Origin of the sequence: Bacillus glycinifermentans (assembly GCF_001042475.2) — a bacterium.
Classification (GTDB): Bacteria; Bacillota; Bacilli; order Bacillales; family Bacillaceae; genus Bacillus; species Bacillus glycinifermentans.
The window spans coordinates 1-57,671 of record NZ_LECW02000014.1; the positions used below are offsets into that span (position 1 = coordinate 1).

62 protein-coding genes, 1 tRNA gene, 2 pseudogenes and 1 other annotated feature (1 of these 66 running past the window's edge) are annotated in these 57,671 nt (G+C 44.7%); of the genes and pseudogenes, 59 read left to right on the top strand and 6 right to left on the bottom strand.

The window, feature by feature from the left end:
* From AB447_RS09755 to AB447_RS09895, 32 genes are all read left to right on the top strand, one after another.
* The coding region (locus tag AB447_RS09755) for a DNA adenine methylase (protein WP_172796336.1) at nucleotides 1-489 on the top strand (489 nt) is incomplete at its 5' end.
* Nucleotides 490-522: 33 nt separating this feature from the next.
* Nucleotides 523-657, top strand: a complete 135-nt coding sequence (locus AB447_RS27215) for a hypothetical protein (protein ID WP_277620349.1) — start codon at nucleotides 523-525, stop codon at nucleotides 655-657.
* Between the two features lie 136 nt (nucleotides 658-793).
* A complete protein-coding gene (locus AB447_RS27220) occupies nucleotides 794-922 on the top strand; it encodes a hypothetical protein (protein ID WP_255131419.1) in 129 nt (42 codons plus the stop codon).
* A 12-nt stretch (nucleotides 923-934) separates the two neighbouring features.
* Nucleotides 935-1,135: a hypothetical protein gene (locus tag AB447_RS09760; RefSeq protein WP_048356097.1), complete on the top strand. Its 201-nt coding sequence runs from the start codon at nucleotides 935-937 to the stop codon at nucleotides 1,133-1,135.
* Nucleotides 1,136-1,137: 2 nt separating this feature from the next.
* On the top strand, nucleotides 1,138-1,593 hold the full coding sequence (locus AB447_RS09765; protein ID WP_011197863.1) for a sigma factor-like helix-turn-helix DNA-binding protein: 456 nt from the start codon (nucleotides 1,138-1,140) through the stop codon (nucleotides 1,591-1,593).
* A gap of 689 nt (nucleotides 1,594-2,282) precedes the next feature.
* Complete coding sequence (locus tag AB447_RS09770) at nucleotides 2,283-2,843, top strand: sigma-70 family RNA polymerase sigma factor (protein WP_057957542.1); 561 nt, start codon at nucleotides 2,283-2,285, stop codon at nucleotides 2,841-2,843.
* Nucleotides 2,824-3,000 (top strand): hypothetical protein, encoded by a 177-nt coding sequence (locus AB447_RS09775; RefSeq protein WP_241494765.1) that lies wholly within the window; start codon nucleotides 2,824-2,826, stop codon nucleotides 2,998-3,000. The genes AB447_RS09770 and AB447_RS09775 overlap by 20 nt, the downstream gene beginning before the upstream one ends.
* 44 nt (nucleotides 3,001-3,044) lie before the next feature.
* Nucleotides 3,045-3,740 carry a phage terminase small subunit gene (gene terS / locus AB447_RS09780; RefSeq protein ID WP_048356099.1) on the top strand — a complete coding sequence of 232 codons (696 nt, stop codon included), beginning with the start codon at nucleotides 3,045-3,047 and terminating at the stop codon, nucleotides 3,738-3,740.
* Nucleotides 3,740-5,014 carry a PBSX family phage terminase large subunit gene (locus tag AB447_RS09785; RefSeq protein ID WP_172796337.1) on the top strand — a complete coding sequence of 425 codons (1,275 nt, stop codon included), beginning with the start codon at nucleotides 3,740-3,742 and terminating at the stop codon, nucleotides 5,012-5,014. The genes terS and AB447_RS09785 overlap by 1 nt, the downstream gene beginning before the upstream one ends.
* Entirely contained in the window at nucleotides 5,011-6,405 is a 1,395-nt protein-coding gene (locus tag AB447_RS09790) for a phage portal protein (protein ID WP_048356100.1), read from the top strand. Before AB447_RS09785 ends, AB447_RS09790 begins: the two co-directional genes overlap by 4 nt.
* Nucleotides 6,392-7,315, top strand: a complete 924-nt coding sequence (locus AB447_RS09795) for a phage minor head protein (protein WP_048356101.1) — start codon at nucleotides 6,392-6,394, stop codon at nucleotides 7,313-7,315. The genes AB447_RS09790 and AB447_RS09795 overlap by 14 nt, the downstream gene beginning before the upstream one ends.
* A 97-nt stretch (nucleotides 7,316-7,412) precedes the next feature.
* A complete protein-coding gene (locus tag AB447_RS09800) occupies nucleotides 7,413-7,994 on the top strand; it encodes a DUF4355 domain-containing protein (protein ID WP_048356102.1) in 582 nt (193 codons plus the stop codon).
* Between the two features lie 15 nt (nucleotides 7,995-8,009).
* Complete coding sequence (locus AB447_RS09805; RefSeq protein ID WP_048356103.1) at nucleotides 8,010-8,930, top strand: phage major capsid protein; 921 nt, start codon at nucleotides 8,010-8,012, stop codon at nucleotides 8,928-8,930.
* Between the two features lie 3 nt (nucleotides 8,931-8,933).
* Nucleotides 8,934-9,272, top strand: coding sequence for a hypothetical protein (locus tag AB447_RS09810; protein ID WP_048356104.1), 339 nt, complete (start codon nucleotides 8,934-8,936; stop codon nucleotides 9,270-9,272).
* A gap of 1 nt (nucleotide 9,273) precedes the next feature.
* A complete protein-coding gene (locus AB447_RS09815; protein ID WP_048356105.1) occupies nucleotides 9,274-9,543 on the top strand; it encodes a hypothetical protein in 270 nt (89 codons plus the stop codon).
* 13 nt (nucleotides 9,544-9,556) lie between these two features.
* Nucleotides 9,557-9,865, top strand: coding sequence for a phage head-tail connector protein (locus tag AB447_RS09820; protein WP_048356106.1), 309 nt, complete (start codon nucleotides 9,557-9,559; stop codon nucleotides 9,863-9,865).
* Nucleotides 9,865-10,215, top strand: coding sequence for a phage head closure protein (locus tag AB447_RS09825; protein WP_048356107.1), 351 nt, complete (start codon nucleotides 9,865-9,867; stop codon nucleotides 10,213-10,215). Before AB447_RS09820 ends, AB447_RS09825 begins: the two co-directional genes overlap by 1 nt.
* Nucleotides 10,202-10,621: an HK97-gp10 family putative phage morphogenesis protein gene (locus AB447_RS09830; RefSeq protein ID WP_046131982.1), complete on the top strand. Its 420-nt coding sequence runs from the start codon at nucleotides 10,202-10,204 to the stop codon at nucleotides 10,619-10,621. The genes AB447_RS09825 and AB447_RS09830 overlap by 14 nt, the downstream gene beginning before the upstream one ends.
* A gap of 15 nt (nucleotides 10,622-10,636) precedes the next feature.
* On the top strand, nucleotides 10,637-11,035 hold the full coding sequence (locus AB447_RS09835) for a DUF3168 domain-containing protein (RefSeq protein WP_048356108.1): 399 nt from the start codon (nucleotides 10,637-10,639) through the stop codon (nucleotides 11,033-11,035).
* A gap of 13 nt (nucleotides 11,036-11,048) precedes the next feature.
* Complete coding sequence (locus AB447_RS09840; protein WP_052948546.1) at nucleotides 11,049-11,567, top strand: phage major tail protein, TP901-1 family; 519 nt, start codon at nucleotides 11,049-11,051, stop codon at nucleotides 11,565-11,567.
* Nucleotides 11,497-11,823 (top strand): fibronectin type III domain-containing protein, encoded by a 327-nt coding sequence (locus AB447_RS09845; RefSeq protein WP_082094145.1) that lies wholly within the window; start codon nucleotides 11,497-11,499, stop codon nucleotides 11,821-11,823. Before AB447_RS09840 ends, AB447_RS09845 begins: the two co-directional genes overlap by 71 nt.
* Nucleotides 11,824-11,906: 83 nt before the next feature.
* Entirely contained in the window at nucleotides 11,907-12,419 is a 513-nt protein-coding gene (locus AB447_RS09850; RefSeq protein ID WP_046131985.1) for a tail assembly chaperone, read from the top strand.
* A gap of 95 nt (nucleotides 12,420-12,514) precedes the next feature.
* A complete protein-coding gene (locus tag AB447_RS09855) occupies nucleotides 12,515-12,763 on the top strand; it encodes a hypothetical protein (protein WP_231947375.1) in 249 nt (82 codons plus the stop codon).
* Nucleotides 12,764-12,778: 15 nt separating this feature from the next.
* Complete coding sequence (locus tag AB447_RS09860) at nucleotides 12,779-17,659, top strand: membrane protein (protein ID WP_048356109.1); 4,881 nt, start codon at nucleotides 12,779-12,781, stop codon at nucleotides 17,657-17,659.
* Nucleotides 17,656-18,420: a distal tail protein Dit gene (locus AB447_RS09865; protein ID WP_046131988.1), complete on the top strand. Its 765-nt coding sequence runs from the start codon at nucleotides 17,656-17,658 to the stop codon at nucleotides 18,418-18,420. The genes AB447_RS09860 and AB447_RS09865 overlap by 4 nt, the downstream gene beginning before the upstream one ends.
* Before the next feature lie 12 nt (nucleotides 18,421-18,432).
* Nucleotides 18,433-21,825: a prophage endopeptidase tail family protein gene (locus AB447_RS09870; protein ID WP_057957544.1), complete on the top strand. Its 3,393-nt coding sequence runs from the start codon at nucleotides 18,433-18,435 to the stop codon at nucleotides 21,823-21,825.
* A gap of 19 nt (nucleotides 21,826-21,844) precedes the next feature.
* Nucleotides 21,845-22,231, top strand: coding sequence for a hypothetical protein (locus AB447_RS09875; protein WP_048354319.1), 387 nt, complete (start codon nucleotides 21,845-21,847; stop codon nucleotides 22,229-22,231).
* Entirely contained in the window at nucleotides 22,215-22,361 is a 147-nt protein-coding gene (locus AB447_RS25760; RefSeq protein WP_156415973.1) for a hypothetical protein, read from the top strand. Before AB447_RS09875 ends, AB447_RS25760 begins: the two co-directional genes overlap by 17 nt.
* Before the next feature lie 14 nt (nucleotides 22,362-22,375).
* Complete coding sequence (locus AB447_RS09880) at nucleotides 22,376-22,546, top strand: XkdX family protein (protein WP_156415974.1); 171 nt, start codon at nucleotides 22,376-22,378, stop codon at nucleotides 22,544-22,546.
* Between the two features lie 14 nt (nucleotides 22,547-22,560).
* Nucleotides 22,561-22,827, top strand: coding sequence for a hypothetical protein (locus AB447_RS09885; protein ID WP_048354317.1), 267 nt, complete (start codon nucleotides 22,561-22,563; stop codon nucleotides 22,825-22,827).
* A 60-nt stretch (nucleotides 22,828-22,887) separates the two neighbouring features.
* Entirely contained in the window at nucleotides 22,888-23,298 is a 411-nt protein-coding gene (locus AB447_RS09890; RefSeq protein WP_057957545.1) for a phage holin family protein, read from the top strand.
* Nucleotides 23,299-23,355: 57 nt separating this feature from the next.
* Nucleotides 23,356-24,189 carry a peptidoglycan recognition protein family protein gene (locus tag AB447_RS09895; RefSeq protein WP_026699344.1) on the top strand — a complete coding sequence of 278 codons (834 nt, stop codon included), beginning with the start codon at nucleotides 23,356-23,358 and terminating at the stop codon, nucleotides 24,187-24,189.
* Between the two features lie 45 nt (nucleotides 24,190-24,234).
* Here the strand turns inward: AB447_RS09895 and AB447_RS09900 are convergent, their stop codons facing one another.
* Together AB447_RS09900 and AB447_RS25765 are read right to left on the bottom strand one after the other, a co-directional pair.
* A complete protein-coding gene (locus tag AB447_RS09900; protein WP_026699343.1) occupies nucleotides 24,235-24,633 on the bottom strand; it encodes an Imm50 family immunity protein in 399 nt (132 codons plus the stop codon).
* Nucleotides 24,634-24,647: 14 nt separating this feature from the next.
* A complete protein-coding gene (locus tag AB447_RS25765) occupies nucleotides 24,648-26,147 on the bottom strand; it encodes a T7SS effector LXG polymorphic toxin (RefSeq protein WP_156415975.1) in 1,500 nt (499 codons plus the stop codon).
* Nucleotides 26,148-26,710: 563 nt separating this feature from the next.
* Here AB447_RS25765 and AB447_RS09910 point away from each other — a divergent pair.
* Together AB447_RS09910 and AB447_RS09915 are read left to right on the top strand one after the other, a co-directional pair.
* Nucleotides 26,711-26,956: a helix-turn-helix domain-containing protein gene (locus AB447_RS09910; protein WP_026699342.1), complete on the top strand. Its 246-nt coding sequence runs from the start codon at nucleotides 26,711-26,713 to the stop codon at nucleotides 26,954-26,956.
* A 135-nt stretch (nucleotides 26,957-27,091) separates the two neighbouring features.
* Nucleotides 27,092-27,853 carry a DUF3800 domain-containing protein gene (locus AB447_RS09915; protein WP_035333899.1) on the top strand — a complete coding sequence of 254 codons (762 nt, stop codon included), beginning with the start codon at nucleotides 27,092-27,094 and terminating at the stop codon, nucleotides 27,851-27,853.
* Between the two features lie 289 nt (nucleotides 27,854-28,142).
* Here the strand turns inward: AB447_RS09915 and AB447_RS09920 are convergent, their stop codons facing one another.
* A complete protein-coding gene (locus AB447_RS09920; protein ID WP_241494766.1) occupies nucleotides 28,143-28,511 on the bottom strand; it encodes a YolD-like family protein in 369 nt (122 codons plus the stop codon).
* Nucleotides 28,512-28,644: 133 nt separating this feature from the next.
* Here AB447_RS09920 and AB447_RS09925 point away from each other — a divergent pair, with 133 nt between their 5' ends.
* From AB447_RS09925 to AB447_RS09980, 12 genes and pseudogenes are all read left to right on the top strand, one after another.
* Complete coding sequence (locus tag AB447_RS09925) at nucleotides 28,645-30,168, top strand: recombinase family protein (RefSeq protein ID WP_048354316.1); 1,524 nt, start codon at nucleotides 28,645-28,647, stop codon at nucleotides 30,166-30,168.
* 34 nt (nucleotides 30,169-30,202) lie between these two features.
* A pseudogene (locus AB447_RS25170) lies at nucleotides 30,203-30,289 on the top strand (hypothetical protein); the annotation flags it as partial.
* Nucleotides 30,290-30,450: 161 nt separating this feature from the next.
* Nucleotides 30,451-30,894 (top strand): MarR family winged helix-turn-helix transcriptional regulator, encoded by a 444-nt coding sequence (locus tag AB447_RS09930; RefSeq protein ID WP_048354315.1) that lies wholly within the window; start codon nucleotides 30,451-30,453, stop codon nucleotides 30,892-30,894.
* A 7-nt stretch (nucleotides 30,895-30,901) separates the two neighbouring features.
* A complete protein-coding gene (gene racE / locus AB447_RS09935; protein ID WP_082634640.1) occupies nucleotides 30,902-31,726 on the top strand; it encodes a glutamate racemase in 825 nt (274 codons plus the stop codon).
* A gap of 157 nt (nucleotides 31,727-31,883) precedes the next feature.
* Nucleotides 31,884-32,993 (top strand): GerMN domain-containing protein, encoded by a 1,110-nt coding sequence (locus AB447_RS09940; protein WP_048406224.1) that lies wholly within the window; start codon nucleotides 31,884-31,886, stop codon nucleotides 32,991-32,993.
* A 122-nt stretch (nucleotides 32,994-33,115) separates the two neighbouring features.
* The gene (rph, locus tag AB447_RS09945; protein WP_048354313.1) at nucleotides 33,116-33,859 is read left to right on the top strand and encodes a ribonuclease PH; all 744 of its coding nucleotides are present in this window, start codon (nucleotides 33,116-33,118) and stop codon (nucleotides 33,857-33,859) included.
* A 25-nt stretch (nucleotides 33,860-33,884) separates the two neighbouring features.
* A complete protein-coding gene (locus AB447_RS09950) occupies nucleotides 33,885-34,469 on the top strand; it encodes an XTP/dITP diphosphatase (protein ID WP_048354312.1) in 585 nt (194 codons plus the stop codon).
* Nucleotides 34,470-34,489: 20 nt separating this feature from the next.
* Complete coding sequence (locus tag AB447_RS09955; RefSeq protein ID WP_048354311.1) at nucleotides 34,490-35,002, top strand: YfcE family phosphodiesterase; 513 nt, start codon at nucleotides 34,490-34,492, stop codon at nucleotides 35,000-35,002.
* Between the two features lie 128 nt (nucleotides 35,003-35,130).
* A tRNA-Arg gene (locus AB447_RS09960) sits at nucleotides 35,131-35,204 on the top strand.
* Between the two features lie 356 nt (nucleotides 35,205-35,560).
* Nucleotides 35,561-37,369, top strand: coding sequence for a T7SS effector LXG polymorphic toxin (locus AB447_RS09965; protein ID WP_172796338.1), 1,809 nt, complete (start codon nucleotides 35,561-35,563; stop codon nucleotides 37,367-37,369).
* Between the two features lie 11 nt (nucleotides 37,370-37,380).
* The gene (locus AB447_RS09970; protein ID WP_048354309.1) at nucleotides 37,381-37,773 is read left to right on the top strand and encodes a CDI toxin immunity protein; all 393 of its coding nucleotides are present in this window, start codon (nucleotides 37,381-37,383) and stop codon (nucleotides 37,771-37,773) included.
* Nucleotides 37,774-38,720: 947 nt separating this feature from the next.
* Complete coding sequence (locus AB447_RS09980; RefSeq protein WP_048354308.1) at nucleotides 38,721-39,278, top strand: hypothetical protein; 558 nt, start codon at nucleotides 38,721-38,723, stop codon at nucleotides 39,276-39,278.
* A 266-nt stretch (nucleotides 39,279-39,544) separates the two neighbouring features.
* On the opposite strand, the gene AB447_RS09985 is transcribed toward AB447_RS09980, so the two are convergent.
* Nucleotides 39,545-40,078: a GNAT family N-acetyltransferase gene (locus AB447_RS09985; protein ID WP_048354307.1), complete on the bottom strand. Its 534-nt coding sequence runs from the start codon at nucleotides 40,076-40,078 to the stop codon at nucleotides 39,545-39,547.
* A 68-nt stretch (nucleotides 40,079-40,146) separates the two neighbouring features.
* Entirely contained in the window at nucleotides 40,147-40,428 is a 282-nt protein-coding gene (locus AB447_RS09990) for a hypothetical protein (RefSeq protein ID WP_048354306.1), read from the bottom strand.
* 488 nt (nucleotides 40,429-40,916) lie between these two features.
* Between AB447_RS09990 and gdhA the strand changes: the two genes are divergently transcribed.
* Nucleotides 40,917-42,299, top strand: coding sequence for an NADP-specific glutamate dehydrogenase (gene gdhA, locus AB447_RS09995; RefSeq protein WP_172796339.1), 1,383 nt, complete (start codon nucleotides 40,917-40,919; stop codon nucleotides 42,297-42,299).
* A 19-nt stretch (nucleotides 42,300-42,318) separates the two neighbouring features.
* On the opposite strand, the gene AB447_RS10000 is transcribed toward gdhA, so the two are convergent.
* The gene (locus tag AB447_RS10000) at nucleotides 42,319-42,594 is read right to left on the bottom strand and encodes a hypothetical protein (protein ID WP_048354305.1); all 276 of its coding nucleotides are present in this window, start codon (nucleotides 42,592-42,594) and stop codon (nucleotides 42,319-42,321) included.
* 457 nt (nucleotides 42,595-43,051) lie between these two features.
* On the opposite strand from AB447_RS10000, the gene ilvE reads away from it, so the two are divergent.
* The 12 genes and pseudogenes from ilvE to lonB all read left to right on the top strand — a co-directional run.
* Nucleotides 43,052-43,966 (top strand): branched-chain-amino-acid transaminase, encoded by a 915-nt coding sequence (ilvE, locus tag AB447_RS10005; RefSeq protein WP_048406498.1) that lies wholly within the window; start codon nucleotides 43,052-43,054, stop codon nucleotides 43,964-43,966.
* A 4-nt stretch (nucleotides 43,967-43,970) separates the two neighbouring features.
* Nucleotides 43,971-44,228: a binding site (T-box leader), on the top strand.
* A gap of 144 nt (nucleotides 44,229-44,372) precedes the next feature.
* On the top strand, nucleotides 44,373-46,097 hold the full coding sequence (gene ilvB, locus AB447_RS10010; RefSeq protein ID WP_048354304.1) for an acetolactate synthase large subunit: 1,725 nt from the start codon (nucleotides 44,373-44,375) through the stop codon (nucleotides 46,095-46,097).
* Complete coding sequence (gene ilvN, locus AB447_RS10015) at nucleotides 46,094-46,612, top strand: acetolactate synthase small subunit (RefSeq protein WP_057957546.1); 519 nt, start codon at nucleotides 46,094-46,096, stop codon at nucleotides 46,610-46,612. The genes ilvB and ilvN overlap by 4 nt, the downstream gene beginning before the upstream one ends.
* A gap of 36 nt (nucleotides 46,613-46,648) precedes the next feature.
* Nucleotides 46,649-47,677, top strand: a complete 1,029-nt coding sequence (gene ilvC / locus AB447_RS10020; protein WP_048354302.1) for a ketol-acid reductoisomerase — start codon at nucleotides 46,649-46,651, stop codon at nucleotides 47,675-47,677.
* A complete protein-coding gene (locus AB447_RS10025; protein WP_048354301.1) occupies nucleotides 47,664-49,220 on the top strand; it encodes a 2-isopropylmalate synthase in 1,557 nt (518 codons plus the stop codon). The genes ilvC and AB447_RS10025 overlap by 14 nt, the downstream gene beginning before the upstream one ends.
* A gap of 27 nt (nucleotides 49,221-49,247) precedes the next feature.
* A complete protein-coding gene (leuB, locus tag AB447_RS10030) occupies nucleotides 49,248-50,360 on the top strand; it encodes a 3-isopropylmalate dehydrogenase (RefSeq protein ID WP_048354300.1) in 1,113 nt (370 codons plus the stop codon).
* Between the two features lie 33 nt (nucleotides 50,361-50,393).
* Nucleotides 50,394-51,812 carry a 3-isopropylmalate dehydratase large subunit gene (gene leuC, locus AB447_RS10035; protein WP_057957547.1) on the top strand — a complete coding sequence of 473 codons (1,419 nt, stop codon included), beginning with the start codon at nucleotides 50,394-50,396 and terminating at the stop codon, nucleotides 51,810-51,812.
* A gap of 12 nt (nucleotides 51,813-51,824) precedes the next feature.
* Nucleotides 51,825-52,424, top strand: a complete 600-nt coding sequence (gene leuD / locus AB447_RS10040) for a 3-isopropylmalate dehydratase small subunit (protein WP_048354299.1) — start codon at nucleotides 51,825-51,827, stop codon at nucleotides 52,422-52,424.
* A 123-nt stretch (nucleotides 52,425-52,547) separates the two neighbouring features.
* Nucleotides 52,548-53,554, top strand: a pseudogene (gene ddcA / locus AB447_RS10045) (DNA damage checkpoint antagonist DdcA).
* Between the two features lie 231 nt (nucleotides 53,555-53,785).
* Nucleotides 53,786-55,060: a trigger factor gene (tig, locus tag AB447_RS10050; RefSeq protein ID WP_048354297.1), complete on the top strand. Its 1,275-nt coding sequence runs from the start codon at nucleotides 53,786-53,788 to the stop codon at nucleotides 55,058-55,060.
* 270 nt (nucleotides 55,061-55,330) lie between these two features.
* Nucleotides 55,331-56,596, top strand: a complete 1,266-nt coding sequence (clpX, locus tag AB447_RS10055; RefSeq protein ID WP_048354296.1) for an ATP-dependent protease ATP-binding subunit ClpX — start codon at nucleotides 55,331-55,333, stop codon at nucleotides 56,594-56,596.
* 125 nt (nucleotides 56,597-56,721) lie between these two features.
* Nucleotides 56,722-57,671, top strand: the 5' portion of a protein-coding gene (gene lonB, locus AB447_RS10060) for an ATP-dependent protease LonB (protein WP_048406493.1). 706 nt of this gene lie beyond the right edge of the window; the window shows 950 of its 1,656 coding nt (coding positions 1-950); the start codon lies at nucleotides 56,722-56,724; its stop codon lies beyond the right edge, outside the window.

Consider the following 57,671-nt stretch of genomic DNA (forward strand, 5'->3'; position numbering starts at 1 on the left):
ATGAACCGGTCCGGGATCAGTAAGGGAAACGCGGAGAATGTTCCACAAACCGGATGGCGTCACAGTACGAAAAGTGGGCAGAATCCGGCGGGCGGCTACATAAGCGCTTGTACAGCTTTTCAATTATTCGCCAATCGTATGAAAGGTGTCATGATTGAGTGTAAGGATTTCCGGACGATTATTGAAAAATACGATAGCCCGGATACGCTCTTTTATGTTGATCCTCCGTATGTCGGCCGAGAACAGTTTTATGCCGGTGGGTTTACAGAGCAGGATCACCGGGATCTGGCGCGGCTGCTGAACCAAGTAAAAGGAAAAGTGGTTCTCTCCTATTATGACGATCCTTTGATACTCGAGCTCTATCCGACTTGGGAAAGAGAAACTTTTTCAGCATATAAGCAGGTTGTCGGTGGATCCGGAAAAGGGAACCGGGCCGAAGAAATGCTGTTGTTTAATTATAAAATCACTCAGCTTAGTCTATTTGATTAGGAGGCGCGGCGGGCGCCGGGAAGGGGAAATGTTATGATGCAGGATTACAAGCCGTTTCTGCAGCAAGCTATCAATATTTTTGAGCGAAAATACGGGGCTAACGGCAGATTATACCTCATGTTCTGGCTGCAAGACAATTTGATGAAAACCGTTGGCGGACGGAAATAGAATAATGTCCTAGATGGAAAGCCTGCGGACACTGAACTTACAGCTTTTGCGCTGTTTGTTTGGTGTCCGTTTTTTATTTTCGCAACTTTTCAGTCACACCCCGCGATCACTAGGGTGTCAAAAGGAGGCTGAAAACATGAAAAAGACCAAAAAGAACACGCAAAAAAAGCCGGAGAAGCTCACTGAACGGGATTTAAGGAACCTGATGGATACAAACAGGCCTATCTATAAAAGAGCCAAAGGCGGGGCATTTAGACAAAGATGAGGGGGCGTATGAATGAACAAGCAAGAAACAATCTGGTGTATTAATTTAACGATTTCCTTGGTGGCATTTTGGTTTTTGGTATTTGTATTAAAGATTAACGTCAGAACCATTCATGAAGTGGTGTGGATCTATTTCCTTATTACATTTGTACCGATCATATCAAAAGCGATTTACCGAAAGCTCTTTAGCCAAAATAGAAAGGGTGGGAATTGATCATGTATAAAAAAGAGATTGAAAAACTGATCAGTAGTTATCACTGGATGGCAAAAGAGGTTCAGAGATTGCAAAGAGTGCTTTACGGTTCTGACATCCCTATGCGAAGCTGGGGTGTCGCTCAATATGGGTTAGAAGCTGCCATGCCAAAGGGAAGCCCCGGCAAGAGTCAGGCCGAGCTGAGGGATATGGACATAAGAGAGGAACGTCTATACAAGCGTCTAGAATACTTCGAAGAACGTGTATACGCGATTGAGGCGGCAGCAAGAACGATCGAAGGGGAGCAGCATAAAGTGATTTATGATTGCATGATGGAAGGGATGAGCTATCGAGCCATTGGCCTTCATCTTGGCATATCGCGGGAAACCGTAAGACGAATGAAAGACGAAATCATCAACCAGTTGTGCCAAAATTGCCGAATTGTGCAGTTGTTGAATCCGAAAAAATCCGTCGTGTAAAATGGAAGGCAGGACGGGGAGGTAGGTTCCCCCGGTTTACCGCGTCACAAAATTAAGAGAGAAAGAGCGGCACTGCGAATGCGCGGGGTCGCTCTTTTTTATGCGGTGGCGGAATAGGTAGACGCTTAGGCATAAGATCGGATACGACTCGGCGAGGTTTTAAAACCCATGGGAACCGTTAAAGGGGAAGTCAGGTAAGCTGCTGCCCGTTGTGGTGAAATGCCGATCATGCAAGGTGCAAATCCTTGCCCGCATACAAGACTATCTACCATGTGTAGAAAAGTTTCCTTGAAGCGTGTGAAGCGTTTCATGCAGGGGTGGCGGCACATGGCTAGGGTGTCGCGAGCGGATATGAGTGTAGGTCGGGTCAAGATCCGCAATTCGCTATGAATTCGCTATTATGAGCTCATCTGCCATGTGCAGAAGGAGAATCCCGAAGTACGTACGGCGTCATCGGGTTTTAGGGTTCGGGGTTAGCCCGGACGGACATATTGCCGATAAGGCCTTTGCTACTAACTACTTTGTAGGGTGAACCCGTCACAGCTTTATCACGGGCGGCAATAGTTATGGGAAAGCGACCTGCATTGTGCAAGTCGCTTTTTATGTTTGTTGTGATATGCGTCTGGAAGAGGGCGGGCAAGTTCCTGCCAGTACGGGCGCAGCTCAGAGCAAATAAAGGAGAAAAGGACATGGATGAACTGTTACCAAGCTATAAAAAAGCATTGAGAGAGACATGGGAAATATATAAGCAGCTTGGCGATCAGCGGGAAAATGATAAAAAGATTGTTCACGAAATGATTTCTGATCTTGAATACTCAATCGCATGGATGGAAAACCGGAGAATGCCGGGATTGCGAAGGCCAGCATCCAGAAAGTCAAGAGTGATTTTTAAAGACCCTGATTTAATGGCGAGAATCTACACAATCGATCATGCTGCCGTCCCTAATGCAAGCGGCAGGGTGACAGGCGAAGAAATAGCCATGATCAATGAATGCCTATCTATTCTTACGGATAGGCAAAGGGAAATGTTCGTCATGCATGAAGGTGAGGGCTTTTCATACGAAAGAATTGCCGAATTACTCGGCGTTACGAAAGCAACTGTCCAAACAACTATCACAAGATCAAGAGCGAAAATACAAAAATACGTCAATTCGAATTTAGTGGGAGGTTTCAGAAATGGGACAGGTTACAAGAGTGTATCCGGGGCCTACAAACGGACTTATCAACTGGATGGAGAAAAACTTTCATGAGATCGATGGATATGTTGTCACTTTCAAAATGAAAGACGGTACGACGACGACCGTTTACGACGCTCACAACCATATTGAGGCTGCAGGTCTTGCAGACATTGGACGAAATACAATTCATCAGCTTGTCGAGGATGACGAGTTCGTATCGAAAGAATAATTCCAAAACAACACAAATCAGAAGGGGGCGGCGGGTGAATGTAGATGGCAGAAAAGCACATTCAAGCACAAAAAGATTACGTCAAAGGAATGAAATACAAAGACCTTGCCGAAAAATACGGGGTGTCAGTGAACACCATCAAGTCATGGAAGCAGCGGCACGGCTGGACGAGGAAAAAAGGTGCACCCTCTGAAAAAAGTGTGCACACAAAAAAACGGGGTGCACCTCCCGGCAATATAAATGCACTCGGGAACAACGGCGGCGCACCAAAGGGAAACCAAAACGCCAAAACACACGGCTTTTTCTCCAAGTTTCTCCCGGAGGAAACGCTTGAGATCATGGAAGAGATTCAGGAGCGTTCGCCTGCTGATATGATATGGGATCAAATTCAAATACAATACGCGGCCATTATCTGGGCGCAGCGTATCATGTTTGTTGCTCATGGAGAAGATCACGTGAAAGAGGTTAAGAGCGAAGGCCTTGACTTTGCGGACTACGAGGTGCAATTCGCTTGGGACCGTCACGCAACCTTCCTGAACGCGCAATCAAGGGCGATGGGCGAGCTTAGGAGCTTGATAAAGCAATTCGACGCATTAGCCCATGAAGAGGACGAGAGACGGCTTAAACTTGATCAAATGCGTTTGAACATCGATAAGACAAAAGCCGAAATCGAGCGACTGAACGACGATGAAAACGATTCAACATTTGAAATTATCATCAAGGATAAAGGTGAGCGATGATGGAAAAAGAAGTGAACCCCCGTTTCAGGGACTTTCTTTTTGATTGGTCACAGAAGTTTTATTTTCTCGTCGGCGGTTACGGATCATCCAAGAGCTATCATGTAGCCCTCAAGCTGATTTTGAAACTACTGCAGGAAAAGCGGACAGCCTTAGTCGTCCGAGAAGTCTACGACACACATAGGGACTCGACTTTTTCCCTGCTTGAAGAGATCATCACAGACTTGGGGCTTGACCATAAAATCCGGTGTGTCAGCTCACCAATGCAAATACGATTCCCAAACGGCAGCAAGATCATTTTTAAAGGGATGGACAAGCCGGCAAAACTAAAATCGATCAATAATGTATCAATTGTATGGGTTGAAGAGTGCTCAGAAGTCAAATATGACGGGTTTAAAGAGCTGCTGGGGCGCTTGCGGCATCCGACTTTAAAATTACACATGATTCTGTCCACGAACCCTGTCAGCAAAGGGAACTGGTCGTATAAGCACTTTTTTAAGGATGAAGCCAATCAGTTTTTTGTCCTTGACGACGACGAGCTTTACAAAAAGAAAACGATCATAAAAAACAACACCTATTATCATCACTCAACGGCTGATGATAATTTATTTTTGCCTGAAAGCTACATCGAGCAGCTGGAAGACCTGAAAAGCCATGATCCAGACCTTTACCGCATTGCCCGGAAAGGTCGTTTTGGCGTTAACGGAAAGCTTGTCCTGCCGCAGTTCGAAGTGATGGAGCATGAAGAGGTCATGAAAGCGATCAGGGCTATCGACAGGCCGATTTTAAAGAATGGCATGGACTTCGGTTTCGTTAATTCATATAACGCCTTGGTTCGTATGGCGATTGACCATAAAGAAAAGATTTTGTACATCTACTGGCAGTATTACAAAAACGACACGACCGACGACAAAACGGCGGAAGACTTGAAAGACCTTAAACGCGTTTTGATCAAGGCGGACAGTGCGGAGCCTAAAACAATTCGATTCTTCCGGCAACAGGGCTTTCTCATGAAGGCCGCAAAGAAATTTCAAGGCTCGCGGTTGCAATACACCAAGAAAGTAAAGCGATTCAAGAAAATTATTTGCTCCGATCAATGCCCCGATGTCATTAGAGAACTGAAAGACCTCACTTTCGCAGTCGACAAAGACGGTAACATCATCGAGGATGAATTCAACATCGATCCTCATACATTCTCGGCTATTTGGTACGGCTTGGATGATTACGAGGTATCAAACCTTAAAGGGCATGGGGTAACAAGGAGGTTTAGAGATTGATAAAATTCTTAGATCAAATCAGAAAAAGTGGCATATCAGGGGATTTAATTTCCCAGATTATCGAAGCGCATAAACCGGATCATGACCGGATGAAAAATTTATACGATCGATATAAGGCGGAACCTAGTGGCGTGCCGATTCTTCAGCGGAAAGCGATCGACTATGAAGACTTTGAAACAGGCCGTATTAAGCGGATTGACCATAAAGTAAACAACAAACTGAATAACTCTTTTGATTCCGATATTGTCGATACCAAGGTCGGCTATCTATTCGGCCATCCAATCGCATATGAGGTTGATGATAAAAAGGATTCTTTAAAGCAGCTGATCGAGGACTTTAATTTGAGAAACCACATCCCCGACGAGGACAGCGAATGGGGAAAGATGGCATCTATTTGTGGTTACGGCGCCCGTCTTGCTTACGTGGATAAGGAAGGGGAAGAAAGGATCAAAAATATCGATCCATGGGAAGTGGTTTTTCTCACTGACGGAAATATTCATGAACCAGAATACGCATTGCGCTATTACGAGACATACAACGGACAGCAAAAAGCCGAATTTTACGATTCCACAACGATTCACTATTACAGCACGAAGGACAGTGCAGTGTTTGAAGAAGACCGCACACAACCCCACATGTTTAAGAGCTGCCCGTTGTTCGGATTAGCCAACAATAAGGAGTTAAAAGGCGATGCCGAGAAGGTATTGTCTCTTATTGATGCCTATGACCGCACGCTATCCGACGCCAGCAACGAGATTGAGCAGTATCGTTTAGCATATCTCGTTCTGAAAGGTTTAGGCGTAGACGACGAAACGATGGAAAAGCTGAAAGAAACCGGGATTCTACAGCTGTTGGAAGAGAGTGACGATGTCAGCTATCTCACGAAGGACATCAACGACGCTATTATCGAAAACCATTTAAACCGGCTGGAAGAAAATATCCTTCGTTTTGCTAAGTCCGTCAATTTTACAGACGAATCATTCGGCGGCAATGTCTCGGGCGTCGCTATGAAGTACAAACTTATGGCGCTTGAAAATAAGTGCATAACGATGGAAAGAAAGATGACAGCAGCCCTTCGGTATCAGTTCAAAATCCTTTTTTCTGCATGGGGAACAAAGGGCAAGGCCAGCGAAGACGACTATCTAAAAGTGTGGTTCGGTTTCAAGCGTAACCTCCCAGTGAACATCCTTGAAGAAGCTCAAATTGCATCGAGCTTGAAAGGCTTTGTCAGCGAAGAAACACGTCTTTCTTTACTGTCATTTGTTGATGATGTTCAATATGAGCTCGAGAAAATGAAAGAAGAGGAAGAGGAATACAGAAACAGCATGCCGCCGTTGACTGACATTGACACAGATCAGGACGATGGCGGTGACGAAGATGAACCAGAATGATATTGACAAGTACCTTGATGACATGATCACCGAGGACGCGAAAAAGATTGATGTCGTTTTCGCTGAGCGCCTTAAAGAAATCAATCAGCAGATTGCCCTTTTATATGCGAAATACAGCACTAACGGGCAATTGACTATGGCTGATTTAAATAAATACAACCGGCTCAAAAAAGAAATGGAGCGTATGACAGAGGAATCATCAAAGGCATTCAAAACAATCCTGACGATTGTCGAAGCGTTAGCCGCAAAACAATTCCTTGAGAACTATATGCGCTCTGCCTATCTCTATGAGATGGAAGCCGCAGTTAACCTGGGCTTCAGTATACCGACAACCGAGGTGATCCGGCAGGCAATTCTTAACCCGATAGCAGAATTGACGCTCTCGGCAATTTACAAGCGGCATCGAGATGATTACGTCCGTCAAATACAAATATCTATTGCACAAGGCATACAGGCGGGCGAGGATTATTCGAAGATAGCGAAACGCATTGAGAAAAACACCGAATTTGCTCGTAGAAAGGCTCGTGACGTGGCGAGAACGGAGGTTCATAGGGTGCAAGTCTTGGGAAGGCTCAAAAGCGCTGAGAAGGCCTCAAAAAAGAGCAAACTCGAAAAAATGTGGAATGCCACACTTGACCTGAAGACAAGAGCCGGGCACAGGAAACTCGACGGGAAGACGGTTAAACCTACCGGATTATTCAAATCAATTTACGGCGGTGTCGGGCCGGCACCCGGACATATGCACAACCCCAAGGATGATATAAATTGCCGTTGCACAATCGCGTTTAAAGTAAATGGCGTTTTGCCAGATACGAGAAGAGCAAGAAAAGACGGTGCAGGGTCAGGCGAGACTATCCCATATCAAACGTATGAAGAGTGGTACAAATCCATTGAGGAAAAGAGTAAATAACATCATATCACCGTCCTGAGCATGACGGCATAAAAGGCTTATTTTTTTATGCACTCATAACAGGCGCGCACTGTAGAGGGCAAAGGAGGAAATCAAAGTGAATTTAGAAGAAGTCAAACACTTTCTCAATGACAATAAAGAAAATGCAGACGTAAAAGCTTATCTGGAAGAACTTTCGGCCGTGTCAGCCGACAAGGTGAAAGGTTTTCTGGAAACCGACGAGGGGCAAAAGTTGATCCGGCCTAAATTGGATCAGCACTTCACAAAAAGCCTTGAAACATGGAAAGCAAATAATCTCGATGAACTTGTAAATGCCAAAGTAAAAGAGCTGTACCCGGAAGAAACCGAGGAACAAAAGCGCATTCGGAAGCTTGAGCAAGAGCTCGAGAAGCAGCAGAAAGAAGCTAAGCGCGAAAAGCTCATGAATACGGCGATTTCTTACGCATCTGAAAAGGGCCTGCCAACTGATATTGTTGCTTACTTCCTTGGGGATGACGAAGAAACGACGAAGAGCAACCTTAGCACTCTTGAAGAAAAATACCATGCTGCTGTTCAACAAGCAGTCGAAAACAAATTCAAAGAGAACGGCCGGACCGTGGAGCCGGGCGGCGGTGGTTCTGGTCAAGGTGGAAATTTAGATATTGGTTCGCTTGCTGCTGAAGCAAGTATCAGAAAATAAGGGGGATAACAGAATATGAGTTTTGATCCAAATAACGTATTAATGCAGGATGCAGTCAAAGGGAAAGTACCATCTGATCAAGGAACATTAGTTTTAAAAGACTTTATGACACAATCAGCAGTCACAAAACTAGCAAAATATGAGGAAATGACTAAAACCGAGAAGACATTCACTTACCTTGCGTCTGGTCCCGGAGCTTACTGGGTTGATGAAGGTGAAAGAATCAAGACATCCAAAGCTACATGGTTAGAAGCTAAAATGACCTCTAAAAAGCTTGGGGTCATTGTCCCAGTCACAAAAGAGTTTTTGAATTACACCGTTAAAGACTTTTTTACTAAAATGCGGCCAGCAATCGCGGAAGCATTCGCTATTAAATTCGACCAAGCGGCACTTTTTGGCATTGAATCGCCTTTCGGAAAAGGTACTTCTGTATTCGAAAAAGCACAAGCAGCAGGAAACACCGTTGTTTTGAATTCTTTAGGCAACCTTTACGATGAGTTAAACGCAGTCATGGCACTCACTGAGGACAATGACAAAGACGTGAATGGCTTTACCACTACGCGTCGATTTAAACAAAAATTGCGCGGTGCGAAGGACGGCAACGGGCAGCCCATTTTTAATGATCCAAGAGGTGGAGCGACATCAGAGGCATTAGGTTTGCCGATTGGCTATGTCGATTCTAAGTCTTGGGATTATACAAAAGCACATCTACTGGCTGCCGATTGGGATTTTACCCGTTACGGAATTCCTCAAGGTATGGAATACCATATTTCGCAAGATGCAACTTTAACAACGGCTGTCGATGAAGACGGTAATCCTATTAACTTGTTTGAACGTGACATGTTTGCTCTCCGTGTGACTCAGCAAGTCGGATTTATGACACTCTCTGACGAAGCGTTTGCAGCTCTTACTCCGGAAACAGAAGCGGGGGCGTAATAGATGAGTTTCACATCAAAAAACTACAGAACCAGCGGCGGCGATAAGTGGGTTATTGGCGGCGAATTAGAAGTTAAATCAGGCGCAAAAGTATCCGGTATGCCTGCATCCACACCCGGCCCCGACAGCATCACTTCCGAAATGATCGGAGAGGGACAGGTCAGAAACCGTAATATCGGTGATGGGTCTGTAAATAGCCGCAATATCGGGAATGGCAGCGTTCAAAATAATCACATTCAAGCAAAGGCGGTTACATTGGACAAAATGGGCGATGATGTAACGGCCAAATTCACGGACATTGAAAACCGTCTTAAAGCGCTGGAAGGCTCGGGAGGTTCTTAATTTGAAAATCACAGACGGTTCTATAGTTTTGAGCGTGTCAGATAAGGCGTATAGGGTTGTCTATGCGCCTTTTGGCTTCAAAAGGGTAGAAGAGGCTGGAGAAGTTGCTCAGGAGACTGACGCGCCATTTGATCTTTTTGAAATGAGCAAAGAGCAGCTTAACAAAGTGAATAAAAGCGACATCATAGCCTTTTTAGAGCAACAGGAATTTGAATTTGATCCAAACGCCAAAAAGGACGAGCTAATCAAAGTCGTTTTAGGTGAGGAATAGGGGGACATCTGAAATGGACGTCCAGACTATCAAAACAATGCTTGGGATAACTACAGATAGGCACGATGCCTATTTGAAAGAGGTTATCCCTCTTTTTATTGATTTCGCAAAGGATTACTGCAATAACAAGTTTCTTGTTAATGGCGAGGAAAAGCTGCCGGCGGGCGTAAAGCTGTTTGTTGCAAAAGCGATTGAGTTTAACATGTCGCCCTCGAATTTAAGCGGCCGCAGCATGGGCGATGTATCTTACTCTTTCGAGACGGAGCTGCCGGAAACCGTTATGCGTCACTTGAAACCTTATAGGATTTTGAGGGTTAAATGATGATTTACGAATACGATGAATTCCCACACACGTTCACTGTTCAGAAGCTTGAGAAAGTGTCGGATGGTGGCGGTGGATACGAGGAAAAGTATGTAGATTTCATCACAATCAACGGTTTCGTTTGCGGGGTAAGCTCTCGGGAATTTTACCAAGCACAGCAGTTGCAGAATCCTGTTGACTGCAATGTGTATTACCCATATCGCACCGATATTGATAAAACAATGAGGATCATCTACGAAAATAAAATACTCATTTTCAAGTCGGCGCCGATCGATCAGGGCGGCATGCACGAGATCATGAACCTCAAATGCGAGGTTTCGGGGGTGCTTGAAGACAATGGCGAAGGTTAGCGGCAGATGGGTAAGGCAAATGCGAAGGGCTACAGATGAGTTCAGAAACCGTGTTATCGATGACGTAAAGCAGATTGTTACCGATACAGCCGAGCTGATTTATAGTCATGCTGTTTTAAACGCCCCGACAGCTATGATAGACGGCGGTAACCTGAAAAACTCTATCGAGATCGACTATAAAGACGGCGGCCTGACAGCGGTAATATCTGTCGGAGCGAGTTACGCGATTTATGTCGAATACGGAACCGGCATCTATGCTGAAGACGGGAACGGCAGAAAAACACCGTGGGTGTATTACGATACCAAGCTCAATCAGTGGGTTTTCACCCGGGGGATGCGCGCGCAGCCATTCTGGAACCCGGCAGTTGACGAAGGTATGCGCTATTTTGTAAGTCAAATGCGATAGAAAGGGGCTGTTATTATGCGGTCAGCCATGTGGCCGTTGCAGACAGCTATATTCAAAAGGCTTTCAACTGATAAAGGGCTGAATGCACGCGTCACTGGTGTGCTTGATGCAGTCTCGAAAGATCAGAAAAAGCCATATGTAACAACTGGCGACGATGACGTTTCGCCGTTTGAGACAAAAACGTCAAAAGGCGAGATTATCAATGTCGTTTTACACTGCTGGAGCGACTATAACGGCAAAAAAGAAGCTATGCAAATCCTTGATTTGATGCTGCAAGCATTAACGAAAGAGCCCCTAGAAATAGAGGGCTTTTCTTTATGCCGTTCTGAGATGAGCGGAATGCAGGTGATCACCGACATAGACGGCTACACAAAGCACGGCATTCTCAGAATGCGCTACACAATAAACAACTGAAAGGATGAAAAATATGCCAGATTTATTGAATGGTAAAGATGAGGTTTACTTTGTCCAACCGATGAATGCCACTGGAACAGAAGGGCTTTTCATCGCTTTCCAAACGGAAGGTAACCACACGAAAGAGCAGGATACAGTTGACGAGACGACAAAATCCGGCCGGATCGTTGGCTATGGTCCGAAATCGGAAAACATTGAGCTGACATATTATGCAGCCGTTACCGACCCCGGACAGGACGCGATCGAAAAGGCTTATGATAACGAGGAAGCAATTCAGGTCTGGAAGGTAAATCTAAACTTGAATGAAAATCAAAAGCATACATCTGAATATGGGCATGCGATTATTGAGAGCTTGGAGAAAAGCGCGCCGCAGGACGGCTTTATTGAGGTTTCAACGACTCTTCCTGTTCTGGGAAAAACGTTCAAGGGTGAATTAGCTCCATTACCTCAAAGTCTCCTTGATGAGATCAGATCTTCTGCGGGCGCAAAAAAATTCATGCAGTTTGGGGAAGAAGGCAAAACTACACCCTAATGCGCCCCAAAATCTATCGTTCACGGCTACGACTGACAGCGTGACCGTGGATTGGACGGCGGTAGATGGGGCGACTTCATACAAAGTGTACAGGGGATCTGAAAAAGTGTTCTACAAAGAAGTGACAGAACCAAAATGCACGCTTACGGGAATTGCGCCAGATACTAAACTGACTGTTAACGTATCTGCTGTTAATTCTGCCGGCGAATCGCCTATGACTGAAATTGAAACAAGGACGAAACCGGTAGAGGCCTAATATTCACTTTGAAAATAAGATCATGAGAGCCCGGGCAATAGCCGGGCTCTTTTGAATTTAAAAACAATCTGGAGGTTTTATACATGGCTTACTTAACAATTGACGGAAAAGATTATGCTGCACGTTGTGACTTTGCTTTTGACAGAACAGCAAACGAAAAATATGCAAAAGAAGACAAGAACGGTGACAAGTCTGGAGGAACATTATCAATCTATCTAAGCCTATTAAATGATGACGCGGCTTACTTATCTGCATTTTGGGATTGTGCACTTGCTTACCTCAAAAAAGGAAAGCCTTCTGTTGAACAAATCGAGGAAGCGCTCGCCAAGATTATCAATGAAGATGAAACAGGTAATGCAGCAGATGAATTGATCAAAGAAGCATTCAAGACGTTGGATTCTGCGGGTTTTTTCAAAGGAAAGATCCGTCAGCACTGGAAGATGATCGAGAAGATGGCGCAACCGAAGAAAGTGAGTCCGAACGAGACGCCAGAAATGGAAGCGAAACGTCTGGAAGAGGACGAAGCCAACAAGGAGATGCTCGAAATGATGAAAGAAGCATACAACGAGAAAACGGGATCGACTACGACCAAGTAATTGTCAATGCAGCTCGTTGGCTAAATGTCCATGACATCGACTTAATCATGTCTTGGACACCCAAAGAATACAAGTTGCTCATAAAAGGGGCGAAATTGAAAGAAATCGATCAATGGGAGCGCATGGCGAGAAATGCAATGTTTCACCGTTATGCGCTCAATGAAAAACGCCCAAAAGAATCAAAAATGTTTGATGCGAGAAAAGCAAAGCGTGAGCTTGAGCGAGACATCACAGGTGACGCAAACAACTGGCGATCATCAAACGTTAATGAGCTGGGTTCTAAAGCCAAAGCTGTTCAGCGTTTTAACGATGCCATTCGCGCTCATTTTGGAAAACAATTGTAGAAAAGGGGTGAGGGTATGATCGAAAGGCTGACTGCAATCATTGAGGCTGAGACGAGAAAATTCAACAGGAGCATGGAACGTGTCAATGATATGATGCGCCGTATGACTGACCACCAAACTGTTGAGATTGAAGCAGAGATTGCAAGCTTTCAAGCAAGAGTCAGGGAAGCGGAACAGCAGATTGATCGTTTTATCCATCGACATGAACGAACCCGAGTAGATTTAGACGCTGACTCTGACAATTTAAATAGAGCCATTACAACGGCAAGGACTGAGCTTGGTTCATTGCCCAACCGGGTAACCACCAATATTAACGGAGATACTTCGGATTTAACGCGGGCAGTCGCTGGCGCACAAGCAGAAATCAGGTCTTTACCTAATCGAGTCTGGATTCATATTGAAGCTCGAATTGATCGATTCGAAAATTCCATGAATAGACTTGCTAAAATAACAAATTCCATTTCTACAGTTATGGAGAATTCCCTCAAGGGAGCTTTTACGGCCGCATTACCTGCAATTTCTCCGGTGCTTGCCAGTATTACTGGCGCTATTGGATCACTGGGGCCGATGCTCGGCGCGGCGTCCGGCGGGGTTATGGGGCTTGCGAGCGCATTTTCGACCGCAGGAACCGGCGCGGTTGCCTTTGGCGCTGTGGCAGTATCTTCTCTTAAAGGTGTTTTTAAGGCCTCAGATGACTTAAATAAGCTTCAACAGAAGTTAGACGAAACAACTGACGCTAAAGAACGCGCAAAAATTATGGAGAAGATCAAAGTCATACAGCAGTCTTTAGGAAAAGAAGAGAAGAAGGCGCTTGCGACTTTGGAAGATTTCAAGGCCAACTGGACGGAAATATCAAATTCTGTTCAGAAGCCTATATTAAAGACCTTCACGAGCTCGCTGACGACGTTCAAAGGCGTTCTAAATAGTTTAAGACCCATGTTTAAAAGCGTGGCAAATGGCGGCCTTGAATTAGCGAAAAGTATGAATGCCGCATTTAAAGATGCGGATATGAGGCGTTTCATAGATTTCATGAATAAAAACGCGGGTCAAGCCTTTGTTACATTCGGCAAAATTGCCGGCAATGTCCTGCGTACTGTGATGAATTTAATCGTGGCTTTTGGTCCACTGGGTAATGATATGGCTGCAAGCATGGAAAAAGCGACTGCTTCATGGGTGAAATGGTCAGCAAATTTAGGTTCGTCAAAGAAATTCCAATCATTTGTGGAGTATACGAAAACGAACGGCCCTAAATTATTGCAGATTATCAGAAACTTATCAGGAGGCTTGACGAAGCTTTTCGCTGGCTTTGCGCCGATGTCTCAGGACATGATGACATCCCTTGTCGAAATGACAAAACGATTCAATGAGTGGGCGGGAAGCGTCACCAAGACAAAGGAATTCCAAGCATTCATTGACTATATTAGAACCAATGGACCTACAGTATGGAGCACATTGGGAGAAATATCAAAAACTATTATCAACCTGCTTGTTGGTATGGCTCCTTTAGGCCAAACCATTCTGCAAACTGTAAACGGGTTTTTAAAGTTTACAAATGCGGCAATGCAAGCAAATCCAGCGATAGGACAGTTTATTGCGGTTGCTATTTCATTAGTGGGGGCGTTAAGAGCTATAGTTCCTGCAATGGTCGCCGTTAGTGCTGTGACAAATGGATTGAAAGATTTCAAGGTTGCAGCAAGTTATCTGATAAACTTCAGAAATACTGCGGCAGGCATAAAGTTAGCTGGGCTTATCACTCAATTAAAAGGAGCAACCATAGAGGTAGGGCAATTTATCGCAAAATACGCGGCGGCGGCAGCGTCGTCTACTGCCAATGCTGTGAAAATGGCCGCCTCTTGGACTGCAATGAAGATTTCAGCGCTGATAACGTCGTTAAAAAACGGCATTATCCAGATGGGGCTATGGATCAAAAACATGGCACTAATGGCGGCGCAATCAATCGCCCAAGCAACACGTACAGCCACAGCTTGGACCATTATGAAAATCTCTTCATTTATCACCATGCTCCAAACCGGCATTAGACAAATGGCTCTTTGGATCACTCAAATGACTGTCATGGCAGCTCAATCGTTAACGCAAGCTGCACAGATGGCAGCGGCCTGGACGGCGGCAAAGATCAGTTCATTCACTTCTTTTTTGATGAATGGCATCCAACAAATGATCTTGTTTGGGAAGCAGCTTGTTGTATTAGCGGCTCAAGCATTGGCTCAGGCTGCAAGAATGGCCGCGGCTTGGGTTATGGCGATGGGTCCTGTTGGCTGGATCACGACGGCGGTCGTTGGGTTAGTTGCGCTTATCATTGCAAACTGGGACAAAGTGAAACAGTTCACCCTTCAAATTTGGGGTGTGATTTCTGAATGGCTAAAAGGAGCATGGGAAGGAATAAAGGCGGCCGCGACAGCAACATGGAATGCTATCACGTCCTTTTTCTCTACCGTTTGGAATGGGATTGTATCGACTGCAAAATCGATTTGGGGTGGCCTGTCGTCTTTCTTCAAAGCTCAGTTCAACCTATACAAAACAGTATTCACGACCGTCTGGAATGCTATTAAAGGCTTTGCTTCGTCCATTTGGAACGGAATTGTAAATACCGGAAAGTCGATCTGGAACGGTTTGAAATCCTTCTTTTCGGGTTGGCTAAATGCTCAGAAGAAGATTTTTTCAACGGTCTGGAATGGAATCAAAACGGTTCTTTCTTCTGTATGGAAAGGCATAGTTTCGACAGGAAAAAGCGTGTGGAATGGGCTGAAAAGCTTTTTCTCAACGCTTTTAAATTTCTGGAAAAATGTATTTAAAACTGCTTGGAATGCTATAAAAACTGCGGTTTCATCTGTTTGGAAGGGTATTGTATCTGTCGGTAAAAGTGTTTGGGGTGGCTTGAAATCCTTTTTCTCTGGTTGGCTAAACGGGCAAAAGAGTTTGTTTTCCAGTGGCTGGAACGCTGTGAAATCTGGCGTAACAGGGATCTGGAAAGGCATGACTTCAACCGGAAAGAATAGTTTTAATGCTTTAAAAGGCGCGGCTTCAGGCATCATGAACGCAACGAAAGACCGAATTAAAAGCATCTGGAACGGCGTTATGTCTTTCTTTAAAGGTATAAACCTTGGTTCAGTCGGTCGGGACATTATGCAGGGTCTAATAAATGGTGTTACTGGCATGTGGGGCGCTGTGTCAAGCACGTTCTCAAGACTTACAAACGCAATTCCAAGCACCATTAAAAAAATTCTCGGTATTCACTCTCCATCCCGGGTAATGCGGGATCAAGTCGGTTATCACATCGGTACCGGGATGGCCGCAGGTATCGACAAATCAGAGTCGAAAGTGAAAGCCTCTGCTGCTCGAGCAGCAAAAGCAGCACGAAAAGCGGCAGAGATCAAAGTAAGCAACAAAATAAAGAATGCTGAGGTTAAATTCGACACCAAAAAAATGGGGGCGGCTGCTTACATCAAGACTCTGAAGAAAATTCAGCAGCAGAATAAGCTGACGGCCGACCAAAATCGAAAGATTCAAAGAGAAATCTATCAGGCTACCAAAAGCGCCTCAGATAAACAAAAGAGGCTTCTGAAAGAACAGCAGCGCAAGGAAGCAAAGGCGAAACTCGCTTACACGAAAAAGGTTTCTGATCAGATTAAGCGAGCAGAAGCCAAATATGACACGGGTAAAATCAGCGGCAATACCTATATCAAAACACTGGAAAAAATCAAGAAAAAGAACAAGCTGACATCTGATCAACAAATCAAAGTCCAGCGGGAAATCTATCAAGCACAAAAGGCAATGGCCGACAAAGTCAAAAAGCAGAAGGAAGCCGAGAAAAAGGCTGCCGACAAGATCAACAAAGGCATTTTGTCAGCGAATAACGCGTACCTTTCCAAATTCAAGAGCATCAATGACAAGTTAACCGCAGACATCAAGGCGGCCAACGATGCCTATAAGAAGGAATTACAAGACCGAGCAAACGCAATATATAGTGCGATCGGTCTATTTGACGATGTTTCAAGCGAGAAGGTTTCCGGTACAAAACTTACCGACAACCTTAAAAAGCAACTGGACAAAATCAAATCCTTTAATTCTGACATTACAAGCCTTGCAAGCAGAGCGCCGAAAGAGTTTGTAGATGAATTGAGACAAATGGGTGTTGGCTCTGCTGACCAGATCAATGCGATTGCCCGCATGTCCAGTTCTGAGCTAAACAACTATATAAGCCTCTGGAAAGAAAAACACGCTCTTGCAAGCTCGCAGGCGGCGGAAGAATTGTCAGGGCTTAAAGAGGAAACGGCAAAGAAAATACGAGAGTTGCGATCTGCTGCCAACAAGGAATTAGATTTGTTGAAAAACGACTATCTCCGCAAAATCGGCGAGCTTTCGGTTAATGTCAAGCAGTTGGGTTCGCTTAAAAAGAGCGGCAAGGTTATCGGTTCAAACACAATGGCGGGAATTATCTCTGGGATGAAAAACATGTCCGGGGAACTCGAGAAAGAAGCGAAAGCCATTGCGGCCACAATTGAAAAAACAATCAAGAAAAAGCTGAAAATCCATTCTCCATCAAGGGTAATGAGGGACCAAGTCGGAATGATGGTGCCGGCCGGTATCGCTGTTGGAATTCAGAGCGGTATTGGTGCAGTTCAAAAAGCGATGAATGTCGTCAGCGATGCAATAAATATTCAGCAAGAGGACCTGAATCTCGCATACGACACATCCATTTCAAGTGGTAATATTGGTACTGTTTCAAACGAATTGAGCTCCGAAATCAAAAACCTCGAATTACCAGATAGAACAATAGTAATCGAGATGGACAGCAAAAAAGTCGGACAGGGAGTAGAAAAGCCCGTAACTGACGCGCAAAGAAGATCAAACGCAAGGAGGGTGAGATTTAATTGATCAACTATCAGGATTTACTTCCTAACCAGTGGAAAATTACATTTGATGGGGTCGATATTTCACCCTTCTTTTATGTGAAATCGACTAGCGGCCGGGGCGTAATGGGGCGAGAGGTCAACACAGCCACCATCGGAAATCGTCCCGGCGGCTTCCTCCGTGGAGTCCGAGTCCCTGTAAGGGTCATAACTATTGAAGTGCTTTTCGCCTTCAGCAGCGAAGAAGAATTGAAAAAGAAGCAAGAGGAATTGACATACATTTTACACACAGACGAACCGAAGCCCCTTGTATTTCATGATGAGCCAGATAGAACCTATTACGCCGTCTTTGAAAGTATTTCGGAGAACGAAGAGCAGGGAGGCATTCAGTCGGCTACACTGACATTCATTTGTCCTGATCCTAAAAAATACGGAGAACCAAAACAATATGTATTTGATCCGGGTATACAATCATTCACTAACCCGGGTTATGCAGATATTGAGCCGAAAATTGAATGTGTTTTTACGGAGGCAGGCACTTCTTATGAAGTGTCTTTTTTAAATGATGATGAATCTATTTATAAAACAATTAAAGTAGTCTACAACTTTATCGCTGGCGATACTCTCGTTATTGATTCGGCCAAAAGGAAAGTGACGTGCAACGGAAATTTAATCATGGCCGCACTGCAAGTACAGTCAGACTGGTTCAACATACCACCTCAAAGGCCGATAAAATTGAAATTTAGTCACAAGAGCAGCATCAAGTTTGATGTTGCTTTTTTGTAAGGAGGTCCGTTTATGGCTGACATGTATATTCTGTCACCTGATGAGGAAGTCCTCACGGTACTGTCCAGCGACGGACAAGAGGCATGCAAGTTTTGGGATGCGAAATACAAAGAAGAGCTGAATAAAGGCTCTTCTTTTTCTTTTGTGGCCGACGCCTCGCATCCTGATGCTCGTTATTTGGTTGAAGAAAATCAAGTTATTTTTAAGGATAAGGATGGCCTTCTCAAGCTTTTTGTGATCAAAGAGCTGGACGATGCAGACGAAAACGCAGAGATTAACACGCTTGTAACGTGTGAAGCTGCAATGATGGAACTGGCTGAAACATTTGTGAAAGACTTCCGGCCAACGGAAAAAACAGCACAATATGTTTTGGATCGTGTGCTTTCCCGTTCAAGGTGGGAGGCGGAGGTCACAGCAGCGCTGGGGACAAACTCAACCACGTTTTATAAGAAATCAGCCCTTGAATGTATTTCCGAGGTTTTAAACCTCTGGGGCGGTGAGCTTCAGGACTATATTGAGTTTGAAGGCAATAAGATCACCCGGCGGGTTTTGAAAATTCTTCCCCGTCGCGGAAAAGACAGCGGGAAACGCTTTGAAATAGATAAGGATACCGAAAAGATCAGCCGTACAGTCATCAGCTACCCTCTGACGGCTTTATGGGGGTATGGGGCTTCTATACCTTCAACCGACGAGAACGGCGAAGAGACGGGCGGCTACACACGTTTTATTGACTTCTCCGAGGTAGAGTGGAAAAAGTCAGAAGGTGATCCCGTCGACAAGCCTTTAGGTCAGGAATGGGTTGGCGATCCGGATCTTTTAAAACGATTTGGCCGTCTCAAAAACGGCGAAAGAATCCATAGAGAAGGACAATTCAGCAACGAGGATATAACTGATCCAAAAGAGCTTTTAAAAGCGACATATAGCCACTTGATAACCGAAGCCTCGAAGATTGAAGTCAATTATGAGCTATCTGTCCAACTGCTTCAAAATGTGCCCGGATATGAGCATGAACATGTTGAATTAGGGGATACGACTATCGCTATAGATCGAAATTTCGCTATTCCTATAGAGACAAAACAGCGGATCATATCGATGGAATATGACATCACTGATCCAGACAACACTTGCGTGGTAGAAATCGGTCAATTTTTATCGGTGCTTCAAAAGGATGATCGGATACAAAAGATACAAGACACAATAGACCGAAACCGTGGGAAATGGGATAGCGGCGGCGAAGTGACAGACGGAAGCTTCCCTGACACCGTCCCCCCTGTTCCATCAAATGTGAAAATCGAGTCATTATTCCAAGGCGTTTCAATTTCGTGGGATTATAACCCGAGCTCATATATTGCAGCTTATGAGGTTTACGCGTCCCCGGTTAAGGGCTTTACACCGTTACCTGAAAACCGGATATTTTGGGGGAAAGGAAGCAAGTGCGAACATTCGCCCGGCGTTGACCAGGTCTGGTATTATCGGTTGCGAGCGATCAATACGCACAAAACGCCGAGCGAATTCACCCCAGAGTTTACAGGGGTTACACGGAGGATTCTAACTGATGACATCCTTTTCGGATCGATCACGGCCGATTTATTAGCAGATTTAGCCGTCAAAGCCGACAAGATTTCAAGAGACTTTGAGGACGCAAACATTTTGCCGGGTTCTATCCTGAACGCACCCGATCTTTATGCTGTGAATGCGAAAAGAAACGTTAATTACTCAGCAAATGGATTCAATGAAGTTACGGTGACAAAGAACTCGACATCATACTCATATTTCGGGATTACCACGAAGGGACGCCCGACATTAGCGCTTACAAAAGATCAAGTGTACACTCTTTCATTCGAATTGAAGAGGTTGACGACAAACAACTTTTCCTACCTTCGATTGATGACAGAAAGCGGCGCATCATACGATATTTCGAACAACCTTTCAGATATTTCGAGCTATCCAACGGATGAATTTGTCCGTTTTGATGTTGTATTTACGTCACCGGCGACTTTCAGCGATGGGCGGCTCGGCATCGGTGGAAAAACTGTAAATAATGGAGATTCAGCGGAATTTGTTTTGAGAAAGCTGCAAATTCGGCGGGGGGACGTCCGGAAAGATTTCGGCTTCAGCCCTTACGATACACAGTTAACGGACGGTGTAATCACAAGCCAATACGTTCAGGATGCTGCCATTGTATCGGCTAAAATCGCGGATGCGGCCATCACGTCGGCCAAGATTGCAGAAGCGGCTGTCGGTTCTGCAGCTATCCAAAACGCAGCCATCAAAAGGGCGCATCTGGAAACGGCGATCATCGGAACGGCTCAGATCGAAGACGGAGCCATCACAAATGCGAAAATCGCTAACCTGTCGGCCGATAAGATCAACGCCGGGACGATCAAGGGGATCACGATTGAGGGATCGTTGATTCGTGGCGCCCGGTTCGAGGCTGCCGGACAAAACGAGGATTTCGAATCATGGATACAGGATGGAACCTTTTATCAATGGACAAAAAATGCAGATACCGACGAATACAATGAATTGACCATAACATCGGGCATGCTTAAACAAGAAACGGGCAAATTGGATTATAACGAAAAAAGAGAACGTTATACCACAATCGAGATGGGAAACGGTAAGCTTTCCATATACGGCACGCCAAGTGTGGGACAGACTTATGCTTCGCCAATTATTGATATGTATTCAGAAACAAGCGTAAAAGACAATTCAGACTACGAATTTACCGAAGGTGAAGCTGGCCGGTTTAGAATGTGGGAAAAAGGTGCTGAGGTCATCGACGCTAAAAGTCTATACTCTATAACAACCGGAGGTTATTATACGACAAAGGATCGATTAGATGAAGGAAAATACGGAACTTTCCACCCGAGTATTTATCTTGCGCGTTTTGATGGTCCTGATTCAATGTTTCGATTTAAGCCACAAAATTTTGATGTTGTAGCCAGCGCTGGTTTGCGTTTGAAGGCTGGGAAAAGAATGCTATTCGATACCCCTGAATTGATATTGCCAACGCAAACAAGGCTTATCGCAGGCAATAACACATGGACTACTTACGCGGCTCTTGCCGGTAGTATCCAAAGCGATATAACTGACCAATACGGGAAATTACAATGCAACCTAGCCGTTTCCCTCAATGAGATTAAAATGACAATTATGACTGGTGGATCAACAGGATCTACAAGTGTGAATTACAGTTTCTATGACGGAGAACACCATAATGCTGAAAATATTTTCGCTGTTTTCGCACAACCGTACGGTCCCTATTCTGATGTGGTAAATGTAGGAATCCAAAATCAATCATCAAGCGGATTCAAAATTGTTATGCGGGGAAATGGAGTATCATCAGGTATCATAGGTCAAGACATCACTATAAGGTTATTGGTTTTCCATGAAGTTCCGTAAAAAAAGAGGTGTTATAAAAATGATCGAAAGAAAAGATGTTCCGGCCGCGTGGTATTTCGAAGGCATGGAAGTGACAGAAACGGACGCAGGAATCGACATAAGTACCTGTGTTCTAAAACATAATGACGATGTTTATTCATTTGAAGCTGTTTCATTCGATTTAATCCCCGATGATCAATTAAAAGTCGCATATGATCTTTTTGTCGAGTTAGATGTTTCAACAAACGAAATGAAATATATTTTGAACCGGTCATACGTAGATCCAGACGGGTATTATCCGGGATACAGCGGAAACAAGCGGCTTATCCATACACTTTTAAGTATAACGGTAGACACCGACGGTAGTAGAACCGGCGAAATATTCAATTTCCATAAGTGGGAGGCAACCAATGAAGCTAGTACCTAACGAGCAAAACATCGAAGCAAAAGAGAAACTCGGTCAAAAAACAAAAGAAGAGATGTTGCGGGAACAGCTGGTATACACTCAGCGTCTTGCCAATGACTTGATCCTAAGACTCGAAGGGACAAAATCGTGATGGGGGCGGTCGATGTGTTCGAAGGTAAAAGTCGTTACTACGGGCATTTTTATTACTGTTGGCTAAATGGAAGTGTCACCACAAAAGAGCTGTACATCCATGTTGAAAATGGGCTGATTACTGAGGAAGAGCGCGCGGAAATCATGGCTAATCAACGCGGTGATGCATTCGCAGACGAAGTATAAGGGAGGAAAACAAAATGACATTTGAAGAATTGAAAAAGCAACATGAGGAATTGAAAGTGCAGTTTGAAAGACAGGCATTAAAGGCAGCGGCTTACAAAGATGAAATGAACCATACGCATGACAGACTGGCGGAGGCTCGAAGCCTATACATGTACGAAAGGCAGAGAAGGCAGAACCTCGAGCAGGAAAACGAACAGCTTAAAAAGGAGCTGCAGGAAGAGCGTATAAGCAACTCGCAGGCGGATGGTGTGCAGCAAGAGGGCAGCGCAGCAACTGAATAATTTAATCTAAAGCGGCGAAATAAGCGGCTTTTTTATTTTGTATAAAAAGGAGGAAATACAGTGGAAACATTTTATAAAAGTTTGATCGCCATTGCTGGCGGAGCAATCGGATTTCTTTTTGGAGGGTGGAGCATTCTGTTAACTATTTTATCTTTTCTGGTCATTATTGATTATGGAAGTGGGTTGGCGGCAGCCGGAGTAAACGGGGAGATGAAAAGCCGGGTTGGATTTATTGGTATCACGCGAAAAGTCTTTATTTTCGTGATTGTTGCCGTTGCTCACATGATTGATTTGCTGCTTATTGAAAACGGGATCGAAATGGGCTTTCTTGTCATGACAGTAACAATCGTTTTCTACTGCATAAATGAACTGATCTCCATTACTGAAAACGCGGGAAAAATGGGTGTTTATGTACCGGAGCCTATCACGAAAGCTATCGAAATTTTAAAACAGCAGAATAAAGCAAAATGAGGTTGCCTTTCGGCTGCCTTTTTCTTTTGCATTAATATAAGAAAGGATTGATCAAGCATGGTCAAAGTCGTAAAAAACTATGTGAAGGTTAACAAGTATACTCGTCCGGGATTAAAACTGTCAGGGGTTAAGGGTATTGTCATGCATTGGACGGCTACTCCTGGCGCGTCGGCCTTGAACGAGCGAAATTATTTCAATGGTACGTGCATCGCTGATAAACGTTACGCCTCAGCGCATTATTTTGTGGATCGCAAAGAAGTGCAATTGATTATTCCTGAAAATGAAGTCGCCTATCATGCACACGACCAAAATCGCTGCTATGTCAGTTTTCTAAAACCAAACGCCAATACAAAGGCGATCGGTGTTGAAATGTGCGTCGAAAAAAACGGACAGATTCACAGTGAGACCATTCAAAATGCTGCCGAAGTGGTAGCCGATCTATGCAGGCGTTATGGCCTTTCTACAGACAAAATCGTACGGCATTACGACGTGACAAATAAAAGCTGTCCGGCGCCGTGGGTGAGGGATTCAAGCCAACTGTCAGCATTCCGCAAAAAAGTCGATAGTATCCTAGGTAATAAATCGAAAGCGGCCCCGAAAAAGGAAACACCGAAAAAAGGAAAGCCTGCAGCCAAAAAGTACACACTACCGACCGGCATCTACAAATACAAAAGCCCGATGATGAAAGGAACGGCCGTCCGGCAGATTCAGGAGGCCTTAGCTGCCCTCTATTTCTATCCGGACAAAGGTGCCAAAAATAAAGGCATAGATGGTTATTACGGGCCGAATACGGCGAACGCGGTCAAACGGTTCCAGCTGATGCACGGGCTGTCTGCCGACGGTATTTACGGGCCGAAGACAAAGGCAAAAATTGAAGCTTTATTGAAGTAATCAAAAAGGCCCTTTCTTGTGTAAAGGGCCACATGCTTTTTTTGCTTATTCCTTTTCTAAAGCTCCATTAATATAACCATTAATTGATTGAATGAGTCCTGCATCTGCTTTTATTTTTGCAGTAACCTCTCCTGTGATATTGATTTCGATTAAACCTTGGTCATCCTTATTTATTTCAATGTTTCCTCTATATGTATCTGATAATGTCTTCATTTCTAAAGAATGGATATCGAAAATATCCACTTCAAGAGCAATTGAATTATATCCTAAGTTAGCCCACTTTTTCGGTGGCTTTTCCGCATAAAACGGCATATCAAAATGCAGAGTTACTTTTCTACCTTCTTCTTTAATATAAATGCCTTCGATACGTATATTTTCTAATTTAGGAATCTCATTATATAGACTTTTTAAAAAATAATTTTCCTCTAAATTTTCGTACCACATAATATCACCTCAAATTATTTTTTGAATGGATAATGATCTTTTGTCCCTGGGACTTTTCCTGTTCGAGGATTATCAAATGGCCTTACATTAAAATGAGGCCCTTGTCCACCTTTTTCATGACCCGCGCTATGGTCTTGTATTATGATTTTCTGACCCTTGTTATTTGTATAGATATACTCTTTGGTCCAAATAATTTTACCATTTTCGTCTTTTATTACATGGCCACCTTCATGGGGAGCGGTTCGCATCTCTACACGACGAATTGATTCGGGGTGCTGAGATCTAGTAATGCCCGCATCCTTTTTAGCTTCATTAAGAGCACCATTTCTTCCTGGAAGATGTACCCTACTCTTAGAGCCGTTACCAACCTTTGAAGCTTTCTTTCCCGCCTCTTCACCTTTAAATAACTTGAAACCGCGCTTTCCGTACTTAAATGCCTTTCCGAAAGGGGTGACACTCAACGCGGCCATAATACGGTCACCACGATCTTTAACAATTTCACCTGTCGCAAGGTCGTATCCAAACGCTGCTCTTACTCCATCATACACACCTGTAAATTCCATAGCCGTATCGAAATATTTAGCAAAGTCACTTTTTTCCACATTCTCTGGAAGGGTGTAGGCGGGTTCTATCTTGACAATTGTATCACCATCTATGTATGCCCGGTAAAGCGTATCGTTAAATACTCTATAATCTTTTTTTAGTTTATTCAATTCCTCTTGAGTGTACTCTTTGGTGGAAACCTTTTGCGTTGCCAATTTTTTTAACCGATCTGGATCGGCGAGAGTGTTAATTTCGGCATCTTCTTTGTCTCCGACTTTTTTCAACATGGTACCCATCGCTGTTTCTTGATTTCCACTCAAGGTATCCATCTCATCCGGCTTTAAAATCGCGCCTTTTTGATAACCGGTGATTTCAATTTTGGGGCCGGTATACATCTTTTCGAGCCGCGCCATGTATTTTTGCATCGTCTCAAGGTCGTTTTCAGCTGTTTTGAGGGCGTTTGTTTGCTCGCGGTCAAACGCATGCAGCTTTTCGAGGGCCGTGCTGATTTCCTTTAATGCTTTCTGATTCTGTTCGTGAAAACCGCTGTCATTCAAATCCGGTAAATCTACGATATGGCTGACTTTTGCGATCGTGGCGTTGGTCTTAGAAACCAAATGTTTCGTTGTGCGATCGGCCGCATTTAAGCCATTCTCCAACTCGTGTTCGAGAAAGGACTGTGAAATAAATCCGTTATGGTTTGGTTCCAGGGAATTTAACGCGCTTTTCATTTTCTTCAGCGTGGAACTGTATTCCTCTATAAAAGTATCATAGAACTGTAGAAAAGGTGTGTGACATTCCTCGTAAAAGGCGCGGATCGCGTCGCCGCCTTTTCCTTTTAAAGCATCATCAAGTGATGTGATGCCCTCAACGGCCTTTTTGACTTTGGCGAATTCGTCTGATTGTTGTTTTAATTGTTCGAGCGTTTGATCAATTGCATTGTGTAACGCCTGAACATCCAGAGTCTTCATGGCATTCTCCTCTAATCCTTTTGGTTACAATCAGTATAGAGTTTACCACTTTACGGAAAGGAATTGGTGAATAAATCCTGTTCATCCATGAAAATGAATCATTTGTTTTAGGTTATTATACCTATTTAATTGAGTGAGTTTTTGGAGAAAAAGGGGGATTTTTTCGCTTTATCTATATACAATTGTTTATAGGTGTTGTATAATAAGAGTGTAAGGAGGTGAAGAAATGCTGGACATCATGATAAAAGTCCTTCAAATTATCTTCTATGTTGCTTCCATCGCCTGGATTGCACAGCAATCATCGGATGCAAAGAAGAATAATAAGAAGGACTAGCAAGCAGGGAAGTGAGCGGTGGCTCGCTCGCTTCCTAATATAATTATAACCAGTCTAGCATATAATATGAAGAGAAGACAAACATTCATTTTTTCCATGATTTTATTAAGCGTGGCTGCTATTGGGCTGCGGGAATTACGGACAAGCACTTTCACAACGGTCATCATGATTATTGTGTTGGCCGTGACCATCTTCACGATTATTAAGGATTTAAGGAGCAGATAAGTCTATGGAATATCATTTAAAAAGCCGTCAGGAGGTCGAGGACTTCATCAGACGTGAAGTCCTGACCACCAAAGAGGCGGCCGAACTGCTTGAGGTAAATCGCTCACGTATGAGCCAACTTGTAAACGGCGGAAAACTTAATCCTGTGAAAAAAATGAGCGGGACTAGTTTGTTTTTGCGTTCGGATGTTGAGGAAAAGAAAAAAGATCTTGAAGCTGCCCGGAAAAAATATCGGCCGTATGATGAATAAAGCTCTACCTTTCGTGGAGCTTATTTTATTTGTTTATATATAACCTATTTCATTATTACCAAAGGGGATTCTTGTAATAGGCCCCAGAATATAATACTATAAAGTATAAGAAAACTTTGACAATGGGTGATGAATTTGTTTTACATAGATGAATCTGGGAGTATACCGAAATTTTTCTCAAGAAAATATAAATATAGATTCTTCGTCATTGCTTTTATACATACAACCAATCCTAGAAAGTTAAGGAGTACCTTTAAAAGAGCAATTGGTAGACTAAGAAAAGACTTTCCTGATTTTTTTGCAAATTTGCCAAACCCAGACGAACTCAAAGGCTCAGATACCCCCCCTTTTATGAAATTATTCATTCTAGAAAAGTTGTTTAAAGCAACAGATATAAAAATAGCACATATGGTAGTGTGTAATCAAAAAATCGAACAAAGGTTTAGAGAGCAACCAGCACGTTCATTTAACTACTTGGTATCAATAATCATGAAAAATTTCCCTTTGAGTAAAGAAGATGAGCTACTATTAAATCTTAAAATTGACAACCGAAATTCTGCCCTTCCGTCACTAAATGAGTTAGAGGGTTACCTTTATAGTGATCTGGTTCTTGATAAACAAATCACAAAGAATGTTGAAGTGGAATATTTGCAATCTGATTTATCTCCTAATATACAAGTTGCAGATATGATTTCAAACATAATCTTTCAATATTATAGGTATCAAGGTGCTCCATTTCCGAACTTTAATCAGGTTAAAAAAGAGACTGATTTAGTGTACCATGAAGGATGTGAATATCTGTATAATTTTTTGAAACCAAGGCTATGCACGCCATTTATATTCCCACCATATGAAGATGCCTTTGCAGAAGTGGCAGCAACAAAAATTGACCCGTAATGAGTAAATAAAAATGCTCCGTTTTGATAATGAATTTTGAACAAAAAACAATGTCCCATTTTGATAATAAAATTTTGATCCGTTATCACAAAAAAAAATGCTCCGTTTTTGTTGACTAACATTGTCCATTCAATGTATAATCAATGTACAATAACAAGTGAGTCCAAGAAACACGCGACTAATTACCGTAAGCTGCCTGTGTGGTAGCCGTGTTATGGCAAGTTATTGTACTTAACCAAAAAACCATTATTAAGGAATACCTTTTTTAGTATCCTTAATAATGGTTTTTTTATTTTGCCTTCACGCCGACAACATCCTCAAATTTAATGAGATTGGTGTCTCCTTTTGAATCCACGACATGAAACACCTTGCGGGTCTGATTTATGTAATGGATTTTTCCTTCTATATAAATGACTTCTCCCATTTCTACACCGTTTAAAAAGGGCAGCGGCTTAAATACAGCGAACTGCACTGGCATATTAAACTCCATCGCCTCACATATTACCCTTTCCATGTCTTCAATTTGGGACATGTCGAGCACCGGCCTTTTCATTCTGTTGCGGTTGCTTTCTAACTCTCGAAGCAAACTGACATGCTCGGGCAGCATCATTGCCGTCCATTTGATTGTGCCTCGATCTTTAAGGTTGTCATCTCTCATGGTGTTTCATCTCCTTTGAGATGATTATATAGGAACATTTGTTCTATTTTCAACCGAAAATATATGGGATGTTTGAAATCATTATGCTATAATCTCCATATAATGTACCATTTGCAAAAAAAGGGGCGGGCGTATGTTCTTCGAAGAAAAAGACACTCAGGAAATTATAAAATATGAAGATTATCCTTACGCTGTCTATGTACGGGTTTCGACCGAAAAAGATGAGCAAGTTTCATCTAAGGAAAATCAGGTCGATATTTGCCAACACTGGCTTGAACAAAATAATTTTGAATGGAACGAAGACGCTATACAGATTGATGACGGAATCAGCGGTACCGTTTTGCTTGATCGGACAGCTATGCAGTTAATTCTGGAAAAGGCCAAAAATCACAAGTTGAAAATGGTCGTTTTTAAGTCAATCAGTCGGTTGGCTCGTGACTTAAAGGATTCCCTTGAAATTCGCGAGGTTCTTCTTGCTCATGGCGTAAGGGTAGTGACTCTCGAAGAAGGATATGACAGCCTTTATGAAGGCAAAAATTCAATGAAATTTGAAATGTTCTCGATGTTTGCAGCACAATACCCACAAACTATATCAGTAGCGGCCAGCGCATCACTTGCAGCAAAGGCGAGAAGGGGCGAACACTCGGGGCGCATCCCTTACGGGTACAAAAAAGACGGGAAATACCTCGCGATCCACGAGGAAGAGGCTAAGGTCATCCGCCTTATATTTGATCTTTATAATAACCACGGATATGGGCAAAAGAGAATCGTTTATAAATTAAATGAGGAACTAAGTCTTGGGAACATTCCAAAGCCTCAAAAGGTTGAGAAGTGGCAATTAACGACTGTACAGCGCATTTTGAAAAACCCGATTTATTGTGGGGTGTTCATCGCCAATCGTTATACAACCGTTAAAGTTGGCGGTCGAAAAAAATTTATGCGTAATCCAAAAGAAAAATGGACAGTTTATAAGGATTGGTGTCCAAAGATTGTATCAGAAGAGGAATTTGAAAAAGCCAATAACCGGGAGCGTAGGCTTGCGAAAAAGCGATTTACTCCTTGGAATGAGCTGCGCGGGAAAATGGTCTGTGGAGAATGCGGAGCTAAAATGGTCATACTTCCTTCTTATAGATACAAACAGAATGGCGAAAAGTCGGAGTTTAACTATTTGAAATGCAGCGCTTACCGTCGCGGCGGAAAAGACTTGTGTGTGAACCATGCACCGATACAGTACAAGGATTTCAGGGCTATGGTAATCAAAAAGCTGAAATCCAAAGGGAAAAGGTTCAAACTGAATTTCAAGTCTGACTTTGAGGAACGGAAAAAGAAGAAGATCAAACAAATGAAAAGTGAGCTCGAGAGCACCGAGAAGAAGAAAAAGCGGCTGATCGAATTGTACCTTGAGGATGCCCTTATTTCAAAGGAAGAGTTTCAATCGAAACGACAAGAGCTCGAGAGCCAACTTGAAAAACTGAATGATGATCTATTCCGGCTTGAACGGGAAGAAGAACAGAGCATCGATATTTCTAACATTCAAAACGCTTTCGCGCAGTTGGAGAGAACAGATCAGGACTTGTTCCATGCGTTTTCCGTACTTATCGATAAATTAGTAATTCATCAGGATGGAACAGTTGACTTCTATTACAATTTCAAATGAGCAAAAATGCGCTTTTAGTTTGCAATAGGAATGCATAACGAATGCCATGCAAAAATTGGGAGTGAAAGGCCGTTCGCAAGCTGTTGTTGAACTTCTTCGAATGGGTGAGCTAGACCTCTAAATTGCGCCGGTATTCCTTCTTTGAAAAAGAAGGGAACCGGTTATTTGTTTTTTTCGGAGGCAGGATATTCATGCGCTTAGTCTTGCAATTTTTGCAGAAAAGAAGGAAAATAGACTCGGGTGTTGTGAAATAAAACGACGAGTTGAGCGAGGTTTTAGCACATGAATACGAAAGCTTCTTTGAACCATATTGCGGATATTGAAAAATCGCTTCGCCATATCGCGGGCATCATTAAGCAAAAAGGACGAGAAATTCTTACTCAATATTCGATTACACCCCCGCAGTTCGTCGGCTTGCAATGGCTGTATGAATTCGGGGATATGACGATCGGCGAGCTATCTCACAAAATGTATCTGGCGTGCAGCACCACGACAGATTTAATTGACCGGATGGAAAAAAATAACCTCGTTGAACGTGTGAAAGATCCGTCAGACCGGCGGGTTGTCCGGATTCACCTTTTACCGGAAGGGGAGCGGATCATTCAAGAGGTTATTCAAAAAAGGCAGGATTACTTGGATAACATGCTAGAAGCGTTTTCTGAAGAGGAAACAGCCGTTTTTGAAAAATTATTAATCAAACTTCAGCAGGAAATGAATAGAAAATGAGGCGATTTTGTTGGATCAACCGATAGGAGTCATCGATTCGGGTGTCGGCGGTTTAACCGTGGCAAAAGAAATCATGAGGCAGCTGCCGAAAGAAAACATCATATATCTCGGAGATACGAAAAGATGTCCGTACGGTCCGCGGGACAGAAAAGAAGTACTTTCATTTACATGGGAAATGACAAATTACCTGTTATCCCGTCATCATATTAAAATGCTCGTGATCGCCTGCAATACCGCAACCGCCATCGCGCTGGAGGACATCAGCCAAGCGGTCGGCATTCCCGTGATCGGAGTGGTGCAGCACGGTGCAAGGGCAGCCATTAAAGTGACGGAAAATCAGCGGATCGGCGTCATCGGAACGGAGAATACAATTAGAAGCGGAGCATACGAAAAAGCGCTGCTTTCGTTGAATGGCGATCTGACGGTCGAAAACGTAGCCTGTCCGATGTTTGTCCCATTCGTGGAAAGCGGCAAATTTTTGGACGAAACGGCTGATGAAATCGTCAGAGCTTCGCTGTATCCGCTCAGGGATTCCTCCATTGATACGCTGATCCTCGGATGCACGCATTACCCCATTTTAAAAGAGCCGATTCAGCGCTACATGGGCGAACGCGTCAACATCATTTCTTCAGGTGATGAGACGGCGAGAGAGGTCAGTACGATTTTATCCTACAACGGTTTATTGAACAAAAGCGCGCTTTCGCCTGAACACCAATTTTTCACAACCGGAGACCGCGAACGGTTTAAAAAAATCGCAAACGATTGGTTTGGCTACGACGTAAAGAATGTGAACAGCATCACGATTGAAAAAACAGCTGTAAAAGAGTACTAAACATACATGAAATAAATGAGCATCTTCTCATGCGGAAGATGCTCATTTTGTTTTGTAAAAACGTTCCCCGCAGCCCTGAGACCAATTCAAACAATTGGTCTATTTTGCATAAAGGCTCGTATACATAGTAGTACAAACAGTCTTAGGAGGGAAAGGTATGCCGAAAAAAGGGATGATGGGAACCGCGGTGTCTGTGACGGCCTCCGTGCTGCTTCTTTCCGGATGCGGTCTGTTTCAGTCAGATCAGGCATCAGAGGAAATTGATCCGCCGCAGGATATCACATATGTAAAAGAGGAGAAGGATCAGGACCAAACGGATCGGACGAAAGAAAAAACAGATGACCAGGACGGCAAAACGACGAGCGAAAATAAAGCGGAACAAAATGGCGATACGGTCATGAGGGAGCTTTATCTGATCGATAAAAACGGATATGTAACGGCACAGACGATTCCGCTTCCAAAACAGGAAGGAACCGCAAAACAGGCCCTTGAATACCTCGTTGAAGGAGGACCGGTCTCAAACATCCTTCCGAACGGTTTCAGAGCCGTGCTGCCGGCGGACACAACGGTAAATGTCGACATTAAAGAAGATGGCACAGCGATCGCCGATTTTTCAAACGAATTTAAAAATTATAAAGCGGAAGATGAACAAAAAATCGTTCAGGCGATCACATGGACTTTAACGCAATTTAACTCCATCGACAAAGTGAAAATTCGGATGAACGGACACGATTTAAAAGAAATGCCTGTAAACGGCACGCCGCTGCCGGAGAATTTGAGCCGCGAGGACGGCATCAATATTGATACCGCCGGTGTGACGGATATGACGGCTACACAGCCTGTTACCGTTTATTATTTAGCTGAGACGGATAAAGGCACATACTATGTTCCGGTTACAAAGCGCGCATCTGAAAAAGAAAGCGATCAAGTGACGGCAGCGATTGAAGAGCTGACGGAAGGCCCGAGCAAAAAAAGCGGATTGCTGTCGGATTTTCAAGGGGACGTAAAGCTCGAGAGCAAGCCGAAAATCGAGGACGGCCACGTGACGCTCGACTTCAATGAAGCCATTTACGGAAGCGCAGACGGGCAAAAGAAAGTGATTTCCGACGAAGTGTTAAACAGCATCGTGCTGACAGTGACCGAACTGCCGGATGTTAAAAGCGTATCCGTCACCGTAAACGGAAAGGCCGAGCTTGTCAATGAAAAAGGCGAAAAGCTGTCAAAACCGGTTTCAAGGCCGAGCAGGGTGAACACAGGTAGTTTTTAGCCGGAGATTTTTGATATACTATAAAAAAAGAGGTGGGCGTATAGAGCTGCCTCTTTCTTTATTCAGTTTTCGTTGACAGGAAATCTGCGAAATGTTTATGTACATACAATCGGAGGTAAAATATGAGATACGATGGAAGACAAAATGATGAATTACGCCCTGTAGCGATGGAACTTGACTTCATCACCCATCCTGAAGGATCGGTGCTGATTACAGTCGGCAATACAAAGGTGATTTGCAACGCGTCCGTAGAAGACCGCGTTCCGCCGTTTTTGCGCGGAGAAGGGAAAGGCTGGATTACGGCGGAATACAGCATGCTGCCCCGCGCCACGAATCAAAGGACGATCAGGGAATCGTCAAAAGGGAAAATTTCCGGACGTACGATGGAAATCCAAAGGCTGATCGGACGAGCTTTGCGGGCGGTCGTTGATTTGGAGAAGCTCGGCGAACGGACGATCTGGATCGACTGTGACGTGATTCAGGCGGACGGCGGGACGAGAACGGCTTCGATCACCGGGGCATTCACCGCGATGGCGCTGGCTGTCAGCCGGCTTATGGAAAACGGGACGCTGAAAACGATGCCGATCACTGACTTTTTGGCTGCCACTTCAGTGGGGGTCGACGAGGAGCACGGACTCATTCTTGATTTGAATTATCAGGAAGACTCGGCAGCAGAGGTTGATATGAACGTGGTTATGACGGGGGAAGGCCGCTTTGTCGAGCTTCAGGGAACCGGTGAAGAAGCGACGTTTTCAAAAAGCGAACTGAACGGTCTTTTAGAGCTTGCCGAAAAAGGGATTGCCGAACTCATCGAAAAACAGAAAGAAGCGCTCGGTGATGCTTCAGCAGCCATTCAGCAACAATAAAACTTTCAGAAAGGCTTGATACGAAATGAAAGAAGTCATCATTGCCACAAAAAACGAAGGAAAAGTCAAGGAATTCAAAGAAATGCTCGCCCCGAGAGGCTACGATGTCAAATCATTATTGGATATCGGCTATACGGCCGACATTGAAGAAACCGGACAAACCTTTGAAGAAAACGCAATCATCAAAGCGGAAACAATTTCGAAAGAGACCGGCAAAATCGTGATTGCCGACGATTCCGGCCTGTCCGTCGATTATCTCGGCGGAAGGCCGGGGGTCTACTCGGCACGCTATGCCGGGGAAGACAAAAGCGACCTCGCCAACTTGCAAAAGCTGTTAAAAGAACTCGAAGGAGTCGAAAAGGAAGACCGTTCGGCAAGGTTCAGATGCGCGCTTGCCTTATGCATTCCGGGACAGGAAACGAAAACGGTCGAAGGGGCCGTCGAAGGCTATATTACAGAGGAGCCGATCGGAACGAACGGGTTTGGCTATGATCCGGTGTTCCTCGTCAAAGATAAGGACCAGACGATGGCTCAGCTTTCAAGCGGCGAAAAAAACAAGATCAGCCACAGGGCGGATGCGCTGAAAAAGCTGACCGCATTATTGGATTGACACGGAGATGAGGAGCCGGAATGAAGGTGCTGATCGTAAGCGACAGCCACGGCCTTGAAAATGAACTCGAAACAATCGCCAAACGTCATGAGAAGGATGCCGATCTCAACATCCACTGCGGAGATTCCGAGCTTGACCCTTCTCATCCGGCGCTTGCTTCCTACTTGACGGTAAAAGGTAACTGCGACTTTTACGGGGAATTTAAAGATGAAATCGTCGTACCAATTGGCGAGCGGAAGCTATTTTTTACACACGGACATTTGTACGGCATCAAGCAGTCGCTGTTAAATGTGTATTACCGGGCGGAAGAACTCGGAGCCGATATCATCTGCTTCGGCCACTCCCACATCGCCGGCAGCGAGCTGATGGACGGAAAGCTGCTGATCAACCCCGGCAGCATCCGCCTTCCCCGGGTGCGAAGGGAGAAAACTTATGCTATACTAAGCATTGACAATCACAACGCAGAAGTCCGCTTTTACGATACGGACGGACAGGAAATCGAAAGTTTAACAAATCATTGCCGATTGCCGTAACATTCACGAGGAAGAATTTCTTCTTCCTCGTGATGAAAAAAATTCTAAAAAAATGTTGACTTATGGGCACAATACGCATATAATAAATCTTGTCGCTGATAGTTAAAGCAAACAAAACAATTCATCATGTCCCAGTAGCTCAGCTGGATAGAGCAACGGCCTTCTAAGCCGTCGGTCGGGAGTTCGAATCTCTCCTGGGACGTCTCTGAAAAAAGCCTCAAACTTCTTGGTATACAAGGGTTTGAGGCTTTTTTCTTTAAGATCAAAGGGAAGGGCGTAAAAGAAGTGGGGAAAAATTCCGGTATATTCGATAAAATATCATTATATCCCTATAAATACTGTTTAAACATACATATTCAACCTGCACCATCTTCTAAAAAGCATGTCTACAATCTTAAAGCCATTTTTATTTTTAATACTTCAAGAAACAGAAGGTGGGTTTTTTGACCTGATCAATAAGATTCATTTTCGTGGATAGACAGGATTTATTCACCAATTTCTTTCCGTAAAGTGGTAAACTCTATACTGATTGTAACTTTAGTATTAGAGGGGAATGCCATGAAGACTCTTGATGTCCATGCGTTGCACCATGCAATTGATCAAACGCTGGAACAATTAAAAAAGCAATCAGAAGAAATCGCCAATCTCAAAAAAAGCGTCGACGGGATAACGGCTCTTGACGATGCTTTAAAAGGCAAAGGTGGCGACGCGATCCGCGCCTTTTACGAAGAATGCCACACCCCGTTTTTGCGGTTCTATGAATCATTTATTGAGGAATATCAGTCAACGCTGAAAAAAATCAAAAATTCACTGAATTCCCTCGAACCGAATCACAACGGTTATATTTCGCAAGCCTTTCTCGATCACGATCTGGAACAAGGCTTAAACGCGGCTGATCGGACAACGAAACATTTGGTATCCAAAGCCAACGCCGCAATTTCAAAAGTCAGCCATATTGTTGATTTGCCGGATTTGAATGATAATGATTTTTATGAACAAAACCGAAAAGCAATGAAAGACATCAATCAGACAATTGAAAAGCTGCACACTTTTGACAGGGAACAGACAAACGCCCTCAAAACAGCCGAAAATGACCTTGAGACGATGCAGAGGTACATAGCCAGGCTTGAAAAAATGTATACGGGTCCTAAAATTGAGATTGCAACCTATCAAAAAGGCTCGATTTTAAAGCCGGATGAGATTGATGCTTTGCGCGGGGATCAAGAGACAGCGATGGGCGTCATGTTAGATAAACTTGATAAGAGATCAAAGCTTGAAAAAGAGATTAGCGAAGTTAGCGAACATGATGTTAAAATGTACAAGTTAAAGAAAAAACTTGAGCAGCTGTATGATGATCCCGATGAATATCTTAAAGTTGCCAAAGAGATCGGTTATGACAATCTTACATCTGAAGAGATGAACTATGTTACTGCCATCGAAGAATCCCAGAAGTTCAGAGCCGATCCTATTAAAGGAACTCTGGAAGATGGGAAACATATTTTAGAAAGTATGATAGGCTTTGTCGGTGGAGCATACGATTTCGCAAAAGAGACTGTCGTGGGAACAGTTGAAACAGCCAAATCTCTTACGGAACAAGCTGATAACTTTATTAAAAACCCAAAAGCAACTGTAAATGCAGTATTTGAGTACGATTACAAAGCCGCCTTTGAAAGTATGTTGAAATCAATCGCTGACTCGTGGGATAAACAAATGGTACACGGAGATTCTTATTCTCGCGGACACTATCTTGCTTATGCAATTGGGACTATATGGGGGTTGGCAGAGGCTGGTCCTACTGTTTCAACAGGCGCCAAAAGTCTGGGCAAGGCTGGAAAGACGGCAGCTAAGACAGCAAAGAAAGGTGTCAATTCCGTAAAGAGGCATATTAAATCGCCTATCAATCGGTATGTTCCTGCATTAGAAGGGATGCTCCAAAGAGCGGGAGAGGTCCCTAATGTGAAAAATACGCCTTTGCTGAAGGAGCTGCTTGAGGATAAGGAGAGTGTTTTATTTAAATCCTCTAAAGCTATTGGAAAACCTTCTAAAAGTGGAAAAGAAATAGCCCTTCCAAAGGTTAAAACTTATGAGCAAGCTAGAAATAAAGCTATGGAGATTATTGGAGATCTAGGCCCAGACTCAAAACCACTCATAGGGAGATTAGAAGTAAGTGCAGGTTATGGTAAAATTATCGGCAGAAGATCTGCTGACAAAAAAGTAAGATGGCGTTTAGACTATGATCACGAAAAAGGACCTCATATAAATGTTGAAGATTTCCGAATGGGAAAAAAAGAAGGGAAAAAATATTATATTCCTTTTGAAGGTGACGAGAAGACATTCAAAGCGCTATTGAAACATCTTAACAGATAGAGGTGGATATTTTGGATTTATTTGATGAGTGTTTAGAGGCTTTAGGAGAGCAGAAAGAAATTTTATCTGAAGAACTCACTGTGAAGTATTTTAATTCTCTAAGTAAGCAGTTTCCCATAACAAGTTGGGCAAGAATTGATTGGGAAAAAGTAAAAAACAAAAAGAGAATAGAATATTCTGATGAATTATTCAAGTGGTTAAAAGATAACGGTATAGCTGACACTTCTGTCATTATTCTTTGGAATCCTTCTGATGATCCGGCGGTTAAGACTACTTTAGAAAACGCCTTAGCTGTTATAGATGACGTAACTGCGGTTGGTTCAGATACGTTTATGTATAGCGAACTTGGCTATGTTATTGAGTTTTACCATGATGGAGAAGTGACAGTGGGAATGGCAAACTGATTTTAGGCGCCGATTATGGCGCCCTCTTCGATTTATACCTTCTTTCAACAAACATAACCATTTTTGGGGATCACGAGAAACATTTGGTATCCAAAAATACACTAACCTATGTCTCACTGATTTAGCATTATTACCTGGAAATTCCTTACTTATAAGAATTATTTATTCAAGCGCTTAATTTCTGATTGAGTGCTTTTTTATTTATATTCGATAAAAATCCGACAAAAGGGGGATAAAATGGGGGACTTTTTCTATTCCACTTTGTTATACGATAGAGACAAGGAAAACGAAAGTGAATATCAAGTCTAAGACGGAGAGCCTGCGGACGCTGATCTTTTGCACACAAACGTTGTGTAACTGATTGGTGGCCGCTTTTTTAATGGTCAGAAACGGGAGACGCACCTACCCCTTATCAAGTGTGGACCCGGATGTATCGAATGATGATAAAAGTCGTCAGCTTCACAGGAGGAGCGGCCGGAGTCTATGCAGGATTGCGCACGATAGTTACGAGGAACGCAAGCGGTGAGATCCCGTTTGCACAGGAAGTCATTTTCACATGGCTCCTTATAACTTTTGCGTCCTCCTGGAGTTGGCTAGAGCCATTTCAAACATAAAAAAGCGAATAGCGCAAGGTGGTGTTTATTCGGTTAGGAGAATGAAAAATGAAGATTAAAGATGTTTTATCAGCTGACACGAAGCAACAGCTTAAAAAAGCATTAAGCCCTTTAACGAAGAAGGTTAGTGGATAATCTTTTCTGCTCCTTCTTTCTGTGCCATATCAAGTACCGGACTTTTCACCCTGTTGTGGTTGCTTTCTAACTCTTTATAATGGCCTTAGAGGCATTGGTTGTCGCAAAATTCATTGTTGCGCTGATTTAACGCATTAAAATTTAAGAAAAAGTGCTGTTAGTTCCCCACTAATGGCACTTTTCTAATGGAGGTTAAAGATGACTATCTTTACAGCAATAACTCTAGCTATACTTTCATGTTTGGTTATTTGCTGCGTTTTGTTTTTATTTTTGATTAAAAAGGGTGTTATAGATAATCAGCCAAACGCCTTAGCGTTTATATCCTTTATCCTCCTTATAGGCTTTTGTTTATTCTTTGCCATGGCTGTTCCCAGCCTAATTATTTATTTTGTTTCTTTAGGTGTTAATCATTTCTTAGGTGACTATGTAAATTATAGCTCTAGATCTGATTTATACATATTTTCTTTATTGGTAAGCGCATTAGCACTTGTTTACATGCTTATACTTATGGCAGTTATAAAAGGGCTCTCAATATTTCTCAGAATTCCTAATTGGATAACTTATATATTTGAGTTTGCTGTTGCGTGGATAGCTGTTTATTTCTCCATAGAGTATGTTACAAATAGCCATCTAAGTAATGTATCCATATTTCAAGGTGGAGAGTTACTTTTATCCTTTTTTATTACATTTCTATTCTTAGGGTGTGACATTCTTTTTTCTAACCTAGATGAGATATCAAGAGAAAAGTTAGGATAGACACAGTAGAAAATACTGTATCTTTATAAATATTTAGAGAAGGAGAATATGAAATTAGAATTTTTCAGTGGGGAGAAGAAAATGGGTTAAGTAATGGAGGTGTGGGCCTTTATAACAGATGCAACAATGTCCCTTTCAACAATTAAATATAAAGGCAATACTTTGATGATGATTAGAAAGAGCTGATAGGGCTTTTATTTTTTGAGCTGTTGTTAGATGTGTCAAATTTTTATTGCTCTTTCCAATCTTAATCATTCATCTCGCTGTTACTCCAAAAAAGCTTCCGAATAATGAACGACACCTTGCACATGTTCAAGAGAATGATCTGTCAACTCGAGAGCCATAAACACTTCATCAGGCACCTCAAACGGAGCTTGTATATTCCATAAGCTAGCCGGTTTAAAACCAAACTTCGGATAAAAGTCTTTATGTCCCAAAACAATGACTGAACGATGACCAAGCTCTGCTGCGTTTTTTAACGCAGCACGAATTAACCGGCTCCCAATTCCTTTTTTCTGATACTCAGGTGCAACAGAAACTGGAGCAAGTGCCAAAGAATCAACAGCGTTATCACCATCTGCGATTTTTATTTTAGATAAAAGTACATGACCGATGATGTTTTTGCCTTGATTTAATGCGACTAATGAAAGTTCAGGAATAAATGCATCTGATTTTCTGATCCTATTTACAAGCAAGTGTTCTTTCTTGTCGCTGTATTCTTCGTTTAAAAAGGCTTTTTTAACAATTTCTTCAGTAGTATTATAATCTTCAGTGAGCTCTTGTCTTATTAAGATATCCATTTTTAGTCTCCAGTTCTTTTGATTAATTGTGGTAAGTTTTTAATAAGGTTAATAAACAAAAAAACAATTCACCATGCACCGGGTGCACACCCGGACACTGTTCGAAGATCTTCATGAAGATTGCGGAATTGATAGGCAAAATTACTGTAATATGAGGCTAATTCCTCCTGAGACGACCAATATGCACCTAATAAGCTTCTGACAAAAAGCAATCCCGCCACTGCAATGAGGGTGCCTAACATTCCGGGTAAAAGCAGATAGGCGATCATTAAACAAATAGCCGTTGCGACAAAGTCTATAGTAAAACCTATTCTGGGGTGTCTCTTGAAATACCTTCTAATGTTTTTCAATTGATCTAAGCCTCCTATCGCATATCTTTAAAAAGATACCATGGTCATAATTGGTACTGCAAGAAAAAACAGCCCATGAAAGCGGCGCCAGGAGCCTCCGTCACTTTCAGCAATACCTCGCATTTTTTTATGCAGAACGATTCATTTTTTTATCGCTTTAAATCGGGATCAACATAAAAGAATATCGTATGAACCGACACTTGGAAACTCCCAGCACTCCGCCGAAAACCGCGCTTTATTGGCCTAAACGTCTATATTGATCAAGTGACTTTCGAAACAACGATAGTCCATTTCACCTTGCCTTTCGCTCGTCACCTCCCTGCCTAAATGCCCGCCAATTCACAGTTTCAGACATATATCTCATAAAAGCAATGGTTTGATCTGTTATCCAGATTGATGAAAACGTCTCCAAGATGTAATATTTACCATGATAGAAAATCTTCCAACGTTCAATCGGACATCCAACTTAAAAAGGGAGCTGAAGAAAGGTGCAAACACTGGAAAAAGCTGAAAAAACAAATATGCAAGCGGCGAGAGATTATGTAACAGAAGCGTTTGAAACCGTACGGCAGCGAAATGTTCATGAAAGCGAATTTCTTCAAGCGGTAAAAGAAATCTTTGATTCACTTGTCCCTGTTTTTGCGAAATATCCGAAGTATATCGAGCACAATATCCTTGAGAGAATCGCGGAACCGGAACGAATGATTGTGTTCAGGGTTCCGTGGGTTGACGATCAGGGGACGGTTCGGGTTAACCGCGGATTCCGCGTCCAGTTTAACAGCGCGATCGGCCCGTACAAAGGGGGCATCCGCTTCCACCCTTCTGTTAACGCGAGCATCATTAAATTTTTAGGCTTTGAACAAATTTTTAAAAACTCTCTGACAGGCCTTCCGATCGGAGGCGGAAAGGGAGGGGCCGACTTTGATCCGAAGGGCAAATCAGACAGGGAAATCATGAGTTTTACGCAGAGCTTCATGAATGAACTGCATAAATATATCGGACCGGACAGAGACGTTCCGGCGGGCGATATTGGCGTTGGTGCAAGAGAAGTCGGGTATATGTTCGGGCAGTATAAAAAAATACGCGGCGCTTATGAAGCGGGTGTTTTGACGGGAAAAGGCCTTGAATACGGAGGCAGTCTAACGCGCACAGAGGCCACCGGCTACGGGCTTGTCTACTTTGTCGAAGAAATGTTGAAAGATAAAGGGCTGAGCTTTGAAGGCAGCACCGTCGTCGTATCGGGATCGGGAAATGTGGCGATATACGCCATGGAAAAAGCGATGCAGTTTGGTGCAAAAGTGGTCGCCTGCAGCGATTCTGACGGATACGTATACGATAAAAACGGGATCGATCTTGATACGGTAAAACGATTGAAAGAATTCGGGAACAAAAGAATCGCCGAATATGTAAATGAACATCCTGACGCACATTTTCACACAGGATGTTCAGGAATCTGGTCTGTGCCTTGCGACATTGCGCTTCCGTGCGCGACCCAAAATGAAATTGACGAAAAAGCGGCCGACATGCTGATTGCAAACGGTGTCAAAGCCGTTGGGGAAGGTGCGAACATGCCTTCTGAACAGGGGGCCGTCGAACGCTTTTTGGATGCGGGGATTTTGTTCGGGCCTGCAAAAGCCGCCAACGCCGGCGGTGTCGCAGTTTCCGCTTTGGAAATGGCGCAAAACAGCGCTCGTCTGCGTTGGACGGGAGAGGAGACTGATCACAGGCTGCGCGATATCATGACAAGCATTTACCAAAACAGCATAAAGGCAGCCGAAGAGTACGGGCGCCCGGGTGATTTATTGGCAGGTGCGAACATTGCGGGATTCATCAAAGTCGCAGATGCCATGATTGCTCAGGGGGTTGTTTAATTCAACGGGTGTTCCTTCTTTATCTGAACCCGCCGCTAATTCCGCCGAATCCATGCGCGCCGACGGCGGGACTGCTGACGGTTCCAGGGTGGCTGATGGCGCCTACGGGAGTGGGACCGGTTAATACGGAACCATACGGATAGTACGTCATCTGGGATCCGGGCGTATATACGTAAGTCATCTGAGGTCCAGGGAAGTATCCAGGATATCCCGGGAATCCCGGATATCCGAAAAATCCCGGATATTGACGGTACCCGCTTTCATAAGCAGAGTCCGAATAGTATGTGCTGTACATATCATCCACCTATCTTTTCTTATTTTTATAAGTTTATGTGAATTTTTGTAAATGGAGTCTGTACACGTTTGCTGGTAAAAAGTCTAATCCGGCAAACCCTGGAGGCTCCATTTTTTCTGTCATGAAATATGACAAAATAGTATAAAACGTCGTTTTCTTTGTGTAATCTTTATAGATTACAGAAAAAAATTTTTAATTATTTTTAATTTTGAATTTCCTTTTATATCAATCATGTAAGCGTATACAAGTAGATTGATAAATCTAAATTGTCTAATAATTTTAAAAAATACGGTTGACACTGTTTGTAAAGGAGCGTAATATGAGTTCAAACAAAAGATCAAATCGCTTTAGAGCTTTTCAATTTTCCCGAGGAATAACGGCGGGAAAACGGGTTCCCGCATCATGATTTTTTAATCAGGTAACGCGTTCATTTACAACAGAAAGGTGTGCTAAAAGGATGGGGGACCAGAAAGACCAGTGGATCTTCCTAAACGACAGACTCGTTAACAAAGAAGACGCTAAAATATCAGTCTATGATCACGGTTTTTTATACGGTGACGGAGTGTTCGAAGGCATCAGGGTATATGACGGAAACATCTTCAGAATGAAGGAGCACATGGACCGCCTGTATGATTCAGCAAGATCCATCCTGCTCGAGATCCCTTATCAGCAGGAGGAACTGACGGATCACGTGCTGAAAACGGTAGAGAAAAACGGGCTCAAAGATGCTTATATCCGCTTGGTTGTTTCAAGGGGGCCGGGAGATCTCGGACTCGATCCAAACAATTGTTCAGCCCCTAGTGTCATCATAATTGTCGAACCATTGGCAATATTCCCGAAACATTTATATGAAACGGGAATTGATATCGTTACGGTGCCGACAAGACGAAACCGGCCGGATGTATTAAGCCCGAAAGTAAAATCCCTGAATTATTTAAATAATATTCTTGTCCGGATCGAGGCGCGGATGGCCGGGGTCAGCGAAGCGCTTATGCTCAATGATCAAGGCTATGTTGCCGAAGGTTCTGCGGATAATGTTTTTATTTATAAAAACGGAAAGCTTTTGACGCCGCCGGGATACCTTGGCGCGCTTGAAGGAATCACGCGCAATGCGATCATCGAAATCGCCGAAGAGCTCGGCTATGAAGTGAAGGAAGAACCGTTTACCCGCCATGATGTATATACGGCGGAGGAAGTGTTTTTGACGGGAACCGCTGCCGAAGTCATCGCGGTTGTCAAAGTGGACGGCCGGCAGATCGGAAGCGGAAAGCCGGGAGTCCATACAAACCGGATGCTGGAAAAATTCCGCGAACGCGTTGTGCGTGAAGGGGAAAAGGTAAACTTTAACGATCAAAGCCTGAGTGTCAGCTGAATAAAGATAAACGTAGAAGAGGATAAGTAACAGCGGAAACGCCGTCTGCAGAGAGCCGGGATTGCTGAAAACCGGTGGCGGCCTCCGCTTGCGAACTCCCCTCTGAGTGCCGGTTTGAACGATTCGTCAGAATTTAGTAGGGCCGGCCGGGTGAACCGAATCGATCACTCGTTATTAAAGCGGATATAGTTATCCATAAGGCGGCCGTAACGGCCGTGAACAAGGGTGGTACCGCGGAAAGAAAAGCCTTTTCGCCCCTTTGGCCTGCGAGGTAAGCAGCGCCATTGTGGGCGGGAAGGCTTTTTTAGCTGTAAAGGCATAATGGATGTATGCTTTGCGGCACATATAAATCAAATCAAAATCAACCTTGAAGTTGTGAGTGATGAACAAATAAGGAGGAAGAAAAATGAGGACGAATGTACAGTTGGATGCAGATCATGCCCAATGTACACAAACGATGGCTGGGGCGTCGATGCTGATTGAAGCTTTAAAGCGGGAAAATGTTGAAGTGATCTACGGATATCCTGGCGGGGCAGTCCTGCCGATTTATGACAAACTTTACGGATCGGGGATGTTTCATGTGTTGACGCGCCATGAGCAAGGCGCGATTCATGCGGCGGAAGGATATGCGAGAATTTCCGGGAAGCCTGGCGTCGTGATTGCCACCTCGGGGCCGGGGGCGACCAATCTCGTGACCGGTCTTGCTGATGCAATGATCGATTCATTGCCGCTGGTCGTGTTTACGGGTCAGGTAGCGACTTCGGTTATCGGATCTGACGCTTTTCAGGAAGCGGATGTGATCGGGATTACGATGCCGATCACAAAGCACAGCTACCAGGTACGGGAGGCTGAAGACCTGCCGAGAATTATAAAAGAAGCGTTCCATATCGCGACGACCGGCAGGCCTGGTCCCGTTTTAATCGACATCCCGAAAGATGTCGCCGGAATCGAAGGGGAATTCAGCTACGACCATGACATTAACCTGCCGGGCTATCAGCCGACAATAGAACCGAATTATCTGCAGCTCAGAAAGCTTGTGGAAGCGGTCAGCGGAGCGAAAAAGCCGGTTATTTTAGCCGGAGCCGGTGTTTTGCACGGGAAAGCGTCAGAAGAATTGAAAAATTATGTCGAGCAGCAGCAGATTCCGGTTGCACACACGCTGCTCGGGCTTGGAGGCTTTCCGGCCGACCATCCGCTTTTCCTTGGAATGGCAGGGATGCACGGGACATATGCCGCGAACATGGCGCTGTATGAATGTGACTTATTAATCAGCATCGGGGCAAGGTTCGATGACAGGGTTACAGGGAATTTGAAACATTTCGCCAAATACGCGAAAGTCGCCCATATTGACATTGACCCTGCCGAAATCGGCAAAAACGTTCACACGCATATTCCTGTCGTCGGAGACAGCAAGCTCGTTTTAACGGAACTGATCAAGCAAAACGGCAAACCGGGAGCTTCTGATGAATGGAAACAACAGCTTGCCGGCTGGAAGAGCGAATATCCTCTCTGGTATGAAGAGAATGCAGCCGAAGGCTTTAAGCCGCAGAAGCTGATCGAATACATTCATAAATATACGAAGGGCGAAGCCATTGTGACAACAGACGTCGGTCAGCATCAAATGTGGGCCGCACAGTTCTATCCGTTCAAAAAAGCCGACAGATGGGTGACCTCAGGCGGTCTCGGCACGATGGGATTCGGACTTCCGGCAGCGATCGGGGCGCAGCTTGCGGAAAAAGATGCAACGGTTGTCGCCCTCCTCGGAGATGGAGGATTTCAAATGACGCTTCAGGAGCTGGCGGTCATACACGACCTCAACCTTCCGATCAAAGTCGTCGTGTTAAACAACCACTGTCTCGGCATGGTTCGGCAATGGCAGGAAATCTTTTATGATGAACGCTATTCTCATTCGAAATTTTCGTCGCAGCCGGATTTTATCAAACTTTCTGAAGCTTACGGCATCAAAGGCGTCCGAATCACATCTGAAGAGGAAGCAAAAGAAAAGCTCGAAGCCGCTTTGACATCGAATGAACCGATGGTCATCGACGTTCAGGTCGCGCAAGCTGAAAAGGTATTTCCGATGGTTGCACCTGGAAAAGGGCTTCATGAAATGGTGGGGGTGAAACCTTGAAAAGAATCATTACGCTCACAGTGCTAAATCAAACCGGCGTCTTAAACAGGATCACAGGGCTGTTTACAAAACGGCACTACAACATTGAAAGCATTACGGTGGGGCACACCGAATCAGAGGGGATCTCCAGAATTACGTTCGTCGTTCATGTGGAAGACGAAAAAGAAATCGAACAGCTGACAAAGCAGCTAAATAAACAGATCGATGTATTAAAAGTCACGGACATTACGAATCAATCCATCGTCCAACGGGAGCTGGCTTTAATCAGGGTCGTCTCCCCTCCTTCGAGCAGGGCGGAAATCAACGGCGTGATCGAACCGTTCCGGGCCACAGTGGTAGACGTCGCCAAGGACAGCGTCGTCGTTCAGGTCACAGGCGAATCAAGCAAAATCGAAGCGCTTATTGAACTGCTGAAGCCATACGGGGTCAAAGAGGTTGCCAGAACAGGCACAACGGCTTTTGCAAGAGGTACTCAGCAAAAGCCGGCCTCTATTAAAACAATATCTATTGTATAAATCTTAAAAACTAAAAAAGAAAAGGGAGAGATTGAAATGGTAAAAGTTTATTACAACGAGGATATTAAAGAAAACGTATTGGCAGGAAAAAAAGTGGCGGTTATCGGATACGGTTCACAAGGCCATGCGCATGCGCTGAACCTGAAAGAAAGCGGAGTGGATGTCATTGTCGGCGTCAGAAAAGGAAAATCGTTCACGAAAGCGGAAGAAGACGGCCATCAAGTATTTACTGTAAAAGAAGCGGCGGCACAGGCTGATATCGTCATGGTTCTGCTTCCTGATGAACAGCAGCAGAAAGTGTATGAAGCCGAAATTAAAGATGAGCTTCAAGCCGGCAATTCGCTTGTTTTCGCACACGGCTTCAACGTTCATTTCCATCAGATCGTTCCTCCGTCAGACGTTGACGTATTCCTCGTCGCTCCTAAAGGGCCGGGACATCTCGTCAGAAGAACGTTCGAACAGGGCGCAGGAGTGCCGGCACTGTTCGCGATTTATCAGGATGTAACAGGTGAAGCGAAAGACAAGGCGCTTGCATATGCAAAAGCGATCGGCGGTGCGAGAGCAGGAGTGCTTGAAACAACATTTAAAGAAGAAACTGAAACAGACCTATTCGGGGAACAGGCGGTTCTGTGCGGAGGACTGACATCCCTCGTCAAAGCCGGTTTTGAAACGCTGACAGAAGCAGGATACCAGCCGGAACTCGCATACTTTGAGTGTCTGCACGAGCTGAAGCTGATCGTAGACCTGATGTATGAAGAAGGCTTGGCAGGCATGAGATACTCCATTTCCGACACGGCGCAATGGGGAGATTTCGTATCAGGTCCGCGCGTTGTCGATGAGAATGTCAAAGCTTCTATGAAAGAAGTATTGAAAGACATCCAAAACGGAACGTTCGCGAAAGAATGGATCGTTGAAAACCAAGTAAACCGTCCGCGCTTTAACGCCATCAATGCATGCGAAAATGAGCATGAAATCGAAGTGGTCGGCAGAAAGCTTCGTGAAATGATGCCGTTTGTCAAACAGGGCAAAAAGAAGGAAGCGGTGGTAGCCGGTGCGAAAAATTAACTTTTTTGATACGACACTCCGCGATGGCGAGCAGTCACCAGGCGTCAATTTAAACACGCAGGAGAAGCTGGCGATCGCCCGGCAGCTCGAAAAGCTCGGGGTCAACATTATGGAAGCGGGTTTTCCCGCTTCATCCCCCGGGGATTTCTATGCTGTAAAGGAAATCGCGCAGACGATTAAAAACTGTTCGGTAACAGGGCTGGCCCGCTCTGTCAAAGGGGATATCGATTCGGCCTGGGAGGCGCTGAAAAACGGGGCTGAACCGAGGCTGCACGTATTTATTGCGACCTCTGACATCCATTTGAAATATAAGCTGAAAAAAACGCGGGAGCAAGTGCTGGAACAGGCGGTGGCAATGGTTAAATACGCGAAGCAGAAATTTCCGGTCGTGCAATGGTCGGCAGAAGATGCGTGCCGTACGGATCTGGCGTTTTTAGCCGAAATCGTGAGCCGGGTAATTGAAGCCGGCGCGGATGTCATCAATCTTCCGGACACGGTGGGGTATTTGGCGCCGGCCGAGTACGGAAACATTTTCCGCTACATCAAAGAAAATGTCCGCAATGCAGACAGGGTCAAGCTTTCAGCCCATTGCCACGATGATTTGGGAATGGCTGTCGCCAACTCCCTGGCTGCGATTGAAAACGGCGCTGACCAAGTGGAATCGGTGATCAACGGCATTGGCGAAAGAGCGGGGAATGCGTCTCTTGAAGAAATTGCCGTCGCTCTCCATATTCGGAAGGATTTTTACCAGGCGGAGTCTACGATTCAATTGAATGAAATTAAGCGGACAAGTGATTTGGTGAGCAAGCTGACGGGAATGGCCGTGCCGCGCAATAAAGCGGTTGTCGGCGACAACGCTTTCGCACACGAATCAGGCATCCATCAGGACGGTTTCCTAAAAGAAAAAACAACGTACGAAATCATTTCGCCGGAGCTTGTCGGTGTCAAGACAGACGCGCTTGTGCTCGGAAAGCATTCAGGGCGCCATGCGTTTAAAGATAAGCTGCAAAAGCTTGGTTTCCAGTTTGTGGAAGAGGAGATCAATCAGTTTTTCAACATATTTAAAGAGCTGACAGGAAAGAAAAAAGAATTTACTGATGAAGATCTGATTTCTCTTATCCTTGAAGAAAAAGCGACAGACCGCAAAATCGGCTACGATTTGGTGTCGCTTCAAGTCCATTACGGCACATCGCAGGTTCCGACGGCAACGGTTTCGTTGAAGGACCAAAAAACGAATCAGGTTATTCAGGAAGCAGCGACGGGAGCGGGCAGCGTTGAGGCGGTCTACAATACGCTGAAGCGCTGTATGGATAAAGAAGTCCAGCTCTTAGACTACCGGATTCAATCCAACCGCAAAGGGCAGGACGCATTTGCCCAGGTGTATGTCAGGGTGCTGATCGACGGAAAAGAATCAGGCGGCCGCGGAGTCGCACAGGATGTGCTTGAAGCTTCGGCAAAAGCGTATGTAAATGCGGTGAACCGCCTTCTCGTTTACAAAACGAATGCGGAAGGCCTGCTAAAGGAAGCGGCAGTAGGATCATGACAGTGAAAAGGAAGGAGTTTGTTTAACGTGAAAAAACGAATCGCACTTTTGCCAGGTGACGGAATCGGCCCCGAGGTGCTGGAAGCGGCAGTAGACGTGCTGAAAAGCGTAGCCGAGCATTATCAGCATGATTTCGAATTTGAATACGGTCTGATCGGCGGAGCTGCCATCGATGAGGCGGGTGTGCCGCTGCCGGAGGAAACAGTCGCCGTCTGCCAAGGAGCGGACGCCATTTTGCTCGGAGCCGTAGGAGGACCGAAATGGGATCAACATCCTTCTGACCTGAGGCCGGAAAAAGGGCTCCTCGCCATTCGCAAACAGCTCGATCTTTTCGCTAACTTGAGACCTGTCAAAGTGTTTGAAAGCCTTGCCGAAGCCTCTCCTTTAAAAAAGGAATATATTAAAGGCGTTGACTTTGTCATCGTCCGCGAGCTGACGGGCGGTCTGTATTTCGGAAAGCCGAGCAGGCAGTACGTCAATGAAAACGGTGAGGAAGAAGCCGTTGACACGCTGTTCTATAAAAAATCCGAAATGGAACGGGTCATCAGGGAAGCTTTCCGAATGGCAAAGGGGCGCAAAGGAAAAGTCACATCCGTCGATAAAGCGAACGTTCTTGAATCAAGCAAGCTGTGGAGAAAGACGGCCGGAGAAGTCGCACAAGAATTTCCTGACGTGAAGCTTGAGCATATGCTCGTCGACAATGCCGCAATGCAGCTCATCTATCATCCGGGCCAATTTGACATCGTCGTCACTGAAAACATGTTCGGCGATATTTTAAGCGATGAAGCTTCGATGCTGACCGGATCGCTCGGCATGCTGCCGTCGGCCAGCTTATCAAGTTCAGGCCTCCATCTGTATGAGCCTGTTCACGGGTCTGCTCCTGACATCGCGGGACAAAACGTCGCCAATCCGCTTGCAGCTATTTTGTCGGCGGCGATGATGCTCCGCACATCATTCGGCCTTGAAACGGAAGCGAAAGCCGTTGAAATCGCCGTTGATCAAGTGCTCCAGTCCGGAAAAAGGACAAAGGATCTTGCAAAAGGCGGCGAGCATTGTACGACAAAGGCGATCACGGGAGAGGTTAAAGCAGCACTGGCAGATGACAACGCCATTTCGAACATCATGACCGCCTACGTTTAAGGAAAACGGATATTGGTAGAGGGAGGAAACAAGATGACGCCTCGAACGATCATCGAAAAGATTTGGGATCAGCACGTCGTTAAAAAAGGAGAGGGAAAGCCGGACCTTTTGTACATCGATTTGCATTTAATCCATGAGGTCACTTCACCCCAGGCCTTTGAAGGGCTGAGACAAAAGAAAAGAAAGGTGAGAAGGCCTGAGAATACGTTTGCCACGATGGATCATAACATCCCGACCGTGAACCGGTTTGAGATGCATGATGAAGTTGCAAAACGGCAAGTCAGCGCGCTTGAACGAAATTGCGCAGAATTCGGCATCCGCCTAGCCGACCTGTCGAGCCCTGATCAGGGAATCGTCCATGTCATCGGACCTGAGCTCGGTTTAACGCTACCGGGAAAAACGATCGTCTGCGGCGACAGCCATACGTCAACACACGGAGCGTTCGGCGCGCTTGCATTCGGAATCGGAACGAGCGAGGTCGAGCATGTGCTTTCAACGCAGACGCTTTGGCAGCAAAAACCGAAAACGCTTGAAATCCGTGTTGACGGTACACTGCAAAAAGGCGTCACGGCAAAAGACGTGATCCTTGCCATCATCGGAAAGTACGGTGTTAAATTCGGCGCCGGCTATGTCATTGAATATACGGGCGAAGTGTTCCGAAACATGTCGATGGACGAACGGATGACCGTCTGCAACATGTCGATCGAAGCCGGGGCAAGGGCTGGGCTTATCGCACCTGATGAAACGACGTTTGAATATATTAAAACGAAAAAATATGCGCCAAAAGGCGAAGCGTTTGAAAAGGCTGTCAAGGAATGGGAGTGTCTGAGGACCGATCCGGGAGCTGTATACGACCGGACGATTGTTCTGGACGGCAATGAGATTTCCCCGATGGTGACATGGGGCATCAATCCGGGAATGGTTCTGCCGGTTGATGAAGTCATTCCGGGACCTGATGCGTTCGACCAGGAAGACGATAAAAAAGAAGCGCTGCGCGCCTATGAATATATGGGTCTTGAACCATATAAAAAAATCGAAGATATTACGATTGAGCACGTGTTTATCGGCTCATGCACGAACTCGCGGCTGACGGATCTCCGCCAGGCGGCCGAGATGATCAAGGGGCAAAAGGTCGCCGACGGCGTCAGGGCGATCGTCGTTCCCGGTTCGCAAAGCGTCAAAATCCAGGCGGAAAAAGAAGGCCTTCATGAGATCTTTACCGAGGCCGGCTTCGAATGGAGAGAATCGGGATGCAGCATGTGCTTGAGCATGAATAACGACGTCGTTCCGGAAGGAGAGCGCTGCGCTTCCACGTCAAACCGGAATTTTGAAGGAAGGCAGGGCAAGGGAGCAAGAACGCACCTCGTCAGTCCTGCAATGGCGGCGATGGCTGCGATTTTCGGCCGTTTTGTCGATGTCAGAAAGCATTTTAAAGAAAAAACAGTCGTGTAAGGGAGTGAAAAGATGGAGCCTTTAAAAACGCATACCGGAAATGCGGCGGTTTTAAACAGAATTAATGTAGATACGGATCAAATCATACCGAAACAATTCCTGAAACGGATCGAAAGAACAGGCTACGGCCGCTTCGCATTCTTTGACTGGCGGTACTTGGCGGACGGTACGCCGAATCCGGAGTTCGAGCTCAACCGGCCCGAATATGAAGGGGCATCGATTTTAATCGCGGGTGAAAACTTCGGCTGCGGCTCCTCGAGGGAGCATGCGCCGTGGGCATTGGACGACTACGGCTTTAAAATCATCATCGCGCCGTCGTTTGCCGACATTTTTCATCAAAACTGCTTTAAAAACGGGATGCTGCCGATCCGCCTTCCTTATGACACGTGGAAGGAGCTTGCTGCACAATATGAACATCAGTCGCTGCCTTTGACAGTCGACCTCGAAAAGCAGACGATTACGGATCACGGAGGGAAGCAGATTGCATTTGACGTTGATCCGCACTGGAAGGAAATGCTTTTGAACGGCTATGACGAAATCTCATTAACGCTGCTACTGGAAGATGAGATTGAACAATTTGAAAAACAGAGAAGCTCCTGGCTGCAAATCTAAAAAAGCTTTCCGATTTTTTTCGGAAGCTTTTTTTGCTGGAGGGGGCAGAAACGGTTCTTTCTTGTGTTTAGCGGGCCGGGTTGGTACACTTGATAAAAATAAGTGCCTGAAAGGAACTTAAGCATGAAGCGTGACAAGAAAAATTCAAAGATCATCCCGTTCCCTAACGTGAAAGAGCGGTTAGTGCATAAAGGGATGTCCGCCCTAAAAAAAAAAATTACCATGAAGCGCTGCGGCTGTTTTCAGAGGCGAGGAATTACGATGAAGAGGAATCTGACATTTATCTCGGAATGGCGATATGCTTTCTGGAAATCGGCGAACTTGAAGAAGCGAGGGGCATCTGCGAAAAAATGCTCAAGGAGGGCCAGGGTCACTATTTTACGGTTTTACAGGTCTATATGACGATTTTAATTCAGCTTAGACAGTATGATAAAGTAAAGGAAACGATCGAAGCCGTTCTTGAGGAAAACAAGCTGCCCCCCGAAAGCGCCGAACAATTTTATAAACTGCTCGATTTCAGCCGCAAGATGACGGAAGAGCCGGAGGCGGAGGACATCATAGAGGATCCGTCAGACGCCGAGGGCTACGACCGTGAGAAAGTTTTAAACGACACCGGCGAGCAGGTGAAGCTGATCCATGCGCTGAAAGACCGGAATCTCTCGAAATACGCCGGTTTATTGAAGACGATCCTGCAGCATCCGAACGGGCATCCGGTCGTAAAGACGATGATCCTTCAGCTCCTGGCCGAGTCGGACTATGAAAAACCGACGCTCGTCACAAAATTTGGCGAATCGATGACAATCAATCCGAAAGAAACGGTCAAGCCTGATGACATGCCGATTTTAAAGCACGTCCTGAACGTCCTTGACGATACGCTCGGGAATGAGAATCCCTCGCTGTATCAGGCCGTTGAAGAATTGTGGCGCAGGCATCTCTATGTGCTGTATCCGTTTCAGCCGAAATACTCGAACCGCGAGCTTTGGGCCGCCGCGCTTCATAAGGTCGGATATGAAATGCACGGCATCGACATTGACAAAAGTGAGCTTCACATTCTCTATGATTTCAATGACGGACAGCTTGAAGAAGCGTGCGCGATGATCAAAGACATAGAAGAAATTTCTTACTTGTAAATGTTGAAAGCAGCAGGCATTGTGTTATAATAAAGTGGTTGCATTTATGAAAACGGAAGGCGATTGTTCCGTTTGCCGCTAAAGATTCATTATTTATCTTTGCATACATAATGATGGCTAATGAGGAAGAACTAAGCTAAACGGCAGGATCACTGTTTTGATGGACGAAGCCGCGTGCTTGTTTTAAAATGGAAAACCGACACAACCTGAATAGATTTTGGAGGGAAACACATGTCAGTAAAATGGGAAAAGCAAGAAGGAAACGAAGGCGTTTTAACGGTTGAGGTTGATGCTGATACCTTTAATAAAGCCCTTGACTATGCATTCAAAAAAGTAGTGAAGCAAGTATCCATTCCTGGATTCCGTAAAGGAAAAGTGCCGCGCGGTTTGTTTGAGCAGCGTTTCGGTGTTGAAGCACTTTATCAGGACGCACTGGACATCCTGCTTCCTGTCGAATATCCGAAAGCGGTTGAAGAAGCGGGCATTGAGCCTGTTGACCGTCCGGAAATCGACGTTGAGAAAATCGAAAAAGGCGAGAACCTGATCTTCACTGCGAAAGTAACGGTTAAACCTGAAGTGAAGCTTGGCGAATACAAAGGGCTCGGCGTTGAAAAAGACGATACTGCCGTAACGGATGAAGACGTACAAAACGAACTGAAGTCTCTTCAAGAGCGCCAGGCAGAGCTTGTCGTCAAAGAAGACGGAAAAGTAGAAGAAGGAGACACCGTTGTTCTTGATTTCGAAGGATTCGTTGACGGCGAAGCTTTCGAAGGCGGAAAAGCGGAGAACTATTCTCTTGAAGTCGGTTCAGGCTCTTTCATTCCGGGCTTTGAAGACCAGCTTGTCGGACTGGAAGCCGGGGCTGAAAAAGACGTTGAAGTCACATTCCCTGAAGAATATCACGCGGAAGAATTGGCCGGCAAACCAGCCGTCTTCAAAGTGAAAATTCACGAAATCAAAGCGAAAGAGCTTCCTGAGCTTGATGACGAGTTCGCGAAAGACGTCGATGAAGAAGTCGAAACGCTTGCCGAACTGACTGAGAAAACGAAAAAACGCCTTGAAGAAGCGAAAGAAAACGAAGCGGATGCAAAATTGCGCGAAGAGCTTGTTTTGAAGGCTTCTGAAAATGCTGAGATCGACATTCCTCAAGCGATGATCGATACAGAGCTTGACCGCATGATGAAAGAATTCGAACAGCGTCTGCAAATGCAAGGCATGAACCTTGATCTTTACTTCCAATTCTCAGGCCAGGATGAAAACGCGCTGAAAGAGCAAATGAAAGAAGATGCCGAAAAACGCGTAAAATCAAACTTGACGCTTGAAGCTATCGCAAAAGCCGAAGACCTTCAAGTTTCTGACGAGGAAGTTGAAGAAGAACTTTCTAAAATGGCTGAAGCGTATAACATGCCTGTCGAAAACATCAAACAGGCGATCGGTTCTACAGACGGCATGAAAGAGGATTTAAAAATTCGCAAAGCAATTGATTTTCTTGTAGAAAACCGTTAATATGTTTCATAATCATAGTTTATATAAAACAGGGCGCGAGTGTTTCGTGCCTTGTTTTATACAATTTTGACTTATCGGCCCTTCTTTTGGAAAGGATAGATAATGTCAAGCGGATCAACATACATATTGAATATGCCGGAAAGGCAAACACAATGTTATCGCCTTTTTGGAAAGTGTGGTAAAATGCAATACATAATGGAACGAATGTTTTACAGCGTGTGTTTCTTTTAACGAAGAAACGGATATGACAAGGATATAAGGGGTGAAAGAATGTTTAAATTCAACGAGGAAAAAGGACAATTGAAATGCTCGTTTTGCGGAAAAACCCAAGATCAGGTACGCAAGCTTGTCGCCGGACCAGGCGTATATATATGTGATGAGTGCATCGAACTTTGCACTGAGATCGTCGAAGAGGAACTCGGCAATGAAGAAGAAGTGGAATTTAAAGATGTTCCGAAACCGCAGGAAATCCGTGAAATTCTTGATGAATACGTAATCGGCCAGGACCAGGCGAAAAAATCCCTTGCCGTGGCCGTTTACAATCACTATAAACGGATTAACTCCAACAGCAAAGTGGACGATGTTGAGCTGTCGAAGAGCAACATTTCCATGATCGGACCGACAGGAAGCGGAAAAACGCTTCTTGCCCAAACGCTTGCACGCATCTTAAATGTGCCGTTTGCGATCGCTGACGCTACCTCCCTGACGGAGGCGGGCTATGTCGGTGAAGACGTGGAAAACATTTTGCTGAAGCTGATCCAGGCGGCTGACTATGACGTGGAAAAAGCAGAAAAAGGCATTATCTACATCGATGAAATTGACAAAGTCGCGAGAAAATCGGAGAACCCTTCGATTACGCGCGATGTTTCAGGTGAAGGCGTCCAGCAGGCGCTTCTGAAAATTCTTGAAGGCACGGTTGCCAGCGTTCCGCCTCAAGGCGGAAGAAAGCATCCGCATCAAGAATTCATCCAAATTGACACGACCAATATCCTGTTCATCTGCGGCGGGGCTTTTGACGGAATCGAGCAGATTATCAAACGCCGTCTCGGTCAGAAAGTCATCGGTTTCGGCGCCGACAACAAGCACGAAGACCTTGAGAAAGAAGCGCTGTTGTCCAAAGTGCTTCCTGAAGATTTGCTTCGCTTCGGCTTAATTCCGGAATTCATCGGCCGGCTTCCGATTATCGCCAGCCTTGAACCGCTTGATGAAAATGCGCTGGTTGAAATTTTGACAAAACCGAAAAATGCACTTGTAAAGCAATACGCGAAAATGCTTGAACTGGATAATGTGGAGCTTGTCTTCGAAGAGGAAGCACTCAAAGCAATCGCCAAAAAAGCGATCGAACGCAAAACAGGTGCGCGCGGCCTTCGTTCCATTATCGAAGGAATCATGCTTGACGTGATGTTTGACCTGCCGTCACGCGACGATATCGAAAAATGCGTGATTACAGCCGAAACCGTCACTGACGGCGAGCCGCCGCGTCTGATTATGAAAGACGGCACCGTCGCCACCGAAGACAAAAAAACGTCGGCATAATGCTACCACCCCCTGAAGCTTCAGGGGGTTTTTGTTTGGTCAAAATTATCCCTCCCGAAACGTTTATTCCCTCTCCCAACAGGAAATACTAACAGACATAGATCAGATACGGGAGGGACCATCAGTTGAGCTGGACGAGCATTGCACTTTTTGTACAATTATTTTTCGGGATTATCATCGGATTATATTTTTGGAATCTGCTTAAAAACCAAAGAACGCAAAAGGTTACGATAGACAGAGAATCCAAAAAAGAGATGGAACAGCTCCGGAAAATGAGATCAATTCATTTATCAGAACCTTTATCAGAAAAGGTCCGGCCGACAAGCTTTCATGACATTGTCGGCCAGGAAGACGGAATCAAAGCGCTGAAAGCCGCTCTTTGCGGCCCGAATCCTCAGCACGTGATCATCTACGGCCCTCCGGGAGTCGGAAAAACGGCGGCCGCCCGGCTCGTCCTGGAAGAAGCAAAAAAAAATAAACGTTCTCCTTTTCAGGATTCCTCCGTTTTTGTGGAGCTTGACGCCACGACGGCACGATTTGATGAGCGGGGTATTGCTGATCCTTTGATCGGTTCGGTTCATGACCCGATTTACCAGGGAGCCGGCGCGATGGGGCAGGCGGGGATTCCGCAGCCGAAACAAGGGGCCGTCACACATGCACACGGAGGCGTTTTATTTATCGACGAAATCGGAGAGCTTCATCCGATTCAGATGAATAAAATGCTGAAAGTGCTGGAAGATCGGAAAGTCTTTCTGGAAAGCGCCTATTACAGCGAAGAAAACACGCAAATCCCGAAGCATATTCACGATATTTTTCAAAACGGGCTGCCGGCGGATTTCAGGCTGATCGGCGCGACGACGAGAATGCCTGAGGAAATTCCTCCCGCCATCCGCTCGCGCTGCCTTGAAGTGTTTTTCCGCGACCTTGAAAGGCACGAATTGAAAACCGTCGCGAAAAAAGCGGCCGACAAAATTAAAAAACACGTAACAGACGAAGGGCTTGACCTTTTGACATGCTATGCGAGGAACGGACGCGAAGTCGTCAATATGATGCAGATCGCTGCCGGGATGGCGCT

Excerpts from the sequence above, each read along its gene's own strand:
- AB447_RS27215 (WP_277620349.1), top strand. The coding sequence starts at position 523 with ATGATGCAGGATTACAAGCCGTTTCTGCAGCAAGCTATCAATATTTTT.
- AB447_RS27220 (WP_255131419.1), top strand. The coding sequence starts at position 794 with ATGAAAAAGACCAAAAAGAACACGCAAAAAAAGCCGGAGAAGCTCACT.
- AB447_RS09760 (WP_048356097.1), top strand. The coding sequence starts at position 935 with ATGAACAAGCAAGAAACAATCTGGTGTATTAATTTAACGATTTCCTTG.
- AB447_RS09765 (WP_011197863.1), top strand. The coding sequence starts at position 1,138 with ATGTATAAAAAAGAGATTGAAAAACTGATCAGTAGTTATCACTGGATG.
- AB447_RS09770 (WP_057957542.1), top strand. The coding sequence starts at position 2,283 with ATGGATGAACTGTTACCAAGCTATAAAAAAGCATTGAGAGAGACATGG.
- AB447_RS09775 (WP_241494765.1), top strand. The coding sequence starts at position 2,824 with ATGGAGAAAAACTTTCATGAGATCGATGGATATGTTGTCACTTTCAAA.
- terS (WP_048356099.1), top strand. The coding sequence starts at position 3,045 with ATGGCAGAAAAGCACATTCAAGCACAAAAAGATTACGTCAAAGGAATG.
- AB447_RS09785 (WP_172796337.1), top strand. The coding sequence starts at position 3,740 with ATGGAAAAAGAAGTGAACCCCCGTTTCAGGGACTTTCTTTTTGATTGG.
- AB447_RS09795 (WP_048356101.1), top strand. The coding sequence starts at position 6,392 with ATGAACCAGAATGATATTGACAAGTACCTTGATGACATGATCACCGAG.
- AB447_RS09805 (WP_048356103.1), top strand. The coding sequence starts at position 8,010 with ATGAGTTTTGATCCAAATAACGTATTAATGCAGGATGCAGTCAAAGGG.
- AB447_RS09810 (WP_048356104.1), top strand. The coding sequence starts at position 8,934 with ATGAGTTTCACATCAAAAAACTACAGAACCAGCGGCGGCGATAAGTGG.
- AB447_RS09820 (WP_048356106.1), top strand. The coding sequence starts at position 9,557 with ATGGACGTCCAGACTATCAAAACAATGCTTGGGATAACTACAGATAGG.
- AB447_RS09825 (WP_048356107.1), top strand. The coding sequence starts at position 9,865 with ATGATTTACGAATACGATGAATTCCCACACACGTTCACTGTTCAGAAG.
- AB447_RS09830 (WP_046131982.1), top strand. The coding sequence starts at position 10,202 with ATGGCGAAGGTTAGCGGCAGATGGGTAAGGCAAATGCGAAGGGCTACA.
- AB447_RS09835 (WP_048356108.1), top strand. The coding sequence starts at position 10,637 with ATGCGGTCAGCCATGTGGCCGTTGCAGACAGCTATATTCAAAAGGCTT.
- AB447_RS09840 (WP_052948546.1), top strand. The coding sequence starts at position 11,049 with ATGCCAGATTTATTGAATGGTAAAGATGAGGTTTACTTTGTCCAACCG.
- AB447_RS09845 (WP_082094145.1), top strand. The coding sequence starts at position 11,497 with ATGAGATCAGATCTTCTGCGGGCGCAAAAAAATTCATGCAGTTTGGGG.
- AB447_RS09850 (WP_046131985.1), top strand. The coding sequence starts at position 11,907 with ATGGCTTACTTAACAATTGACGGAAAAGATTATGCTGCACGTTGTGAC.
- AB447_RS09860 (WP_048356109.1), top strand. The coding sequence starts at position 12,779 with ATGATCGAAAGGCTGACTGCAATCATTGAGGCTGAGACGAGAAAATTC.
- AB447_RS09870 (WP_057957544.1), top strand. The coding sequence starts at position 18,433 with ATGGCTGACATGTATATTCTGTCACCTGATGAGGAAGTCCTCACGGTA.
- AB447_RS09875 (WP_048354319.1), top strand. The coding sequence starts at position 21,845 with ATGATCGAAAGAAAAGATGTTCCGGCCGCGTGGTATTTCGAAGGCATG.
- AB447_RS25760 (WP_156415973.1), top strand. The coding sequence starts at position 22,215 with ATGAAGCTAGTACCTAACGAGCAAAACATCGAAGCAAAAGAGAAACTC.
- AB447_RS09885 (WP_048354317.1), top strand. The coding sequence starts at position 22,561 with ATGACATTTGAAGAATTGAAAAAGCAACATGAGGAATTGAAAGTGCAG.
- AB447_RS09895 (WP_026699344.1), top strand. The coding sequence starts at position 23,356 with ATGGTCAAAGTCGTAAAAAACTATGTGAAGGTTAACAAGTATACTCGT.
- AB447_RS09900 (WP_026699343.1), bottom strand. The coding sequence starts at position 24,633 with ATGTGGTACGAAAATTTAGAGGAAAATTATTTTTTAAAAAGTCTATAT.
- AB447_RS25765 (WP_156415975.1), bottom strand. The coding sequence starts at position 26,147 with ATGAAGACTCTGGATGTTCAGGCGTTACACAATGCAATTGATCAAACG.
- AB447_RS09910 (WP_026699342.1), top strand. The coding sequence starts at position 26,711 with ATGGAATATCATTTAAAAAGCCGTCAGGAGGTCGAGGACTTCATCAGA.
- AB447_RS09920 (WP_241494766.1), bottom strand. The coding sequence starts at position 28,511 with ATGAGAGATGACAACCTTAAAGATCGAGGCACAATCAAATGGACGGCA.
- AB447_RS09925 (WP_048354316.1), top strand. The coding sequence starts at position 28,645 with ATGTTCTTCGAAGAAAAAGACACTCAGGAAATTATAAAATATGAAGAT.
- AB447_RS09930 (WP_048354315.1), top strand. The coding sequence starts at position 30,451 with ATGAATACGAAAGCTTCTTTGAACCATATTGCGGATATTGAAAAATCG.
- AB447_RS09940 (WP_048406224.1), top strand. The coding sequence starts at position 31,884 with ATGCCGAAAAAAGGGATGATGGGAACCGCGGTGTCTGTGACGGCCTCC.
- rph (WP_048354313.1), top strand. The coding sequence starts at position 33,116 with ATGAGATACGATGGAAGACAAAATGATGAATTACGCCCTGTAGCGATG.
- AB447_RS09950 (WP_048354312.1), top strand. The coding sequence starts at position 33,885 with ATGAAAGAAGTCATCATTGCCACAAAAAACGAAGGAAAAGTCAAGGAA.
- AB447_RS09955 (WP_048354311.1), top strand. The coding sequence starts at position 34,490 with ATGAAGGTGCTGATCGTAAGCGACAGCCACGGCCTTGAAAATGAACTC.
- AB447_RS09965 (WP_172796338.1), top strand. The coding sequence starts at position 35,561 with ATGAAGACTCTTGATGTCCATGCGTTGCACCATGCAATTGATCAAACG.
- AB447_RS09980 (WP_048354308.1), top strand. The coding sequence starts at position 38,721 with ATGACTATCTTTACAGCAATAACTCTAGCTATACTTTCATGTTTGGTT.
- AB447_RS09985 (WP_048354307.1), bottom strand. The coding sequence starts at position 40,078 with ATGGATATCTTAATAAGACAAGAGCTCACTGAAGATTATAATACTACT.
- AB447_RS10000 (WP_048354305.1), bottom strand. The coding sequence starts at position 42,594 with ATGTACAGCACATACTATTCGGACTCTGCTTATGAAAGCGGGTACCGT.
- ilvE (WP_048406498.1), top strand. The coding sequence starts at position 43,052 with ATGGGGGACCAGAAAGACCAGTGGATCTTCCTAAACGACAGACTCGTT.
- ilvB (WP_048354304.1), top strand. The coding sequence starts at position 44,373 with ATGAGGACGAATGTACAGTTGGATGCAGATCATGCCCAATGTACACAA.
- ilvC (WP_048354302.1), top strand. The coding sequence starts at position 46,649 with ATGGTAAAAGTTTATTACAACGAGGATATTAAAGAAAACGTATTGGCA.
- leuC (WP_057957547.1), top strand. The coding sequence starts at position 50,394 with ATGACGCCTCGAACGATCATCGAAAAGATTTGGGATCAGCACGTCGTT.
- leuD (WP_048354299.1), top strand. The coding sequence starts at position 51,825 with ATGGAGCCTTTAAAAACGCATACCGGAAATGCGGCGGTTTTAAACAGA.
- tig (WP_048354297.1), top strand. The coding sequence starts at position 53,786 with ATGTCAGTAAAATGGGAAAAGCAAGAAGGAAACGAAGGCGTTTTAACG.
- clpX (WP_048354296.1), top strand. The coding sequence starts at position 55,331 with ATGTTTAAATTCAACGAGGAAAAAGGACAATTGAAATGCTCGTTTTGC.